Annotated in this window: 44 protein-coding genes and 2 rRNA genes; 28 read left to right on the top strand and 18 right to left on the bottom strand. The window is 71.9% G+C overall.

What is annotated here, in order from left to right:
* Positions 1 to 7 precede the first annotated feature (7 nt).
* Positions 8 to 124 (top strand): 5S ribosomal RNA (gene rrf, locus F1721_RS33495).
* 108 nt (positions 125 to 232) lie between these two features.
* Here rrf and F1721_RS33490 read toward each other — a convergent pair.
* On the bottom strand, positions 233 to 1,015 hold the full coding sequence (locus F1721_RS33490) for a thioesterase family protein (RefSeq protein WP_150070861.1): 783 nt from the start codon (positions 1,013 to 1,015) through the stop codon (positions 233 to 235).
* Between the two features lie 182 nt (positions 1,016 to 1,197).
* On the opposite strand from F1721_RS33490, the gene F1721_RS33485 reads away from it, so the two are divergent.
* Positions 1,198 to 1,620, top strand: coding sequence for a DoxX family protein (locus F1721_RS33485; RefSeq protein WP_150070860.1), 423 nt, complete (start codon positions 1,198 to 1,200; stop codon positions 1,618 to 1,620).
* Positions 1,621 to 1,671: 51 nt separating this feature from the next.
* On the opposite strand, the gene F1721_RS33480 is transcribed toward F1721_RS33485, so the two are convergent.
* The 3 genes from F1721_RS33480 to F1721_RS33470 all read right to left on the bottom strand — a co-directional run bounded on the left by F1721_RS33480 (position 1,672) and on the right by F1721_RS33470 (position 5,098).
* Positions 1,672 to 2,385 carry a TIGR03089 family protein gene (locus F1721_RS33480; RefSeq protein WP_150070859.1) on the bottom strand — a complete coding sequence of 238 codons (714 nt, stop codon included), beginning with the start codon at positions 2,383 to 2,385 and terminating at the stop codon, positions 1,672 to 1,674.
* Positions 2,386 to 2,425: 40 nt separating this feature from the next.
* Positions 2,426 to 3,604 (bottom strand): LCP family protein, encoded by a 1,179-nt coding sequence (locus F1721_RS33475; RefSeq protein WP_150070858.1) that lies wholly within the window; start codon positions 3,602 to 3,604, stop codon positions 2,426 to 2,428.
* Between the two features lie 87 nt (positions 3,605 to 3,691).
* A complete protein-coding gene (locus tag F1721_RS33470; protein WP_246155503.1) occupies positions 3,692 to 5,098 on the bottom strand; it encodes an LCP family protein in 1,407 nt (468 codons plus the stop codon).
* Between the two features lie 605 nt (positions 5,099 to 5,703).
* Between F1721_RS33470 and rfbB the strand changes: the two genes are divergently transcribed.
* Positions 5,704 to 6,693 (top strand): dTDP-glucose 4,6-dehydratase, encoded by a 990-nt coding sequence (rfbB, locus tag F1721_RS33465; RefSeq protein WP_150070857.1) that lies wholly within the window; start codon positions 5,704 to 5,706, stop codon positions 6,691 to 6,693.
* Positions 6,690 to 7,613 (top strand): dTDP-4-dehydrorhamnose reductase, encoded by a 924-nt coding sequence (gene rfbD, locus F1721_RS33460; protein WP_150070856.1) that lies wholly within the window; start codon positions 6,690 to 6,692, stop codon positions 7,611 to 7,613. The genes rfbB and rfbD overlap by 4 nt, the downstream gene beginning before the upstream one ends.
* 159 nt (positions 7,614 to 7,772) lie before the next feature.
* Here the strand turns inward: rfbD and F1721_RS33455 are convergent, their stop codons facing one another.
* The 4 genes from F1721_RS33455 to F1721_RS33440 form a co-directional block, all read right to left on the bottom strand.
* The gene (locus F1721_RS33455) at positions 7,773 to 8,348 is read right to left on the bottom strand and encodes a hypothetical protein (protein WP_150070855.1); all 576 of its coding nucleotides are present in this window, start codon (positions 8,346 to 8,348) and stop codon (positions 7,773 to 7,775) included.
* Positions 8,349 to 8,570: 222 nt separating this feature from the next.
* The gene (locus tag F1721_RS33450; protein WP_150070867.1) at positions 8,571 to 9,620 is read right to left on the bottom strand and encodes a glycosyltransferase family 4 protein; all 1,050 of its coding nucleotides are present in this window, start codon (positions 9,618 to 9,620) and stop codon (positions 8,571 to 8,573) included.
* Positions 9,610 to 12,111: a glycosyltransferase gene (locus F1721_RS33445; RefSeq protein ID WP_150070868.1), complete on the bottom strand. Its 2,502-nt coding sequence runs from the start codon at positions 12,109 to 12,111 to the stop codon at positions 9,610 to 9,612. Before F1721_RS33445 ends, F1721_RS33450 begins: the two co-directional genes overlap by 11 nt.
* Positions 12,112 to 12,191: 80 nt before the next feature.
* Positions 12,192 to 13,118, bottom strand: coding sequence for a glycosyltransferase family 2 protein (locus F1721_RS33440; RefSeq protein ID WP_150070854.1), 927 nt, complete (start codon positions 13,116 to 13,118; stop codon positions 12,192 to 12,194).
* Between the two features lie 61 nt (positions 13,119 to 13,179).
* On the opposite strand from F1721_RS33440, the gene F1721_RS33435 reads away from it, so the two are divergent.
* The 3 genes from F1721_RS33435 to F1721_RS33425 all read left to right on the top strand — a co-directional run bounded on the left by F1721_RS33435 (position 13,180) and on the right by F1721_RS33425 (position 16,785).
* A complete protein-coding gene (locus F1721_RS33435; RefSeq protein ID WP_195141920.1) occupies positions 13,180 to 14,271 on the top strand; it encodes a glycosyltransferase family 4 protein in 1,092 nt (363 codons plus the stop codon).
* Positions 14,272 to 14,353: 82 nt separating this feature from the next.
* Positions 14,354 to 15,484: a glycosyltransferase family 4 protein gene (locus F1721_RS33430; RefSeq protein WP_150070866.1), complete on the top strand. Its 1,131-nt coding sequence runs from the start codon at positions 14,354 to 14,356 to the stop codon at positions 15,482 to 15,484.
* Between the two features lie 440 nt (positions 15,485 to 15,924).
* The gene (locus F1721_RS33425; protein ID WP_150070852.1) at positions 15,925 to 16,785 is read left to right on the top strand and encodes a glycosyltransferase family 2 protein; all 861 of its coding nucleotides are present in this window, start codon (positions 15,925 to 15,927) and stop codon (positions 16,783 to 16,785) included.
* 5 nt (positions 16,786 to 16,790) lie between these two features.
* On the opposite strand, the gene F1721_RS33420 is transcribed toward F1721_RS33425, so the two are convergent.
* Positions 16,791 to 17,165, bottom strand: coding sequence for a hypothetical protein (locus F1721_RS33420; RefSeq protein WP_150070851.1), 375 nt, complete (start codon positions 17,163 to 17,165; stop codon positions 16,791 to 16,793).
* 169 nt (positions 17,166 to 17,334) lie between these two features.
* Here F1721_RS33420 and manB point away from each other — a divergent pair, with 169 nt between their 5' ends.
* Together manB and F1721_RS33410 are read left to right on the top strand one after the other, a co-directional pair.
* Positions 17,335 to 18,429, top strand: a complete 1,095-nt coding sequence (gene manB, locus F1721_RS33415) for a mannose-1-phosphate guanylyltransferase (protein WP_150070850.1) — start codon at positions 17,335 to 17,337, stop codon at positions 18,427 to 18,429.
* 136 nt (positions 18,430 to 18,565) lie between these two features.
* A complete protein-coding gene (locus tag F1721_RS33410) occupies positions 18,566 to 19,477 on the top strand; it encodes a DNA-3-methyladenine glycosylase family protein (RefSeq protein WP_211840733.1) in 912 nt (303 codons plus the stop codon).
* Here the strand turns inward: F1721_RS33410 and F1721_RS33405 are convergent.
* The 4 genes from F1721_RS33405 to F1721_RS33390 are packed head-to-tail and all read right to left on the bottom strand — an operon-like array spanning position 19,462 to position 23,146.
* Positions 19,462 to 20,016 carry an NUDIX hydrolase gene (locus F1721_RS33405; protein WP_170301700.1) on the bottom strand — a complete coding sequence of 185 codons (555 nt, stop codon included), beginning with the start codon at positions 20,014 to 20,016 and terminating at the stop codon, positions 19,462 to 19,464. The two genes, F1721_RS33410 and F1721_RS33405, sit on opposite strands and share 16 nt — an antisense overlap.
* Positions 20,013 to 21,356 (bottom strand): coenzyme F420-0:L-glutamate ligase, encoded by a 1,344-nt coding sequence (locus tag F1721_RS33400; RefSeq protein WP_150070849.1) that lies wholly within the window; start codon positions 21,354 to 21,356, stop codon positions 20,013 to 20,015. Before F1721_RS33400 ends, F1721_RS33405 begins: the two co-directional genes overlap by 4 nt.
* Positions 21,353 to 22,345 carry a 2-phospho-L-lactate transferase gene (gene cofD, locus F1721_RS33395; protein WP_150070848.1) on the bottom strand — a complete coding sequence of 331 codons (993 nt, stop codon included), beginning with the start codon at positions 22,343 to 22,345 and terminating at the stop codon, positions 21,353 to 21,355. The genes F1721_RS33400 and cofD overlap by 4 nt, the downstream gene beginning before the upstream one ends.
* Positions 22,346 to 22,390: 45 nt before the next feature.
* The gene (locus F1721_RS33390) at positions 22,391 to 23,146 is read right to left on the bottom strand and encodes a site-2 protease family protein (protein ID WP_150070847.1); all 756 of its coding nucleotides are present in this window, start codon (positions 23,144 to 23,146) and stop codon (positions 22,391 to 22,393) included.
* Between the two features lie 583 nt (positions 23,147 to 23,729).
* Between F1721_RS33390 and F1721_RS33385 the strand changes: the two genes are divergently transcribed.
* Positions 23,730 to 23,960 carry a WhiB family transcriptional regulator gene (locus F1721_RS33385; RefSeq protein ID WP_170301702.1) on the top strand — a complete coding sequence of 77 codons (231 nt, stop codon included), beginning with the start codon at positions 23,730 to 23,732 and terminating at the stop codon, positions 23,958 to 23,960.
* Between the two features lie 118 nt (positions 23,961 to 24,078).
* Positions 24,079 to 26,415 carry a glycosyltransferase family 2 protein gene (locus F1721_RS33380; protein ID WP_150070845.1) on the top strand — a complete coding sequence of 779 codons (2,337 nt, stop codon included), beginning with the start codon at positions 24,079 to 24,081 and terminating at the stop codon, positions 26,413 to 26,415.
* A 210-nt stretch (positions 26,416 to 26,625) separates the two neighbouring features.
* Here the strand turns inward: F1721_RS33380 and F1721_RS33375 are convergent, their stop codons facing one another.
* Positions 26,626 to 27,087 carry a carboxymuconolactone decarboxylase family protein gene (locus F1721_RS33375; protein ID WP_150070844.1) on the bottom strand — a complete coding sequence of 154 codons (462 nt, stop codon included), beginning with the start codon at positions 27,085 to 27,087 and terminating at the stop codon, positions 26,626 to 26,628.
* 47 nt (positions 27,088 to 27,134) lie between these two features.
* On the opposite strand from F1721_RS33375, the gene pdxR reads away from it, so the two are divergent.
* Positions 27,135 to 28,532: a MocR-like pyridoxine biosynthesis transcription factor PdxR gene (gene pdxR, locus F1721_RS33370; RefSeq protein WP_150070843.1), complete on the top strand. Its 1,398-nt coding sequence runs from the start codon at positions 27,135 to 27,137 to the stop codon at positions 28,530 to 28,532.
* Here pdxR and F1721_RS33365 read toward each other — a convergent pair.
* The gene (locus tag F1721_RS33365; protein ID WP_195141927.1) at positions 28,516 to 28,989 is read right to left on the bottom strand and encodes a metallopeptidase family protein; all 474 of its coding nucleotides are present in this window, start codon (positions 28,987 to 28,989) and stop codon (positions 28,516 to 28,518) included. The two genes, pdxR and F1721_RS33365, sit on opposite strands and share 17 nt — an antisense overlap.
* 263 nt (positions 28,990 to 29,252) lie before the next feature.
* Here F1721_RS33365 and F1721_RS33360 point away from each other — a divergent pair, with 263 nt between their 5' ends.
* From F1721_RS33360 to F1721_RS33330, 7 genes are all read left to right on the top strand, one after another.
* Positions 29,253 to 29,612, top strand: coding sequence for a DUF3499 domain-containing protein (locus F1721_RS33360; protein ID WP_150070842.1), 360 nt, complete (start codon positions 29,253 to 29,255; stop codon positions 29,610 to 29,612).
* A gap of 110 nt (positions 29,613 to 29,722) precedes the next feature.
* Positions 29,723 to 31,072, top strand: a complete 1,350-nt coding sequence (locus tag F1721_RS33355; RefSeq protein WP_150070841.1) for a phosphomannomutase/phosphoglucomutase — start codon at positions 29,723 to 29,725, stop codon at positions 31,070 to 31,072.
* Positions 31,073 to 31,139: 67 nt separating this feature from the next.
* Complete coding sequence (locus tag F1721_RS33350; protein ID WP_170301699.1) at positions 31,140 to 31,355, top strand: Trm112 family protein; 216 nt, start codon at positions 31,140 to 31,142, stop codon at positions 31,353 to 31,355.
* Between the two features lie 6 nt (positions 31,356 to 31,361).
* A complete protein-coding gene (locus F1721_RS33345; protein WP_150070840.1) occupies positions 31,362 to 32,441 on the top strand; it encodes an SIS domain-containing protein in 1,080 nt (359 codons plus the stop codon).
* A 106-nt stretch (positions 32,442 to 32,547) separates the two neighbouring features.
* Positions 32,548 to 33,798 (top strand): mannose-6-phosphate isomerase, class I, encoded by a 1,251-nt coding sequence (gene manA, locus F1721_RS33340; RefSeq protein ID WP_150070839.1) that lies wholly within the window; start codon positions 32,548 to 32,550, stop codon positions 33,796 to 33,798.
* A 145-nt stretch (positions 33,799 to 33,943) separates the two neighbouring features.
* Complete coding sequence (locus tag F1721_RS33335; RefSeq protein ID WP_150070838.1) at positions 33,944 to 34,867, top strand: cation diffusion facilitator family transporter; 924 nt, start codon at positions 33,944 to 33,946, stop codon at positions 34,865 to 34,867.
* A gap of 139 nt (positions 34,868 to 35,006) precedes the next feature.
* Entirely contained in the window at positions 35,007 to 36,545 is a 1,539-nt protein-coding gene (locus F1721_RS33330) for an amino acid permease (RefSeq protein WP_170301698.1), read from the top strand.
* A gap of 329 nt (positions 36,546 to 36,874) precedes the next feature.
* Here F1721_RS33330 and F1721_RS33325 read toward each other — a convergent pair whose 3' ends face one another.
* On the bottom strand, positions 36,875 to 39,517 hold the full coding sequence (locus F1721_RS33325; RefSeq protein WP_150070836.1) for a lipase family protein: 2,643 nt from the start codon (positions 39,515 to 39,517) through the stop codon (positions 36,875 to 36,877).
* 256 nt (positions 39,518 to 39,773) lie between these two features.
* The gene (locus F1721_RS33320; protein ID WP_150070835.1) at positions 39,774 to 40,247 is read right to left on the bottom strand and encodes an OsmC family protein; all 474 of its coding nucleotides are present in this window, start codon (positions 40,245 to 40,247) and stop codon (positions 39,774 to 39,776) included.
* 109 nt (positions 40,248 to 40,356) lie between these two features.
* Between F1721_RS33320 and F1721_RS33315 the strand changes: the two genes are divergently transcribed.
* The 7 genes from F1721_RS33315 (at position 40,357) to secA (ending at position 50,380) form a co-directional block, all read left to right on the top strand.
* Positions 40,357 to 41,001, top strand: coding sequence for a dTMP kinase (locus F1721_RS33315; RefSeq protein ID WP_150070834.1), 645 nt, complete (start codon positions 40,357 to 40,359; stop codon positions 40,999 to 41,001).
* Positions 41,002 to 41,149: 148 nt separating this feature from the next.
* Entirely contained in the window at positions 41,150 to 41,827 is a 678-nt protein-coding gene (gene mtrA / locus F1721_RS33310) for an MtrAB system response regulator MtrA (protein ID WP_093160527.1), read from the top strand.
* A gap of 139 nt (positions 41,828 to 41,966) precedes the next feature.
* A complete protein-coding gene (mtrB, locus tag F1721_RS33305) occupies positions 41,967 to 43,715 on the top strand; it encodes an MtrAB system histidine kinase MtrB (protein ID WP_425474428.1) in 1,749 nt (582 codons plus the stop codon).
* Positions 43,712 to 45,442: an LpqB family beta-propeller domain-containing protein gene (locus F1721_RS33300; RefSeq protein WP_246155501.1), complete on the top strand. Its 1,731-nt coding sequence runs from the start codon at positions 43,712 to 43,714 to the stop codon at positions 45,440 to 45,442. The genes mtrB and F1721_RS33300 overlap by 4 nt, the downstream gene beginning before the upstream one ends.
* A 129-nt stretch (positions 45,443 to 45,571) precedes the next feature.
* The gene (locus tag F1721_RS33295) at positions 45,572 to 46,258 is read left to right on the top strand and encodes a ComF family protein (RefSeq protein ID WP_150070832.1); all 687 of its coding nucleotides are present in this window, start codon (positions 45,572 to 45,574) and stop codon (positions 46,256 to 46,258) included.
* A gap of 405 nt (positions 46,259 to 46,663) precedes the next feature.
* Positions 46,664 to 47,332: a ribosome hibernation-promoting factor, HPF/YfiA family gene (gene hpf / locus F1721_RS33290; protein ID WP_150070831.1), complete on the top strand. Its 669-nt coding sequence runs from the start codon at positions 46,664 to 46,666 to the stop codon at positions 47,330 to 47,332.
* A gap of 186 nt (positions 47,333 to 47,518) precedes the next feature.
* A complete protein-coding gene (gene secA / locus F1721_RS33285; RefSeq protein WP_150070830.1) occupies positions 47,519 to 50,380 on the top strand; it encodes a preprotein translocase subunit SecA in 2,862 nt (953 codons plus the stop codon).
* Here secA and F1721_RS33280 read toward each other — a convergent pair whose 3' ends face one another.
* On the bottom strand, positions 50,381 to 50,749 hold the full coding sequence (locus tag F1721_RS33280) for an Rv3235 family protein (RefSeq protein ID WP_150070829.1): 369 nt from the start codon (positions 50,747 to 50,749) through the stop codon (positions 50,381 to 50,383).
* Between the two features lie 111 nt (positions 50,750 to 50,860).
* On the opposite strand from F1721_RS33280, the gene F1721_RS33275 reads away from it, so the two are divergent.
* A complete protein-coding gene (locus F1721_RS33275; protein WP_150070828.1) occupies positions 50,861 to 51,286 on the top strand; it encodes an HAD-IA family hydrolase in 426 nt (141 codons plus the stop codon).
* Between the two features lie 492 nt (positions 51,287 to 51,778).
* A 16S ribosomal RNA gene (locus F1721_RS33270) occupies positions 51,779 to 51,884 on the top strand; the annotation flags it as partial.

Raw genomic sequence — 51,884 nt, 5'->3', positions numbered from 1 at the left:
GAGGGTTGTCGGTGGCGATGGCGGGGAGGGTCCGCCCGGTCCCATTCCGAACCCGGTAGCTAAGCTCCCCAGCGCTGATGGTACTGCACTCGACAGGGTGTGGGAGAGTAAGACACCGCCGACACACTATGTGAAGAGGGCCCCTCTTTTCCAGTCAATAGACCGGAAAAGAGGGGCCCTTCTTCTATTCCCAAGAGAAGCAAGGCGCCCCGCAGACCGCGGGGCGTTGCTGTCAGCCGAGCTGGTTGACCATGACGGCCTCGTGCGCGCTGCCGAGGAGGCCCCGCTCGTCGTAGAGCCGGGCGTTCGCCACGCCGATGCCGGTCGGCTGGACGTCGCGGTCGATCTCCATGCCCAGCCACTCGCCCTCGAACGGGCGGTGCAGGTAGAGCGTGATGTCGGTGTTGATCCACGGGCCGAAGATCGGACCGACCGGGCTGGCCGCGCTGATGCAGTCGACCAGGACCGCGACCTGCGCCAGCGGGCTCAGCGCCTCGTCGGGGATCAGCGGGACCGGCATGCGCATCCACACCTTGCTGGTGCTGGTGGCCCGCTGATCCTCCACCCACCGCACCTGGATCACGTCGTGCACGCCCCACCGCAGGCCGAGCTCCGGGGGCAGCAGGTGCCCGTCGGGGAGATCGGCCGGACCGGGGAAGGGCGCAGGCACCTCGGGGACGACGCCGTCCACGTCGCTGCGGCGCAGCAGCTGGGCGGTGGCTCGGGCGGAGGGCTTCCCGTCGACGGTGAGGACCGCTTCGCTCACCTGCAGGCGCTTCCCGGTGCGCAGCGGGTGGGCGGTGAGGGACAGCGGGTTGGCCGGGACCGGTCGCATCAGGTCCACGGTGAGCCGGGCGATGAACAGGTCGGGGTCGTTGCTGGTCCGCTCGACGGCTCGGGCGAGCAGACCGGCGACCGGGCCGCCGCCGACCAGTTCGCCCCAGGGGCTGCAGGCCGCTTCGCTCGGCACGAGCTGCTCGCCGGCAGGGGTGAAGAGCGCCTGGATGTCACGCATCCCTCGATGTTACTTACCGGTAGCCAAGGCTGGTACTGCTCGTTTGCCAGTTTTCTGGCGACTTGGCGCGATTCCGCTGCGCGCCCCGGGGGGCGTGTGAACATCTTCTCAGCCCGGCGAGATATTTGAAGCTTCACGTATGCTTGCGAGCACCGCAGACCCCATCCTCGAAAGGTCTTCCCATGCAGCACCGTCTTCGTGACGTGATGGCGCTGGTCGCGCGCATCGTGGTCGGCGCGACCTTCCTCGCGCACGGCTACCAGAAGTTCGTGCTCAACGGCATGGACAAGGTCGTCGCTTCCTTCGACCAGCTGGGCCTGCCCCCGATCGCCGCCTGGTTCACCGCGATCGTCGAGGTCGTCGGCGGGATCGGGCTGATCCTCGGCGTGCTGCTGCCGATCGTCGGCATCCTGCTCGCGGCGATCATGGTCGGCGCCCTGTTCACCGCGCACCTCAGCGGCGGGTTCTTCAGCAGCGACGGCGGGTTCGAGTACGTGCTGGTGCTCGCCGCGACGAGCCTCGCCCTCGGCTTCAGCGGCCCTCGGTACACGCTCTCCGGGCTGTTCCGGGGCAGTTCGGAGAAGTCCGGTCAGCTCGCGGCCTGACGCGTGCGAATCGGCCCGCCCGGATCGGGTGGGCCGATTCGCGTTTCCGGGTCAGTTCCCCAGTTCGACGGTGGTTCGTTCGCTCTCGCGGCGGCTTTCGCGCTTCGCCGGGTCGAGATTCGTGCAGTGCACCAGGGACGACCGCCCGGCGAGCACCGCGAGGAGACCGTCCACCACGCCGTCCGGCAGGTCCCACTCCAGTGTGGACAGCACGCGATCGGTGGGGCCGATGTGCAGAGCCTCGGCCCGCTTCCGGGCGTCGGCGACGAGCTCGTCCACCGAGCGGTCGAGCAGGGCCGGGGTGTCTCCGTCGATCGGCAGCAGCGGGCTGAAGTCGTCGCCGTGCACGCGGATGTCCGACACGTAGTCGACGACTCCGTCCGGCAGGCCGCGCAGCGGAGCGCCCAGCGCGTCGAGGCCGACGGCCGCCGTGGTTCGGGCGCCCGCACCGCGTTCCAGGTCGTCGGCAGGCACGAAGGCGACCTCCGCGCCGTGCGGATCGTCGGTGATGTGCGCCCCGCACCACCAGGAGCCGAGCAGCACACCGACCGTCTGCCAGTGCGCGGGCAGCGCCGCGAACACCGGCGTTCCCGGCTCCAGGTCCAGCTCGTCGACCAGCCAGTTCGCCGTCTTCGCCGCCCAGTTCGCGGTGGTCGCCCGGGACAGCTCGATGCGCGCCCCGGTGGCGTCGTCGTAGTGCGTGATCAGCGGCTTGGGTGCCCCGTCGGCCAGCAGCGGTCCGAGCAGCGCCTGGGTAACGCTCATGCGTCGAGCCTAACCGTCCGGCGCAGCGGAATGCGCTTCCCTAGTGGACGCAGGGGATGCTGCCGTCAGAGGTGATTGGCTGCTCGGGGCGGGCCGTGCCGTCCAGCTGCAGCTTCGGTTGCGCTGCCAGGCCGGGCGGCGCGCTGGCCAGCCCGGCGAAGAAGCGCTGCGTCGCAGCGGGGTCGACGCTGACGATGCTCTGGCCGCGGTCGTCGCGGCCGTTGGTGTCCGCCACCGGCATCGTCATGAAGGTGACGCGACCGGCCGCGATCGCCTGCATCTGCTCCACGAAGCCGAGCGGTTCCCAGCCCTCGTCCAGCACCACGGCGCGGCGGGTGGCCTGCACCAGGTCGTTGACCATCGCCGGGTCGGTCAGCGTCCCGGTGGACAGCACCTTGTTCGCCAACGCCGCCATGAACACCTGCTGGCGGACGATCCGGTCCAGGTCGCCGCGGGGCAGGCCGTGCCGCTGCCGGACGAACGAGAGCGCGTCCGCGCCGGAGATGGTGTGCCGACCCGCGGTGAAGTTCGCGCCGGAGTCCTTGTCGCTGGTGTCCTGCTGCAAGCACACCTCGACGCCGCCGACGGCCTCGGTGAGCTCGTAGAAGCCGAGCAGGTTGATCTCCGCGTAGTGGTCGATGCGCAGCCCGGTGAGGTTCTGCACCGTCTGCACCAGCGCGCGCTGCCCGGCCAGCTGCGACTCGCGCTCGACCTCGAGCTCCGGGCGGCCTTCGGCGCGGAGCTGCTGCGCGGTGGTGTTCTTCGTCAGCCCGTAGACCGCGTTGATCTTCTCCGGGCGGCTGCCGGGCACCTCCGCGAACGTGTCGCGGGGGATGGACACCGCGGTGGTCGGGGCGTTGTTGTGCGGCACCCGGATCACCACGAGGCTGTCGGTGTTCAGCCCGCCGATGGCCTCGGTGCGCAGCTGCTTGAGCACGCTGTCCGGCAGCGGGTCGCCCTGCGCGTCGGTGCGGCTGTCGCTGCCGACCAGCAGGACGTCGGTCGCGCCGTCGTCGTCGTTCGGCGTCGGCGGCCCGTCGGCGAGCACCTTGGCGGAGCTGACGTCGGAGAGCTGGTCCACCACGACCCAGCCGATCGCGGTGATGCCGAGCACGACGGCGGAGATCAGCGCGACCGCGCTGCGCCCGGCGATGCGGAAACCGGTCCGCCGCTGGGCGGTCGGCTCCGCCGCCTCGGTCTCCTGCTCCGGTTCGCCCACTTGGCCTCCCCCGCCGCGGTGCGTTGCCGGACAAGGTTAACCGCTGGCCCGCCCCGGGTCGCGCAAGTTTCGGCTGTGATGCGGGCGTCAGTCCACGCAGGGGATCCCGTCGGCGGTGATGGGCTGCTCGTTGACGTCCTGCTGGGTGTGCAGCGGCGGCTGCTGGCGGAAGCCGTCGAGCCGGATCGTGCGCGGACCGGCGAAGTTCTGCGCGCCCGGGCCCTTGTAGTCCTTGCCCAGGTAGACCTGCACGCTCCCGGCGGTGACGTTCGAGCTCACCTCGGTGCGCAGCCCGCCGAGGGACTCGGCCACCTGCGCGGCGGCCTGCTCGTCACCGGCCGCGTAGTAGACCACCGAGTTCGCCATGGAGTCGGCGTTCGAGCTGCTGCCCGCCTTGAAGCCCTGCCCGGACAGCTCGTCGAGCACCCGGGCGGCCAGACCGCTGACACCGGAGGCGTTGTAGACGCTGACCGTGATCTGCGCGCGGGCCTGCTGCGCGGCCATCTTCTGCTCGCGCTCCTGGGGCGACAGCAGGAGGTTCGCCGCGAACTGCTTGACCTCGGGGATGTTGATCGTGACGTCCTCCTTGCCGGACGGGCCGACCAGGTGCACCGGTGCGGTGTAGAACTGCACGTCGCCACCGGCGATGCCCTGCATCTGCTGCGCGAAGCCCAGGAGGTCGTCGGCCAGCGCGGGGTCCAGGGTGACCGACTTCTTGATGGCGTTGATCAGCTCGGTCAGCTTCGCCGGGTTGGTCAGGGTGTCGCTGGACATCACCTTGCGGGCGAGCCCGGACATGAACACCTGCTGGCGCTTGCCGCGGGAGAGCTCGTTGATCAGCCCGTGCCGCTGCCGGACGAACGCCAGCGCGTCGGCGCCCTGGATGGTCTGCACGCCCGCGGGGAAGTCGGCGCCGGACAGCCGGTCCTTGGTGGCGTTGTTCAGGCAGACCTCGACACCACCGATGGCCTTGGTGATCTCGGCGAAGCCGAGCAGGTTGACCTCGGCGTAGTGGTCGATGCTGACGCCGGTGATGTCCTCGATGGTCTTGCGCAGGAGCTGCTTGCCCGCCAGCCGGGACTTCTCCTGGATCTCCTTCTCGTCGGTGACGCCTTCTTCCTTCAGCTTCGCGCGCTCGACGGACATGCCGTTGTTCATCGTCTCGGTGAGCTTGGTCTTGCCCAGGCCGAGCCCGAGGTCGACGAGCGTGTCGCGGGGGAAGGACATCGCACTGGCGCTGCCGCCGCCGTTGGGGATGCGCACCAAGATCATCGCGTCGGTGAGGTCGCCGCCCTCCTGCGTGGTGCGCAGTTCGCGCAGCACCTCCTCGGGCAGCGGGTTGCCGAAGGAGTCGTTGCGGCTGTCGTTGCCGATCAGCAGGATGTCGGTGGCGCCGTCCGGCGCGTTGAAGCCGCTGCCGATCACGTCGGCGGTGGAGGTTCCGCCGCTGCCGGGCCGGAACATCGCCCAGCCGAAGCCGGTGGAGGTCAGCACGAGGACGGAGAGCAGCGCGGTCAGCGTGCGCCCTGCGGCGCGGGCACCCCGGCCACCACGCCGGTCCCGGCCGCCTCGGCGGCGGCTCCAGACGTCGTTCTCCGGGGGGAGTTGGGCTTCGCCCGAACGAGGCGTGGGACGTTGCCGGGGTTCACTCTGCGGAGTCCGGCGGCCGGGGCCGCCGGCGGGGGGAGCGTTGCCCGCGCGGCCGGGGCGACGGCCGCTCGACGCGGGGCCGCCACCGGTGCCGGGGCGCCCTCGACCACTTCCGCGAGGTGGCACGGGTCTGCCCGGCTGACCCTGCGGACCGCTTGGCCACCTGGGCCGATCCTCCACGCCGCTTCCTCCTTGGCCTGCCGCGGGCGTTACACCTTCGGGAGGTGATTTTGCTCGTGTTCCGAGTGCAGGCTAACGGGGCCCGCGGGATCGGTGGGCAGATCCCAGTTTTGGCGTGATGACCCTCATAAGAGTGAACCATTGATAATACGCTGCGTAACTGGGGAGCGTGGCCGGTGCCGGGCAGCGCATGCCAGACTTCGCAGCGATGCCCCGTGCGCGGCGGTGCCCCGCGAGGCGAGGCGATCGAACAGGAGAGAAGGGGCGCGATGCGGATTCTGGTCACCGGCGGAGCCGGGTTCATCGGCTCGCACTACGTGCGGCAACTGCTCGGCGGCGCCTACCCGGCGTACGCCGACGCCGAGGTCGTCGTGCTGGACAAGCTCACCTACGCGGGCAACGAGGCGAACCTGGCACCGGTCGCCGACGACCCGCGGCTGAAGTTCGTGCGCGGGGACATCTGCGACCGCGAGCTGGTGACCGGCCTGCTCCCCGGCGTGGACGTGGTCGTGCACTTCGCCGCCGAGTCGCACGTGGACCGCTCGATCACCGGCGCGGACGCCTTCGTGGTCACCAACGTGGTGGGCACCAGCGTCCTGCTGCAGGCCGCGCTCGAGGCCGAGGTCGGCAAGTTCGTGCACGTCTCCACCGACGAGGTGTACGGCTCCATCGAGACCGGTTCGTGGCCGGAGGAGCACGCGCTGGAGCCGAACTCGCCATACTCTGCGGCGAAGGCGGGCTCGGACCTGATGGCCCGCTCCTACCACCGCACGCACGGTCTGCCGGTCTGCATCACCCGCTGCTCCAACAACTACGGACCCTACCAGTTCCCGGAGAAGGTGCTGCCGCTGTTCATCACCAACCTGATGGACGGCCACCAGGTGCCGCTCTACGGCGACGGCCTCAACGTGCGGGACTGGCTGCACGTCGACGACCACTGCCGGGGCATCCAGCTGGTCGCAGAATCCGGGCGGCCGGGCGAGATCTACAACATCGGCGGCGGCACCGAGCTGACCAACAAGGAGCTCACCGAGCGGGTGCTGGCCGAGATGGGCCTGGACTGGTCGATGGTGCGGCCGGTCGCCGACCGCAAGGGCCACGACCGCCGCTACTCGGTGGACCACGGCAAGATCGTCCGCGAACTGGGCTACGAGCCCCGCGTCGACTTCGAGACGGGGCTGCGCGAGACCATCCGCTGGTACCAGGACAACCGCGCCTGGTGGGAGCCGCTCAAGGCCCGCGCGGCGGTGGCCCGGTGAGCCGCCTCGCCGTCCTGGTGCCGGGCGGCCGCGGGCAGCTGGGGTCCGAACTGGCCCGGATCGTGTCCGCGCGGTCCGGTGCCCTGGTGCACGCCCCGGGGTCCGCCGAGCTCGACGTCACCGACCGCGAGGCGGTCGCCGACGCGGTGGACTCCTTCGCCGAGACGGCCCGCGACGCCGAACTCCGCCCGGTGGTCATCAACGCCTCGGCCTACACCGCGGTGGACGCCGCCGAGGAGGACCAGGAGCGGGCTGCGCTGGTGAACGTCGAAGGACCGGCGCAGCTGGCCAAGACGTGCCACCGCAGCGGAATCCCGCTGCTGCACGTGTCCACGGACTACGTCTTCGGCGGCGACGCCGACCGCCCGTACGAGCCGACGGACGAACCCGGACCGCGCACCGTCTACGGGCGCACCAAGCTGGACGGCGAACGCGCGGTCCTGGACTCCGGCGCGCGGGCCTGGGTGGTGCGCACCGGGTGGGTCTACGGGGCGCGCGGCGGCAACTTCGTGAAGACGATGATCCGCCTGTCCCGCGAACGCGATTCGCTGACCGTGGTGGCGGACCAGATCGGTTCCCCGACCTGGGCGGCGGATCTGGCGCACGGCCTGCTGGAGCTGGCGGAACGGGTCGCCGAGCGCCGCGGCCCGGACCAGAAGGTCCTGCACTGCACCAACACCGGCCAGGTGAGCTGGTGCGACTTCGCCCGAGCGATCTTCACCGAGCTGGGCCTGGACGAAACCCGGGTCCAGCCGTGCACGACGGCGGACTTCCCGCGCCCGGCCCCGCGCCCGGCGTACTCGGTCCTCTCCGACGCGGCCTGGCGAGAAGCGGGCCTGACCCCGATGCGCCCCTGGCGCGAAGCCCTGCGCGCAGCCCTGGAAACCGACGGAGAAGCCCTGCGGGGCGAAGCGGGGTAACACGGTGGGGTGCAGTTGACCTTGAAAGCCCGCGTTGCTGGGAAATCAGCTGGTGCGAGTCGGCGCGGCTATGCATAATGGTGGTGCCTGATCCCGCGGGGAGAGGGAAGGAAGGCCAGGTGACCCGGGGCATGACTGGGAGCCTGGCCTGACGCCTTTCTAGGGGCGGCAACCGGTGTCGATTTCGATGTCGTAGACACGATCGGCCAGCATGTCGTGGAATTCGGAATGGCCCAGGTACGCCGCTCGACAAGCCCCTGCTACTACGTCGGCTGCCCACAGCATGGGCTCTAGGGGGCCAGGGCAGTGGTCGACCCGGAACTGTGCTTCCTTGGGAAGGAAGCTGCGACGTGCAGCGGCTGCGGTCGACACATCACGGCGGTTGAGCTCAGCCGACCTTGCTTCAAGCACGAGTAAGTCGACGCCGAATCCATGGAGTTCATGGACCAGCTGAGTCAAGCACTTGGCACGAGCCCTTTCCTGCTTCTGGAGAGGTACGGGTGCACCGGTGACGACGACGTGCAACCCATCGAGGTCGGCGAGGTGCTTGATGATTCGGTGCTGCTCGTACGGCTCCATCTCGTACCAGTGGAGCTTTCGGTGCTTTCCCCGAAGCCCTAGCAGCACTTCGCGGGCATCATCCGCTACCTCGGCCTCGAAAATGACACTGGCAAGAACGTAGAAGCCATGCTGCCGGTGTTCGCGGAAGGATTCGTCGCCGTATGCGATGGGCACGAAGGGATACGGTACGGGGCCGGTCGAATTCACTTTCGGGCGATACGAAAGTTTCTTTGTAGTCGCCTGATTCGGTGATGTTGCCTAGTTTTAGGGAAAACCAGGCGACTTTCAGGGTTTTGGCAGGAATGATCAGTTGTGTCCTGATCCCGTGGGGCGACGGAAGGAAGGCCAGGTGTCCCGGGGCATTACCGGGACACCTGGCCTGACGCCTTTCTGGGGTCAGTCCGCTGCGCGCTGATATGCGGCTCGCGTTGCTTCGGCGCAGGCTCGCCAGGTGAAGGACTCCGCCCGCGCACGGCAAGTTTCCGGGTCCGGCGGGTCGGTCAGGGCCTTGTGCAGGGCTTCGTTCAGCGCAGCGGTATCGCCGAAGGGGAAGTACGTCGCACGGCCCGCAGTGACTTCCCGCAACGCTGGGATGTCCGAGCAGACCACGGGAGTCCCGCAGGCCAGTGCCTCCAGCGCGGGGAGACCGAATCCCTCGTCGCGGGAAGGGAGAACCAGCGCGCTGGCTCCGGCGACGAGACGCCGCAGGTGGTCGTCGGGGAGGAACCCCGTCCGGATCACCGCACCATCGACCCCGGCGGTGCCGGGTCCGGCGATGACCAGCGGCGGGAGGTCCGGGCCGTGCGCTTCGAGCAGTCCGGGGAGACCCTTGCGGGGGCCTTCGGCGCCGACGAAGAGCAGGTACTCGGTGGGAAGTCCATATCGGACCCGGAGCTCGGAATCCACTGGCACGGCGGAGAACCACTCCGGATCCACGCCGAGCGGCGTCACCGCCACCTTCTCGCGCGGAACGTCCAGCCGCGAGCTCACCGCGTCGGCGACCGCAGCCGTCGGTGTGCACACCACGCGCGCCCGACGCGCCGAACTCCGCACCAGCGCGGGGAGATCGGGCTCCGCGAGCGAGGGATCGTCCAGGAATGCCAGGTCGTGCACGGTCACCACACCCGCAGCCCGGATCGACGGCGGCAGCACGAAGTTCGTCCCGTGCACCACGTCCGCCCCTCCAGCAAGCAGCTCGACCGGGGGGAAAGCCCCGCGCTGCCACAGCTTTCGCAGCACCCGCGCCGGGATCGGCGGGCCGACCGCGCGGGTTCCGGCCGGTGCCGCCGAACGCAGCTCCCGCCAGCCCCGCGTGGTGAAGCCGACCAGCCGGACATCCACCAGGGACGCCAGCTCGGCGACCAGGGACGCGGTGTAGCGGCCGATCCCGGTGCGGTTGCCCAGCAGCGGCGTGCCGTCGAGCAGGACGCGCAGGTCAGCGGCCACGGAAGCGCTCACCGGCGATGCGCCGCAGGCGTCCGGTCGCCCGCTTCGCGACCTCCAGCGGGCCGCCCGCGTCCAGGTACTCGCGCAGCAGCGAGAGGTCCCGGCGCACCGCTTCCACACCGTTGATCTGCGGGCTGCGCACCAGCGGCGAGGCGGCCTTGAGGCGGTCGGCGGCCGGGCGCGGGTCGCGGCAGAACTCGGTGAGCGGGGCCAGCACCGCTTCCCAGGTGAAGCGCTCCCGCACCGGTTCGATCCGGCGGCGGCACTCCGCGGCGAACTCCTCGTCGTAGAGCACCTTCTCCAGCGCGGCGGCCAGCGCGTCCGGGTCCTCCGGGGGCACCACGACGCCGATGCGCTCCGCGCGCACCAGGTCGGCGAACGAGTCGCCGTCGGTGGTGACCACCGGCAGCCCCGACCACAGGTAGTCCAGCACCCGGGTGCGGAACGCGAACGTCGTCTCCACGTGCTCGAAGTGGCTGGTCACCCCGCAGTCGGCGTCCAGCAGGTAGTTCTGCCGCTCCTGGTAGGGCACCCAGGTCTCGTTGAAGAACGCGAACTTGCCGGTCAGCCCGAGCTGCTGGGACAGCGCGCGGGTGCGACCGGCCATGCCCATCTCCGGCACGTCCGGGTTCGGGTGCTTCATGCCGAGGAAGAACAGCCGGACGTCGGTGCGCCGCTGGGAGAGCCGGTGCACCGCGTGCAGCAGCGTCAGCGGGTCGAACCAGCTGTAGACCCCGCCCGCCCACAGCACCACCTTGTCGTCGGCGGAGATGCCGGGGTGGGTGCCCTTGATCGCCGGGCCGGTGCGGCGCGGGGCCGTCGACGGCAGGCCGAACGGCACCACCGACAGCAGCGAGCGGACCGTCGGGTCGTTGTCGTACAGGCCCGGCGTGAGGCGGCCCAGCGAGGCCAGGTGCCCCAGCCAGAAGTGCCGCTGCCGCTCGGAGGCGCAGAGGAAGAAGTCGCCGCGCTGCAGCTGGGTGTTGAGCACCTTCGTGACGCCGATCAGGTCCTTGGCGCGGCGTTCGTCGTCGGTGTCGCGGCCCTGCTCGAGCAGCTCCAGGTGCATCGGGTCGTAGACGTCGCAGACCACGATCTTGCTGGACTCGACGTTCTTGAGCGAGGGCACCATCTCCAGCACGTGGCCCTGCAGCACCACGATGTCGGCCCAGTCGACGTGCGCACCCAGGTCGCGCGGTTTCGCCGCGTGCACCTCGAACTCCGCCTGCGGCGGGCTGACCAGGTCGTTGACGCTGACCAGCCGGACCTGGTGCTCGACGGAGAGGACCTCGGCCATGTGCCAGGCGCGGATCGCCGGTCCGGCCATCCGCTCGGCGACCGCGTCACCGGTGATCACCACGACCTTGCGGGGGCGGCCGAAGACCTCGTCCAGGCCGAAGGCCTCCACCAGCGCGTCGTGCGCGGCGAGGTAGCGCGGCAGCGGGTAGGCGGGTTCCATCGCCTTGCGCATCAGCGGGACCAGGTCCGCGTCGGTGCGCACCCGCGCCTGCTGCTCCTCCTCGCGGGAGACCTTCAGCGACGGCAGCAGCTCCACGAACTGGTCGATGGCCAGCATCCCGGCCAGCGCCGAGCGGTCGATCGGCGCCGGGCCGTCGTCCTCGGTCTCGCCGCGCCGGGTGATCTCCAGCTGCGTCGGGTCGATCTCGCCGCGCGCGGTGGCCCGCCGCACCGCCAGCGCCATCGCCGCGGGCAGCGCCTTCGCCAGCGTCTCGTCGGAGACGTTCTTGTAGAGCGCGGCGAGCGCGTTGCGCTCCAGCAGGTAGTGCTCGCGGGCGGAGGAGATCTCGGCCATCGAGGCGTGGTGCCGGTGGAAGGTCAGCGACCGCGGCTCGTAGCGGACCCGCCAGCCGCGCAGGTTCAGCCGCCAGCCCAGGTCCACGTCCTCGTAGAACATGAAGAAGCGCTCGTCGAACCCGCCCAGCGCGGCGAACAGCTCGGCGCGCACGAACAGCGCCGACCCGGTGCCGAACAGCACGTCCCGCGCGGCGTCGTGCGAACCGTCGTCGACCTCCCCGGCGTGGCGCTTGTAGCCCATGCCGAACCAGGTCAGCCCGCCGTCGACGAAGTCGACGTGCCGACCTTCCCAGTCCAGGACCTTGCTGGCGACCGCGCCCACGGTCGGTTCGGCGCGCAGCACGGCGACGGCCGCGCGCACCCAGTCCCGGTCCGGGCGGGCGTCGTTGTTGAGGAAGGCCAGCACCTGGCCGGTGGCGTTGCGGGCGGCGAGGTTGCAGCCACCGGCGAACCCGAGGTTGCGGTCCGACTCGATCAGCGCCACCTCCGGGGCAGCGCTCCGGATCCGCTCCGCGCTGCCGTCGCCGGAGGCGTTGTCGACGCAGATCACCTCCAGCCGGTCGGCCGGGTAGTCGAGCTCCTCGCGCAGCGCGCGCAGGCATTCGACGGTGTCGTCCGCGCCGCGGTAGTTCACCACGATCACCGACACGAGGGGCAGGTTGCTGCGGTCGGACATTTCAGCCACGTCCACAAGCGTGCACCATCGCGGCGTCCGCCATGCGGGGTGTCGGGAATTCCGCCGTCGTGTGCTCGGGTTCACACCCCGGACCAGGTCCGCCAGACCTCGCGCCGGGTCGACGCGGTGCTGCCGATGCGTCGGCGGGCGCGCAGCGCGGCCGGCAGGCCCGCGGCGACTTCGGCCAGGACGCCCATCCGCAACGTGACGCGGAAGTTCGCCGCGTCCGGGACCGCGCGGCGCAGCGGGAGCGCGAGCGTGATCGCCGCGAAGCGGGCCAGCTCGCGCGCTGCGACCGTCGCGGGTGCACAGCGCAGCAGCATGAACAGGCGGTTGCGCTCGTTCCAGCGGTGGAACTGCGGCGAGCCGGGTTGCGTCGTTGCGCCGTGCAGGTGCGCAGCAACCGCATCGGGCACCGAGACGATGCGGTGTCCGGCGAGGCGTAGGCGCCAGGACGTGTCGGTGTCCTCGTAGTAGCAGAAGAAGTGCGCCGGGACACCACCTGCGGATTTCAGGGCCTCGGTGCGCAGCAGCGCTGCGCCGCCGCAGAACCCGAACACCTCGCCGGAGGCTTGAGGCGCGTCAGCGCCGTGGCCGTCGGCCGTGAGGCGCACCCCGGCGGACTGCGTGCAGCCGTCCGACGTGCGGAGCACGGAGGTCGCCGCAGCCGCGGAGCGGTCCGCGTCGAGCGCGGCCTCCAGCGCCGCGAGCCAGCCGGAGGCTGGCGCAGCGTCGTCGTTCAGCCACGCGACGTAAGGCGTGCGGACGCGCGCGAGCGCGGCGGCGATGCCGCCGGCGTAGCCGCGGTTGCGGGGGAGGCGGAGGACCTCCGGGGCCGACGGGTGGGCGGCGAGCAGCTCCGCGGTGCCGTCGTCGGAGGCGTTGTCCACCACCAGGGTCCGATGTGGACGGCTTTGGGCGGCCAGGGCGTCCAGGCAGGCCTCGATGTGGTCCCGCCCTCGCCAGGTCACCACGACCACGGTGCTGCGCACCTCTTCCGACGTCACGCCCGAAGACGTTACGACCGCGATCTCATCGACCGAACTGCGGGCGTGGGAAGCTGGGCGGGTGCCCGAGCTCGTCGCGATCGCCGAACAGCTGCTCGCGCCCGTCCCCGGTGGGACCGGCCGCTACACGCGGGAGCTGCTGCGCGCGCTGGCCGAGACCGCGCCCGACGGGTGGGAGGTCAGCAGCGTCGTCAGCCGCGGCGGCGATCCCGAAGCCGCGCGCGTACCCGGAGTGGCGGGGCCGCGGGTGCTGCCGCTGCCGCGGCGCGCGCTGATCGCCGCCTGGGAGCGCGGGCTTCCGCTGTGGCCGGGCGGTGACTCCGTGCACGCCATGACCCCGCTGGCACCGCCCGCCAAGCGCGGTCGCGGCCTGGTGGTGACCGTGCACGACACCGTCCCCTGGACGCACCCGGAAACCCTGACACCGCGCGGAGTTTCCTGGCACCGCCGGGCGATCGGCCGGGCCGCGCGGCAGGCCGACGCGCTGGTCGTGCCCACCTCCGCGGTGGCCGCCGAGCTCGCCGAGCACACCGGCGCGACCCGGCTGGCGGTCATCGGCGAGGGCGTCACGCCGTCGCTGCTGGCCGAGCCCGACCCGGCCGTGCGGCTCGACCTGCCGGAGCGGTACGTGCTGGCCATCGGCACCATCGAGCCCCGCAAGGGCTACCCGCACCTGGTGCGGGCGATGGCCGAGGTCCCCGACGTCCCGCTGCTGATCGTCGGCCGCCCGGGCTGGGGGGACGTGGACGTGCTGCGGATCGCCGCGGACTGCGGGCTGGACCGGGTGCGCGTGCTGTCCTCGGTCACCGACGCCGAGCTGGCGGTCCTGCTGCGCAGCGCGACCGCGCTGGCCGCCCCCAGCCTCGCGGAGGGCTTCGGCCTGCCGCTGATCGAGGCGATGGCGCTCGGCGTGCCGGTCGTGCACTCCGATGCGCCCGCGCTCGTGGAGGTCGCCGGAGATGCGGGCGTGGTGGTCCCGCGCGCCGATCCGGCGGCGCTCGCCGCCGCGCTGCGCGAAGTGCTCGGGGATCCGGTGCGCCGGGGCGAGCTGGTCGCCGCCGGGCGGCGACGTGTAGCGGATTTCACCTGGACCCGGGTGGCGCGCGAGGTCTGGGCCCTGCACCGGGCCGCCGTCGGCGACCGATCGGCATAGACCAGAACACATTTTCACGTACTCGTCCCGGGTGGGCCGTTTCGCCCCGTACGCTGCTCTGGTGCACAGAGGCGAGCCGCACATCCTCATCGACGCCACCGCAGTACCCGCGGACCGAGGCGGCGTCGGCCGGTACGTCGACTCCCTGCTGGCGGCCCTGGACGCCGACGGCACCCGGCTCGCGGTCGCCTGCCAACCGCGCGATGCCGAGCTGTACGCGTCCATCGCGCCGCACACCGACGTGGTCCCGGCCGCCGAGGCCGTCGCCACCCGCACCGCGCGGCTGACCTGGGAGCAGACCACCCTGCCGCTGCTGGTGCGGCGGCTCGGCGTCGACGTCCTGCACTCCCCGCACTACACGACCCCGCTGGCCAACCCGGCGGCCTCGGTGGTGACCCTGCACGACGCCACGTTCTTCACCAACCCGGCGGTGCACTCGCCGGTCAAGGCCCGCTTCTTCCGCGCCTGGACGCGCACCGCGCTGCGCCGCGCGACGCTGTGCATCGTGCCGAGCGAGGCGACCGCGGCCGAGCTCGCCCGCTCCGTCGGCGCCGACCGGGCCCGGATGCCGGTGATGTACCACGGCGTCGACCCGGACCGGTTCCACCCGCCGACGCCGGAGGAGGTCCAGGCGGTCCGCGAGCGGCTGAGCCTGCACGACCAGCCCTACGTCGCCTTCCTCGGCGCGCTGGAACCCCGCAAGAACGTGCCCGCGCTGATCCGCGGGTTCACGCTGGCCTGCCAGGGCCGCGGCGATTCGCCCGCGCTGGTGCTGGCCGGTCAGCCCGGCTGGGACACCCGCGTGGAGCGGGCGCTGGAAGCGGTGCCGCACCGGATCCGGGTGATCCGCGCCGGTTACCTGCCGTTCGAGCAGCTCGCCGGGTTCCTCGGCGGCGCGGACGTGGTCGCCTACCCGAGCCTCGGCGAGGGCTTCGGCCTCCCGGTGCTGGAGGCGATGGCGTGCGGTGCGGCCGTGCTCACCACGCGGCGGCTGAGCCTGCCCGAGGTCGGCGGCGACGCCGTCGCGTACTGCGGGGTCGGCGCCGGTGACATCGCCGCCGGGCTCACCGAGCTGCTCGACGACCCGGCCCGCCGGGCCGCCCTCGCCGCCGCCGCGCAGCGCCGGGCCAAGGAGTTCACCTGGGCGGCCTGCGCGGCCCAGCACCGCACCGCCTTCGACCGGGCCCACCACATCCACCTCCGCACCCGCTGACCGCCCGGGCGACCAGGGGTGATGCGATTTCAATGGAAATCGGACGTCCGATTTCCATTGAACTTGTTCATCCTGCCCGTGGACCGCAGCTGCGAAGGGCGACCGGCACCGGTCGGCGAGGGTCGCATGCGCCGCCAGGCGCATAGCCCACCCTCGCAGCTTGCACCGCCGCGGGTTCTCAGCGTTCGCCTGGCGAGGACGGCCCTGACGCCGTGTATTGGCATACATCAGTCAGGGACCCCGCAGTCCAGGCGGGCGCTGAGGTTCCGCCACCGGCACCGCCACGCAGAACGAGGTTGGAAAAACCTCATTGAAATCGCGGGGAGTCGGGCCACGGCCGTCGGCGTGTCGGGCGACGACGCGCCGTGCGAACCGCAGTTCCAGCTGAAACTGCGGTCAGGTGATCGGGCGTCCGGGGCGGTTCGGCAGAATGTGACGGCGTGACCGACGTGCGCACCTACGGCGACGAGCTCGCCGTTGTCACCGTGACCTACTCGCCGGGCGAAACGCTGGGCCGCTTCCTCGACACCCTGCAGCAGGCGACGGACCGGCCGGTGCGGGTGGTCCTCGCCGACAACGGCTCCACCGACGGCGAACCGGAGCGCGCCGCCGCCGAGCGCGCCGACGTCGACCTCGTGCCCACCGGCGGCAACCTCGGGTACGGCGGCGGTGCCAACCGAGGCGTGGCGCACCTGGGCAGCGAGTACGGCTGGGTGGTCATCGCCAACCCCGACCTGGAGTGGCGGCCCGGTTCGCTCGACGAGCTGCTGGCCGCGGCGAAGCGCTGGCCGCGCGGCGGAGCGTTCGGCCCGCTGATCCGGGAACCCGGCGGCGAGGTCTACCCGTCGGCCCGGATGCTGCCCTCCATCGGCCGCGGCGCCGGGCACGCGGTGTTCGGCAAGATCTGGCCGGACAACCCGTGGACCCGCGCCTACCGGCAGTCCGAGGCGGAGATCACCGAGCGCCCGGCCGGGTGGCTGTCCGGCTCGTGCCTGCTGCTGCGCCGCGAGGCCTTCGACTCCGTCGACGGCTTCGACCCGCGCTACTTCATGTACTTCGAGGACGTCGACCTCGGAGACCGGTTGCGCCGCAAGGGCTGGCTGAACATCTACGCGCCGACCGCCGAGGTCATGCACATCGGCGGCCGCTCCACCTCGAAGGCGGCCAAGCGGATGCTGCTGGAGCACCACCGCAGCGCCTACCGCTACCTCGCCGACCGCCACCAGGGCCCGATCTGGGCACCGCTGCGGCTCGCGCTGCGCGCGGCGCTGGCGCTCCGGGCCCGCATCGAAACCCGCTGAGCCGACTAGTACTGCGGGTACTGCTGCTGGTTGGCCTGCGAGCCGAGCGGTCCGAACTCGTTCGGGCCGCGCTGCGCGTGGTACGGGTTCGGCGGCAGCCCCTGCCCGTAGTCCTCGGTCGGCCAGCCCTGCTGCGGATCGGCCTGCTGGTACTGCGGCTGCGGGTGCGGCGGTTGCTGCTGCGGGGCATGCGGCTGCGGTCCGGACGAGGGGATCACCTGCGTGGTGTCCGGGGAATCGGCCTGGTCGACCACATCGCGGGGGATGCGGACGGTGTTCGCCGCGTCCATCGGAGAGGTGGCGTTGTCCGGTGTGACGACGAACGCGCCGCGTGCCCGCGCGCGAGCAAGTGCTTCGTCGGCTCGGAGGCGCGGGTCCATGGGGATGCCCTCTCAGTCGTTCGCAGTGGTCCGCCGGGGGCGGGGCGTCGAGCCGGGCGCGACCGCTGGGGACGGGCCCAGTGTTCATTATGCCGTTGCCCCTGCCAGAGTATTCCCCCCAATGGGTTTTCGTCAGGGAAGTCCGTCAGGTAGAGGAGGAGCTACGCCGATGTCCGCGGATGATCGGGATGCGCCGTCGACGGCGGAGGCCGTCGTGCTGGTGGGTGGGCGGGGCGTTCGGCTGCGCCCGCTGACCTTGTCGGCGCCCAAGCCGATGCTGCCCACGGCCGGGGTGCCGTTCCTGCGCCACCTGCTGTCCCGGATCCGTGCCGCCGGCATCGAGCACGTGGTCCTCGGCACGTCCTACAAGGCCGAGGTGTTCGCCGAGCACTTCGGCGACGGCTCCGATCTCGGCCTGCGGCTGGAGTACGTGGTCGAGCCCGAGCCGCTGGACACCGCGGGGGCGATCCGCAACGTGGCGGACCGGCTCAGCGCCGACGACGTGCTGGTGTTCAACGGCGACATCCTGTCCGGGGTGGACCTGACCGCGCTGCTGGCCACCCACCGCGACACCGCTGCGGACGTCACGCTGCACCTGGTGAAGGTGGCCGACCCGCGCCGGTTCGGCTGCGTGCCGACCGATGCCGACGGGCGGGTCACCGCGTTCCTGGAGAAGACCGAGAACCCGCCGGTGGACCAGATCAACGCCGGTTGCTACGTGTTCCGCCGCGAGGTGATCAACCGCATCCCGGCCGGGCGACCGGTGTCGGTGGAGCGCGAGACCTTCCCCGAGCTGCTCGCCTCGGGCGCGCGCGTGCAGGGCTACGTCGACACCTCGTACTGGCTGGACATGGGCACCCCCGAGGCGTTCGTCCGCGCCTCCGCGGACCTGGTGCTCGGTGCCGCGCCGACGAACGCGCTGCCGGGGGAGCGCGGAGAGGCGCTGGTCCTGGGCGGCGCGTCGGTCGCCGCGAGCGCCCGGGTCAGCGGCGGCAGCTCGATCGGCGCCGACTGCGTCGTCGACGACGGCGCGCACGTGACGGGCTCGGTGCTGTTCGACGGCGTTCGCGTCGCGAAGGACGCGGTGATCGAGAACAGCGTGATCGGAGCGGGCGCGACCATCGGCGCCGGTGCGGTCCTGCGGGGCGCGATCGTCGGTGACGAGGCGCACATCGGCGCGGGCTGCGAACTGCTCGACGGCATCCGGGTCTGGCCGGGCGTGAACCTCCCCGAGCACGGCGTCCGCTTCTCCGCCGACTGCTGAACCGAACGCACCGGATCTCTCGCGGCCAGTCCGACCGCAGTTTCAATTGAAACTGTGCTTCCGCCGCGCACGACGTGGTGTTCGACCTGGGACGCGGAGACGCCCGCGAGTCGCCGCGGCATACCCTCGGAGGGCGATGACTGACGCGCTGACCAGGACCTGGGCCCCGCCCTACCCGGTGGACCTGCCCCGGGTGCTCGCCCCGCTGCGCCGCGGCAGCGGCGACCCGACCACGCGGGTCGACCCCTCGGGCGCGGTGTGGTGGGGCACCACGACACCGGCCGGGCCGACCACGTTGCGGCTGCGGAAGAACCGCGCCGGTGAGGTCGAGGCGGCGGCGTGGGGACAGGGCGCGCACCTGGTGCTGGACGGCGTCCCGGGCCTGCTCGGCGCCGCGGACGACGCGAGCGGGTTCGTCGCCGTGCACGACGTCGTGGAGCGGGGGCGGCGAGCCTCGCGCGGCGTGCGGCTGTGCGCGTCCGGACGGGTGTGGGACGTGCTGGTCCCCGCGGTGCTGGAGCAGAAGGTCACCGGCCGGGAAGCCTGGCGCTCGTGGCGCGAGCTGTGCTGCCGCTTCGGCAGCCGCGCGCCGGGACCGGTGGAGGAGCTGCGGGTCGCGCCGGATCCGCTGCAGCTGCGCGGCATCCGGGACTGGGAGTGGCACCGGGCGGGCATCGACGGAGCCCGCAGGCGCACGCTGATCGCCGCGGCGTCGGTGGCCAGCAGGTTGGAGCGCGCGGTCGAGCTGCGCGGTGCGGAAGGGCGCGAACTGCTGCAGAAGGTCCCGGGCATCGGGCCGTGGACGGCGGCGGAGATCGCGCAGCGAGCTTGGGGCGACCCGGACGCGGTGAGCGTCGGCGACTACCACCTGCCGACGATCGTCGGCCTCGCCCTGGTCGGCCGCCCGCTCGACGACGAGGGCATGCTCGAAGCCCTGGCCCCCTACGAGGGCCACCGCCACCGAGCGGTCCGCTACCTCGGCGCGGCGGGCGCGTCCCGTCCCCGCCGCGGCCCCCGGATGCCCGCCCGCGACTACCGCGCCGTGTGACCCGAGAACCGCTGGCGGGCGGCGGTGATCAGGGGGCCGAGGTCGGTGTTGTCCGGGAGGGCGTCCACCGGCCACCAGCGCAGGTCGAGGGACTCGTCGCTGCGCGTCGGCTCGGCGCCCTCCGGGGCCCGGACCACGAAGCGCACGTCGAAGTGGCGGGTCGGCTTGCCCAGCGAGCAGGTGATCGGGTGCACGTCGAGGTGCACCGGCTCCGGGTCCACCACCAGACCGTCCACACCGGACTCCTCGGTGGCCTCGCGCAGCGCCGCCCCGGCCAGCGTGCTGTCCTCGGGCTCGCAGTGCCCGCCCAGCTGCAACCACATGCCCACGCGGGGGTGCAGGGTGAGCAGCACGTTCTCGCCCGCCGCGTCGAGCAGCACCGCCGAGGCCGTCACGTGCCCCGGCTCGCAGGCCCGCAGGCAGCCGTCCGGCCGGGCGTCCAGCAAGGTCAGGAATGCGTGCCGCAGCGCCTCCTGCTGCGGGTCGGTCGGGCGCCAGTCGCCGAGCACGCGCAGCGCGTCGGTCTGAGGTCCGCTCACAGCTCCACCAATCCGTCGTCGAGGTCGCGGGGTTCGCGCGGCCCGGTGACCGGTTCGGCCGGGTGGCCGACCGCGACGGCGCCGAGCGGTTCCCAGGCGTCGGGCAGGTCCAGGGTCGCGCGCACCACGTCCGGGCAGAACAACGTCGAGGACACCCAGCACGAGCCGAGCTCCTCGGCCGCCAGCGCCACCAGGAAGCCCTGCACCGCGGCGCCACCGGCGACGGTGAACATCTGGCGCTCGGCGTCCTCGCGCCGCTCGTCCGGGTAGTCGTGCGCGCCCTCGCGGACCAGGAACGGCAGCACCAGCTCCGGGGCGGCGTAGAGCAGGTTGCCCCGGTTCACGCGCCGCTGGGCGGCTTCCTCCGACATCCCGTCGGACCGCAGGTCGTCCAGCCAGGCCGTGCGCATCGCGTCCAGCAGCTTCGTCCGCAGCGGGCGGTCGCGCAACCACACGAAGCGGACCGGGCGGGTGTGGTGCGGGGCGGGCGCGGTCAGGGCCGCGCCGACCGCGCGGCGCACCGCGTCCTCGTCCACCGGGGCGTCCGCGAACTGCCGCACCGAGCGGCGCATCAGCACCGCCTCCCGGCGGCCCTGCGCCAGCGCCTCCGCCGTGCCCATCGCGAACAGGTCCTCGTCGACGGTGCGCACCAGGTCCCGCGCGGTCGATCCGTCGTCCACAGTGGCCAGACCGCGCACCACGGCCACCGGGACCGCGCCCAGCTTGCCCTTGACCAGGTCCGCGGCGGCGGCGATCTCGTCGGCCACCGCCACCAGGGTCACGGCCAGCGCGTTGCCCTGCGAATCGGTGCTGCCCGCGTAGTCGTGCAGCACCGAGATCCCGGCCGCGCCGATCGCCGCGTCGGTCTGCCCGACCCGCCAGGCCCGGCCCATCGTGTCGGTCACCACCACGCCCACCTGCACCCCGAGGCGCTCGGCGAGCCCGGCCCGCAGCCGCCGCGCGGAGGCGTCCGGGTCCTCCGGCAGCAGCGCGATCTGGTCCTGCGGCACGTTCGAGGCGTCGATCCCGGATGCCGCCTGCACGATGCCGAGCTTGTTCTGGGTGATCAGCGTCCGCCCGCGCCGGGCCACCACGTGCGTCGCCTCGGCCAGCACCAGCTCGCGGCGCAGCTCGTCGCGCAGCTCGGGGTCGGCCGGGGCGGCCACCATCCGGCCCTCGACCTTGGACACCACCTTGCTGGTGACCACCACGACGTCGCCGTCGCTGAGCCACGGGGCGGCCGCCGAGATCGACGCGGCCAGGTCGTCCCCGGGGCCGAACTCGGGCAGGCCGGGAACCGCGAAGACCTGCAGCCCGCCCGCCGCCGCGTGATCCCTCATCGCGCCTCCCGGGCCAGCTCGAACGCCGCTTCCGCCATCGCCGCCGTGGCGTCCACATCGGACATCAGCAGCGGGACCGCGCGCACCCGCACGCCGGGGACCTCGGCGGTGTCGCCGGTGTGCACCAGCCAGCCGTCCAGGATCCCCTCGGCGTCCTGCCGCGATCCGTAGTGCCTGCCGACGGCCTCGGCGGTGCTGTCCACCCCGATCGCGGTCAGGCAGGCGTCGGCCATGCCGCGCAGCGGTCGGCCGCCGACGATCGGGGACAGGCCCACGACCGGCGCCGAGGACTCCCGCAGCGCGGTGCGGAAACCCGGCACGGCCAGCAGCGTTCCGATGCTGACCACCGGGTTCGACGGCGCGAGCAGCACCACGTCGGCCTGCTGCAGCGCGTCCAGCACCGCGGGCGTCGGCTTCGCCTCGTCCGCCCCCACCGGCACGATCGCGTGCGCCTTCGGCTCCGCGCGGTACCGCACCCACCACTCCTGGAAGTGCACGGCCCGCTGCTCGCCGGTGCTCGGCTCGTCGATGGCGACGTGCGTCTCCACCCGCTCGTCGGTCACCGGCAGCAGGCGGACGCCCGGCCGCCACCGGTCGCACAGCGCCTCGGTGACCGCCGACAGCGAGTAGCCCGCGCGCAGCATCCGCGAGCGCACCAGGTGGGTGGCGATGTCCCGGTCGCCGAGCCCGAACCAGGTCGGCTCGGCGCCGTAGGCGGCCAACTCCTCCTTGACCGACCAGGTCTCCTCGACCCGGCCCCAGCCCTTCGCCTCGTCGATGCCACCGCCGAGGGTGTACATGCAGGTGTCCAGGTCCGGGCAGACCCGCAACCCGTGCATCCACACGTCATCGCCCACGTTGACCACCGCGGTGACCTCGTGCTCGGACTGCTGCTCCGGCTCGCCGACGGCGGGCAGGCCCAGCGCCGCCTTCACCCCGAGCAGGAACCGCGCGCCACCGACCCCGCCGACCAGAACTACGACCTTCACGCTCCCGATCCTCGCACGGCCCCGGAGGCCCCAGGGCGCGAGCTGTCAGAATCCGAACACGCTGCGGAAGACGGCTTGGCCGTAGGCGGTCATGGCGGTGTCGCCGCCGAGCAGGCCGAAGACGAAGTAGGCGAGCTGGAAGAACATCCGGCCGACGAACGGCACCCCGATCAGCAGCAGGAACAGCACCAGCGGCGCCCACGGCCGGGCCTTCTCGCCGAAGTGCCGCGCCGGGGCGGACAGGTACGGCTCGATCGCGCCGTAGCCGTCCAGGCCGGGGATCGGCAGGATGTTCAGCACGAACGCGATCACCTGCAGGAAGGCCAGGTAGGACAGGCCCGCCGCCAGCCCGAGCGGCATCGGCACCACGGCCACCGCGGCGGCGATCAGCACGCCCAGCACCAGGTTCGTCAGCGGCCCGGCCAGCGACACCATCGACTCGGTGCGGCGGGACCGCAGCGCGTGGTGGTTGATCCACACCGCGCCGCCGGGCAGCGGGATGCCGCCGAGCGCCACGAAGATCAGCGGCAGCACGATGCTCAGGATCGGGTCGGTGTAGCGGCGCGGGTCCAGCGTCAGGTAGCCCTTCGAGCGCACCGAGAGGTCGCCGCCGCGGAACGCGGTGACCGCGTGCCCGAACTCGTGCAGGCACAGCGAGGTCGTCCAGCCGCCGAGCACGAGCAGCAGGACACCGGTGGTCACGGCGAGCTCGCTGTCGAACGTGGCGAGCACACCGCCCAGTGCGGTCAGGCCGAGGAAGGCCAGGAACAAGGGGCTGATGCGGGTCGTGGAGCTCTTCACGCCCCCAGTGTCCACGAACCGCCTGCGCTGCGGAGCGGGCGAAGATGACCTTGTGGTGGTATCCATGATCTCGGGACTCCGTGCGGGGGATCGGTTCCGGCGGACGGAGTACCGGTGCTGCGCCGAAAGCGCGCGCCCGGCGGAGCTCGGTGGCGGTGCGGTGGCGCTGTCCGGGTGTCCCCCTACGGATGGTCTCCGCTTGACCGCAAGGAGCTACACGGGTGTAATCACAGCAGTGTCATTCACCGTTGAAACGATCATTCCTCGGGAGGGGGATCGCGTCAGCGGCAGCGACCGGGTGCGGGAGACCTGGTCGGGCACGGGTCGATCGAGGTGCCGTCGGCGGAGAGGGCGGACGGCACACCTGGTCGGCGACGGCACCGCCGTCGGAGTGCGGGGTCCTCGGAGGGGGGACCAGGCCGCCCGCGAGCAGGAGTGCGTCCTGTTCCGGCCCTGGGGAGGGCCGGTGGGATCGGGAGAAATCGGGGGAGATCCAACGATGTGGGAATCGGGAGACAGCCGCTTGGCGGAGCGTGGGGACGCAGCCGTCGCGGAGTTCGACGTTCTGGCCGAACTGTTCGAGATGTCCGAAGAAGAGCAGGAATGGCAGGAACGCGCGCTCTGCGCGCAGACCGATCCGGAGGCGTTCTTCCCGGAGAAGGGCGGTTCCACCCGGGAGGCGAAGCGGATCTGCGCGGGTTGCGAGGTGCGCTCCGAGTGCTTGGAGTACGCGCTGCAGCACGACGAGCGCTTCGGCATCTGGGGCGGACTGTCCGAAAGGGAGCGCCGCAAGCTCAAGCGCCGCGCCGTGTGAGCTGCGAGGCCGGGCCGTCGCGCTGCTGAGCTGAAGCAGATCGTTTCGGCGGGTTTCCTTCCGCTGCTGGTGCATTACCGTTCGTGCGGTGGTGGATCTGGTCGGCAGGAGGAAGTCTGTGAGCGCGCCGGTGCTGGCGGTGGTGGTGTGTCGGGACGGCGAGTCGTGGTTGCCGGGGGTGCTCGCCGCCCTCGGCGAGCAGTCCGAAAGACCGCGCCGCGTGCTCGCGGTCGACACCGGTTCGACCGACCGCACCGCGGAACTGCTGGCGCAGGCCCGCGCGGACCAGGTCGTCGACGACGTGCTGACGCTGCCGCGGGACACCTCCTTCGCCACCGCCGTCGCGGACGCCGTGGCGCTGGGCAAGCGCCGCTGGGCCGACCCCGGGCGCTGGTTGTGGTTGCTGGACGGCGGTTCCGCGCCTGAGCCGAACCGGTTGGCCGGACTGCTGGCGACCGAGGACCCGACCGCGGCCGAGGTGGAGCCGGGCAAGCTGATCCGGCGCGACGTCTTCGAGCGGCTGGAACGCCGACCTTCGCCGTCGCCGCGGGAGAACGCCCGCGGCGGTTTCCTCAACCGCGGCGGGGTGCTGCGGTTGCTGTCCTCGCCGCTGTTCGTGCTCACCGCAGCGCTGCTGCTGTTCGCGCTGATCAACGCGCTGATCGCGGGGCGGCTCGGATCCGGCCTGGCCGGTGGGCGGTTGCTCCCGGTGGCCGACCTGGCCACCACCTGGCGGGACTACCTGGCCGCGTGGCACCCGGTCGCCGGAGGCACGGGATCCCCGGCGTCGCCGTCGCTGCTGGTGCTCGCGGTGCTCGGCAGTGTCCTAGGTGGACCGTCGGTGGTGGTGTCGCTCCTGCTGCTGTTCGGGGTTCCGCTGGCCGGGGTGAGCGCCTACTTCGCGACCCGGTCGCTCCCGGTCCCGCCGCTGCGCCGCGCGATCGCGGCCGGGGCGTACGCCTTGTTACCGGCGGCGTCGCTGTCGGCCGGGGAGGGGCGGTTGGACGTGGTGGTCGCGCACGTCCTGGTGCCGCCGCTGCTGGCCGGGATCGCCGCGGTGATCCGGCTCTCCGACGGGCAGTGGTTGGGCAAGGTCTGCTTGACCGCGCTGGGGCTGGCGGTGCTCGGCGCCTTCGCGCCGCTGATGCACCTGTCGTTGATCGTGCTGGCGCTGCTCGCGCACGTCCTGCTGCCCGGTGAGACGGCGCGCAGCCAACGTCGGGTTGCCGGGCTGGCCGCGGTGGTGCTGCTGTCGGTCGCCTGCCTGCTGCCGTGGCCCGTCGTGTTCCTGCAGCACCCGCAGGTCCTGCTGCACGGGCTCGGGGCCCGGGCGGTGGAGCAGCCCGCTGGTGCGTGGTTGCTCGCGTTGAGCCCGGACGGTTCTCCGGCGAGCTGGCTCGGGGTGCTGTTCGTGCTCGCCGCGGTGGGGGCCCTCGTGGTCGCCTGGGACAAGCGGATGCTGCCCGCCGCCGGGGTCGCGGTCTTCGGCTGGTTGCTGGCGGCCGCGGTGGACGGCTCGGCGGCCGAGCCGATCGCCGGGGGAGCGGCCACCGTCGGCTGGACCGGCGGTCCGCTGGTGCTCGTCGCGGTCGGCTGCAGCTGGATCGTGCTGCAGGCCGGGCGGCCGAAACTCCCCGAGGTGCCGCGGGTGTTCGGGCTCGCCGCGCTGGCGGTCGTGGCGCTCGGGCTGGTGGCGAGCTCCGCGATCGCGCTGGTCGGCGGTCCGCTCGCCCCGGCGCAGCCGTGGGCCGGACCGTCCGGGACGCGACTGGTGCTCGACCCGGGACCGCAGCCCGCGCGGCTGGTCACCGGCTCCGGCCCGCGCTTCGGCGACGACGACCTGGCCCCGGCCGGGTCCGCCGCCGACTGGCTGCGCCAGGTCGACGACGACCTGCAGTCCGACGACCCCGGCCGGGTGCGGGAGGCGCTGGCCGCGGTGGCGGCCCGCGGCGCGGAGTTCGTCGTCGTACCGGGCGATTCGCGGGTGCTGGAGCTCGGCCGCGGTCTGGTGAACGAGCACGCGGGGCTCCCGGACGGCAGCCGGGTCCTGCGCCTGCTGCTGCCGAGCTCGCCGGTCAAGCTGGTCGGCCCCGACCTGGCGCGCCAGGCCCAGACCGAACCGGAACCGACCCCGGAAGCCCGCCCGCTCCCGGTCGCCGCGCAACTGCCGAACTTCACGGTCCGGATCTCCGAGGGCGGTGCGGGCCGGGCGCTGGTCCTCGGCGCGGAGAACGAGCCCGGCTGGTACGCCCGGGTCGACGGCATGGCGTTCCCGCTGGCCACGGCCTGGGGACACCAGGTGGCGATCCCGCTGCCGGAGCAGGCGGCCGAGGTCCAGGTCGGGTTCACCGAACTGCCCCGCACGGCCCTGCTCTCCGTCCAAGCCGCGGCGGTGCTGTTCACCCTGGTCGCCGCGATCCCCGGCCGCCGCCGCAAACCCGCCCCCAAGCCCTGACGGCGGTCCGCCGGGGGTGACCCGCGATTTCAATGGAACTCGCACCCGCGATTTCAATGGAACTCGCACCTGCGATTTCAAGGGAACTCGCGGCCCGTCGGCGTGTCGGGTCCTGACACGCCGACGCCTGCGGGCACCTCCCGCGATTTCAATGGAAATCGGACATCTGATTTCCATTGAAATCGCAGGCTGAGCCCCGACGGGCCGGGGTCAGGCGGTGCGCTCGTCGGTGCCGGGGATCTTCGCCGTGGCGATCGCGATCCGGTTCCAGGTGTTGATGCTGAGGATCAGCGCCAGCAGGCTGGCCAGCTCCGCGGGCTCGAACTGCTCGGCCGCGCGGGCGTAGACCTCGTCGGGCACGCCGCGCTCGGACACCCGGGTGACCGCCTCGGTCAGCTCCAGCGCCGCCAGCTCCCGCTCGGTGAAGAAGCGCGCTGCCTCCCGCCACACCGAGACCATGTGCAGCCGGTCCTCGTCCGCACCCGCCTTGCGGGCGTCGTTCACGTGCATGTGCAGGCAGTACGCGCACCCGTTGAGCTGGGACGCGCGGATTCGCACCAGCTCGCCCAGCTCGGGGTCGAGACCTTCACCGGCCGCGTCCTCGAAGGCGCGCTGAGCGCGGTAGACCTTCGGTGCGGTCCGGGCGAAGTCGATGCGGTTCTGGTTCGTCATGCGTCCGACGCTAACGAGCACATCGACCGGCCGTAGAGTGCAATTCCGTGGCGAATTCTTGGGCCAATTCCGCCGCGTCGGCGGGCAGCGACCTGCACCTGGACCTCTCCGCGCCGGGCAGCCGCCGGTCGGTGCTCACCGCCGCGCTGCGCGAGGCGATCCGGTCCGGACGACTGGCCTCGGGCTCCCGGCTGCCGCCGTACCGCTCGCTGGCGGCGGACCTCGGCCTGGCCCGCAACACCGTCGCCGCCGCCTACTCCGAGCTGATCGCCGAGGGCTGGCTCACGGCCCGCCAGGGCTCGGGAACCCGCGTCGCGCATCGCGCCGAACCGCGCCGCCCCGGCCGACCGGTCCGACCGCCGCGGAGCCCAGCTCCGATCCACGACCTGCGACAGGGGCAGCCCGACAGCTCCGCCTTCCCGCGAACCGCCTGGTCGGCGTCGGCCCGCCGCGCCCTCAACGCGGCACCGAACGAGGCCTTCGGCCCCGGCGACCCGCACGGCAGGCCGGAGCTGCGCCGAGCGCTGGCCGACTACCTCGCCCGCGCCCGCGGCGTGCGATCGGAGCCGGAGCGGATCGTCATCTGCTCCGGGTTCGGCCACGCCCTGGAGCTGCTGTTCGACGGGGTCCTGCGCGGTCCGCTAGCGGTGGAGTCCTACGGCCTGCCCTTCCACCGGCAGCTGCTGACCTCGGCCGGGGTCCGCACGATCCCGCTCACGCTGGACGAGCACGGCGCCCGCACCGACGAGCTGGGCACGCGGGTGCGCGCCGCGCTGCTCACGCCCGCCCACCAGTTCCCGACCGGCGGCCCGCTGCACCCGGAGCGCCGCGCCGCGGCCGTGGACTGGGCCCGCTCCACCGGCGGCCTGGTCCTGGAGGACGACTACGACGGCGAGTTCCGCTACGACCGGGAACCGGTCGGCGCGGTGCAGGGGCTCGACCCGGAGCGGGTGATCTACCTGGGGTCGGTCAGCAAGAGCCTGTCCCCGGCGGTGCGCGTCGGCTGGATGGTGCTGCCCGAACACCTGGTGGACGAGGTGCTCGCGGTGAAGGGCGCTCGGGAGCGCTGGACGGGCGTCCTGGACCAGCTGGCGCTGGCCGACTTCATCGAGTCCGGGCACTACGACCGCCACGTCCGCCGCGCGCGGCAGCGCTACCGGCGTCGCCGGGACCAGCTGGTCGCGGCGCTGGCCGACCACGTCCCGCACATCACCGCGAGCGGTATCGCCGCAGGTCTGCACGCCGTGCTCCGCCTGCCGCCCGGCACCGAGCGGGCCGCCACCGCAGCCGCCGCCGAGCGCGGCATCGCGCTGGACGGGCTCGCCGACTTCCGGCACCCGGACGCCGCGATGCCGGTGGTGGACGGGCTGGTCGTCGGCTACACCACGCCGCCCGAGCACGGGTACGCCGCCGCGCTGGAGGCCCTGGTCACTGCCCTTCGATGACGTCCGGGTCCAGGCCCAGGTAGGTGGCCACCTGCTCGACCAGGACGTCGTGCAGCAGGTCCGCCATGTCCGTGCCGTCGCGCGCCCGCGCCTCCAGCGGCCGCCGGTACAGCACGATCCGCGCGCGCGTGGGCAGCCCCCGGCGGTCCACCCCGGCCGGGACCAGCCGGGCCAGCGGGACGTTGGAGTCCACCACCACGTCGTCGTCCCACACGACCTTCTCGGGCGTCGTGCTGGTGATCTCCGGCACCTCGTCGACGGCGACGTCCAGCTGCGTCAGCTCGGCGTGCCAGCGCTGCTCGATCGGCTCCAGCGCCTCCAGCACCAGCGCGTCGAAGCGCTGCGAACGGCTGCGCGACACCGGGACCGAGGACGGGTACAGCGGTCCGCGCAGGCCGCGGCCGCGCCGGTCCCGCCGGAAGCGGACACGGCGCCGAGATCCACGTGCGGTCACCACGGGCCGAGAGTACGCCTTCCGCCGCCGAGGACGGGACAGTGCTTGTCCGGTGGGCAGGCGCGGGCCGAGCGGCTGCGCCCCGGGCGCCGGGCGCAGCCCCCGGCGTGACGGCGGAAGGCGTCGCCGACCAGGCGAAACGTCCGGCTCCGGAGATCTGTTCGCGCAGGGCGGACATGGCCGAACCCGGAGCTCAGCCGCGCCTTCGGCGCCGGTTTCCGCGTGCCTTCGCCGCGCACCGGAGCGGGCGCGCTATCGTGCGTGTCGTGCGGAGCGTGAGGCGGTGCTCGCGGACCGGGTGTCTCAACCCGGCCGTCGCCACGCTCACTTATGCCTACGCGGACTCCACGGCGGTCGTCGGCCCGCTGGCCACCTACGCTGAACCGCACAGCTACGACCTGTGCGAAGCGCACGCGCTGCGGCTCACCGTGCCGAAGGGCTGGGAGGTCGTGCGGCACGAGGGCGAGTTCGCCCCGCCGGAGCCCTCCGACGACGACCTGACCGCGCTGGCCGAGGCGGTCCGGGAGGCCGGGCGGCCGGACCGGCCGGTGGAACCCCAGGGGCTCGCGCCCGGCGGCAGCCGCCGCGGGCACCTGCGGGCGCTGCCCGATCCGATCGACGAGTGAATTGATCGTGACGAACAGCTCGCGTGCTCCCAGCGGACGCCAACACCCGATCGATCGCCGGTAGGCTGCCAACCACGTCGTGTCTGGCGCGGAATCGGGGAGGGTGCAGCGTGCGGGACCTGTCGGGGATCGTCAAGGCGTACGACATCCGCGGGGTGGTCGGGGAAGGTCTCGACGCCGACGTGGTGCGGGAGATCGGCGCCGCCTTCACCCGGCTCGTGGGCGGCCCTGCCGTGGTCGTCGGGCACGACATGCGGGAATCCTCGCCGGGCCTGGCCGAGGCCTTCGCCGAGGGCGTCACCGGCCAGGGCGTCGACGTGATCAACATCGGGCTGGCCAGCACCGACATGCTCTACTTCGCCTCCGGTCGGCTGGAGCTGCCGGGCGCGATGTTCACCGCCAGCCACAACCCGGCCCAGTACAACGGCATCAAGCTCTGCCGGGCCGGTGCGGCCCCGGTCGGGCAGGACAGCGGCCTGTCCGAGATCCAGGAGCTGGTCGCCCACGGCGTGCCCGAGTTTCTCGGCGCCAAGGGCAGCGTGAGCAGCCGGGACATGGCGGCCGAGTACTCTGCCTTCCTGCGCGAGCTGGTCGACCTCAGCGGCATCCGCCCGCTGAAGGTCGTGGTGGACGCGGGCAACGGGATGGGCGGGCACACCGTGCCCACCGTGTTCGACGGGCTGCCGGTCGAACTGGTCCCGATGTACTTCGAGCTCGACGGCAGCTTCCCCAACCACGAGGCCAACCCGCTGGACCCGGCCAACCTGGTCGACCTGCAGGCCAAGGTCCGCGAGGTGGGCGCCGACGCCGGGCTGGCCTTCGACGGCGACGCCGACCGCTGCTTCGTGGTCGACGAGCGCGCCGAACCGGTCTCGCCGAGCGCGATCACCGCGCTGGTCGCGGTCCGCGAGCTGGCCAAGGAGCCCGGCGGGACGATCATCCACAACCTGATCACCTCCAAGGCGGTGCCGGAGATCGTCGCCGAGCACGGCGGCAAGCCGGTGCGCACCCGCGTCGGCCACTCCTTCATCAAGCAGACGATGGCCGAGACCGGGGCGATCTTCGGCGGCGAGCACTCCGCGCACTACTACTTCCGGGACTTCTGGCGGGCCGACTCCGGCATGCTGGCCGCGCTGCACGTGCTGGCCGCGCTCGGCGGCCAGGACCAGCCGCTGTCGGAGCTGATGGCCGACTACTCGCGCTACGCCGCCTCCGGCGAGATCAACTCGACGGTGGACGACCAGCAGGGCCGGATGCGCGCCGTCGCGGCCACCTTCGGGGGCCGGTCGGGCGCTCGTGTGGACGAGCTCGACGGGCTTACCGTGGAGCTGTCGGACGGCTCCTGGTTCAACCTGCGCCCGTCCAACACCGAACCGCTGCTCCGGCTCAACGTGGAGGCGAGGGACACTGACGCGATGGCCGCGCTGCGCGACGAGGTGCTCGCGGTCGTCCGAGGGTGAAGCGTCGGCCGCGAGAGGTCGGAGCGCGAGGCCGCGCCGGGGGCGCGGGCGAGTTTGGGGAGGAAAAGTGGCCGTTGACCTGGAACCGCAGTTGCTGGAGGTCCTGGCTTGCCCGTGCCCGCAGCACGCCCAGCTCCGGCCGGGGCTGGGTGACGACCCCCAGGCCGACTACCTGACCTGCACCTACTGCGGGCGCGCCTTCCCGGTCCGGGACGGAATTCCGGTGCTGCTGCTGGAAGAAGCGGTCGGGGGACCGGCGCCCGGCGCTTCCGGGGAGGGGTGACGCCCGGTGCTGGACGACAGTCTCTTCGACGACCCGGCCCGCCTGGTCGACGCCGACTCCGGTGGCCTGCTGCGGCTCGCGGCCCTCTCGGGCGCGCAGGTCCGCGCGGCGACCGAGACCGCGACCGAGGTGGGCATGGACGACCTGGCCGACGGCCGCCCCCGCGCGGTGGTGCTGCTGGCCCGCCCCGGGGTGGGCCCCGGCGTCTGCCGCCTGCTGACCGCGCTGGCCGGGCCGCGCTGCCCGGTGCCGGTGGTGGTCACCGACACCGTCCCGGCCTGGATCGGCGCGCTGGACGTGGTGTTCGCGCACAGCGACGACGTCGGTGACGCGGTGCTGGCCGAATCGGTGTCGACCGCCTGCCGCCGCGGCGCGACGGTCGTGCTGGCCGTCCCGCCGGACGGCCCGGTCGCCGCAGCGGGCGCAGGCCGCGCCAAGGTGCTGCCGCCGCGCATCCCGGTACCGCCCGCGCTGTCCTTCGCGCACGCCTTGGCGGTCGGGCTCAGCACCTTCGGCGCGCTCGACCTGGTGCGCTTCGACGCCGACCAGCTGGCCGACGAGCTGGACAAAGAGGCCGAGCGCGCGCACCCGAACCACGAGACGCTGACCAACCCGGCGAAGTCCCTGGCGATGCGGCTGGCCGACCGCGCGCCGCTGCTGTGGGGGCTGGACCCGGTGTCCACGGCGGTGGCCGTGCACGGCGCCTTCGCGCTCGGCGCCCACGCCGCGACGCCCTGCCACGTGGCCGACTACCAGCAGGCCGTGGCGGAGCGGGCCCTGCACCGGGCCGCCGCCTCGGTCGGGTCCGAAGCGGACCTGTTCGCAGACCCCGAGGACAACCCGGGCGCCGCCCTGCGAGTGTTCCTGGTCAGCGCGCGGTACGACGCGCAGGGGGAGGCCCAGGAACGGGGCGCGGTGCGGGACCTGCCCGGCGCGGACCTGGTCAGCCCGGGTGAATCGGTGCGCGACGACGCGGTGCTGAGGTCCGCCGCGCTGGCCGCCAGGTTCGACCTGGCCGCCGTCTACCTGGGGTTGGCGGCGGGCACGCTGAACGGGCCGGGCTGGCCAGCCCTGGCGATGCACTGAGGGAAGTTTCAGGGAATGCCCCGATGCCGCCCGGCGGCCCTGCGCGGTGTGCTGTGCTGGACGTCGCGGACGAGCAGGCGCGAAGACGAGGAAGCGAGAAACGACTGTGGAGCTACTGCGGAACGCGGTGCGCCCCTATGCGTGGGGCTCGCGTACCGCTATTGCTGATCTGCTCGGTCGGCCCGTCCCCACCCCGCACCCGGAAGCCGAGCTGTGGATGGGCGCGCACCCCGGCGACCCTTCGCGCGTGGTCCGGCCCGACGGCGACGAGGTGTCCCTGCTGTCCCTGCTGGAGGAGGACCCGGCGCACCACCTGGGCCCGGTGTGCGTGCAGCGCTGGGGCGGTCGGCTGCCGTTCCTGCTCAAGGTGCTCGCCGCGGACGAGCCGCTGAGCCTGCAGGCGCACCCGTCCGCCGAGCAGGCCGCCGAGGGCTTCCGGCTGGAGGAGGAAGCCGGGATCGCGCGCAACGCGCCCAACCGCAACTACCCGGACCCCACGGCCAAGCCGGAGCTGGTCTGCGCCCTCACCGAGTTCCACGCGCTGGCCGGGTTCCGCGAGGCCCAGCGCACCGTCCGGCTGCTCGACGAGCTGGCGGTGCCGAGCCTGCGCGCCCACCGCGAGCTGCTCGCCGCGCAACCCGACGCCGACGGCCTCCGCGCGCTGTTCACCACGTGGATCACGCTGCCGGAGAACTACCTGCGCGAGGTGCTGCCCGAGCTGCTGGAGGCGTGCGTGGAGCACGTGCGCGGGCACGGCGAGTTCGCCCTCGAGTGCCGGACCGTGCTGGAGCTCGGCGAGGCCTACCCGCACGACGCCGGGGTCCTGGCCAGCCTGCTGCTCAACCGCATCGTCCTGCAGCCCGGCGAGGCGATCTTCCTGCCCGCCGGGAACCTGCACGCCTACCTCAACGGCACCGGCATCGAGATCCTGGCGAACTCGGACAACATCCTGCGCTGCGGGCTGACCCCCAAGCACGTCGACGTCCCGGAGCTGCTGCGGGTGCTGGACTTCGCCTGCGGCGACATGCGGGTGCTCAAGGGCGAGTCGCTGGACGCCAACCTGACCGCCTACCGGACCCCGGCCGACGAGTTCGAGCTCTCCAGGCTGGACTGGACCCCGGCCGAGTCCGGGGTGGTGCACCTGGACTCCCCGGGCCCGCAGATCCTGCTGTGCACCAAGGGCAGCGTCCGGCTGACCAGCAGCACGCACAACGGTTCGATGCCGCGCGAGCTGCGCCTGGAGCGCGGCCAGTCGGTGTGGCTGGCGGCGTCCGACCCGGCGGTGCAGGTGCGCCCCGCCGAGCTCGACCTCGACGGCCGGGCGCAGGTCTTCCGCGCCGCCGCAGGCGCGTTCTGAACGTCGCCCGAAAGGGGCGAAAAGTGCAGGTCGTCAGCATTCGGACGAGTTTTCCGACCGGGCGTCCCAGGCGCGGGGCAGCCGGTAGATTCCTCCCGTCATCGACCGGTCGGCCGGTCGGAGTTCGCACCGCACGGGAGAGAACGTGTCAGCAAGTGGCGGCACCAAGGCGATCCTGGCCGCGCTCACGGCCAACGCGGGGATCGCGGTGGCCAAGTTCGCCGGGTTCCTGTTCACCGGATCGTCGTCGATGCTCGCGGAGTCGGTGCACTCGCTGGCCGACACGTCCAACCAGGGCCTGCTGCTGCTCGGGCAGAAGACGTCGCAGCGCAAACCCACCGACGAGCACCCGTTCGGGTACGGCCGCGACCGCTTCTTCTACTCGTTCGTCGTCGCCCTGCTGCTGTTCAGCCTGGGCTCGGTGTTCGCGCTCTACGAGGGCATCCACAAGATCCAGCACCCCGAACCGCTGACCTACGCCTGGGTCGCGGTGCTGATCCTGCTGATCGCGATCGCGCTGGAGACCTACAGCTTCGTCACCGCGATCAAGGAGTCCCGCGCGCTCAAGGGCGGGCTGAGCTGGTGGCAGTTCGTCCGGCAGGCCAAGACCCCGGAGCTGCCGGTGGTGCTGCTGGAGGACCTGGGCGCGCTCGTCGGCCTGGTGCTGGCGCTCTGCGGCGTCGGTCTCACCGCGCTCACCGGCAACCCGGTGTGGGACGGTGTCGGCACCACCTGCATCGGGGTGCTGCTGGGGGTGATCGCGATCGTGCTGATCGTCGAGACCAAGAGCCTGCTCATCGGGGAGGGCGCGAGCCGCGACCTGCTGGCCGAGATCGTCGGCGAGCTGGAGCGCGGGAACGTGGAGAAGGTGATCCACATCCGCACCCAGTACCTCGGTCCGGAGGAGCTGCTCATCGCGGCCAAGATCGGCATGACGCCCGCGATGTCGGTGGCCGAGGTGGCCGCGGAGATCGACGACGCGGAGGCGCGGATCCGCGCGAAGGTGCCCGCCGCGCGCCTCATCTACCTCGAACCGGACCTGGAGCGGGGGCGGTCGCTGGCCCGCTGACCTGGTCTGGTCTCATACCAAGTCGCGCGCATCACGAGGAGCTAACGAATGTGCTGGCGGACTCAAGTCACCCAGTTCCGCCCGCAACACTGCCGGGTTAGGGTGCGACCCACAATTTGGGATTACTGAGGAGGCGACAGTGCCAGGTACTGGGCTGTGGCGAACCAAGTCGGTCGAACAATCGATCTTGGACACCGACGAGCCGGACACCAAGCTGCGGAAGAACCTGGGCACCTGGGACCTGATCGTCTTCGGTGTGTCCGTGGTGATCGGTGCCGGCATCTTCACCCTCGCCGCGCGGACCGCCGGTGACATGACAGGTCCCTCGGTGTCCTTGGCGTTCGTGCTCGCCGCGATCGCCTGCGGGCTCGCGGCGCTGTGCTACGCCGAGTTCGCCTCCACGGTGCCGGTCGCGGGCAGCGCCTACACCTACTCCTACGCGACCTTCGGCGAGTTCATCGCCTGGATCATCGGCTGGGACCTGATCCTGGAGTTCGCCGTCGCCGCGGCCGCGGTCGCCAAGGGCTGGTCGATCTACCTGGAGCAGGTCTTCGGGCTGATCGGGGTGGAGCTCCCGACGTCGTTCGAGTTCGCCGGCGGGCTGCAGTTCGACTGGGGCGCGGTGCTGCTGGTGGCCGTGCTGTGCACGCTGCTGGCGCTGGGCACCAAGCTGTCCGCCCGGGTCAGCCTGGTCATCACGCTGATCAAGGTCTTCGTGGTGCTGCTGGTCATCGTGGTCGGCCTGGCCTACATCAACACGGCCAACTACACGCCGTTCATCCCACCGGCGACCGAGGCCTCCGCCTCCGACACGCCGCCGATCGAGCAGTCGCTGCTGTCGCTCATCCTCGGCGGTGAGACCAGCACGTTCGGCATCTTCGGCCTGCTGGCCGGTGCGTCGCTGGTGTTCTTCGCCTTCATCGGCTTCGACATCGTCGCCACCACTGCGGAGGAGACCCGCAACCCGCAGAAGAACGCGCCGCGCGGCATCCTCGGCAGCCTGGCGATCGTCACCGTGCTCTACGTGGCCGTCGCGCTGGTGGTCACCGGCATGGTGCCCTACACGGACCTGGCGACCGACGAGTCCGGCACCCGCTCCACGCTGGCCACGGCCTTCGCGCAGCACGGGATCAACTGGGCCGCCGCGATCATCGCGGTCGGTGCGCTGGTCGGTCTGACCACGGTCGTCATGGTGCTGCTGCTGGGCCAGACCCGAGTCCTGTTCGCCATGTCCCGCGACGGTCTGGTGCCGCGCGGCCTGGCCAAGACCGACCCGAAGCGCGGCACCCCGACCCGGGCCACCGTGCTGGTCGGCGTGGTCGTGCTGGTGGCCGCCGGCTTCTTCCCGGCGGACAAGCTCGAAGAGATGGTCAACGTCGGCACCCTGTTCGCGTTCGTGCTGGTCTCGCTGGGCGTGATCGTCCTCCGCCGGACCCGGCCCGACCTGCCGCGCGGCTTCCGCGCCCCGCTGGTGCCGCTGGTGCCGATCCTCGCGATCATCGCCTGCCTCTGGCTGATGCTGAACCTGACGGCGCTGACCTGGGTCCGGTTCATCATCTGGATGGCGGCCGGTGTGGTGATCTACTTCCTCTACGGCCGCACCCACTCGCGGCTGGGGCAGCGGGCCAAGGCCGGTGAGGTCGCGGCCGGTGGTGAGGTGCCGCGAGGTTCCGAGTAGTCCTGGCAGTCGCCAGTGCGGCGGCGTCGTCCCGGTGGGGACGGCGCCGCCGCTCTTTTTGCGCGCGCCGCTCGCGCATCGAACTGATGTTCACCTGCTCGAGTGATGATCTCCGCTGGTCAGCGCTGGATCATGGTTCACATGGAACTTGCAACGGCTGAACTCAGGACCTGTCCGCGAACCACGAACCGCCCGGCGCGTGCCGGAACCCCGGTGCCGCATCGGCCCGGTGCTCGAAGAGCGCTGTCCGGGTGTCCACCGACGTACCGGGCGTGCGGTGGTGCGGTGCGCGCTGGACCGAGCCACCGGCTAGGTGCTGGGTGCGCGACTCAGTGGTCGCTGCTGCCCAGCGACATCGCGCGCTCCCACGGGGCGCTGCGTCCGCGCGGCTCGGTGATCTCGGGCAGCACCGACGGCTTGGGCCGGGCCTTCACGGCCTGCGGCTCCGGTGCGGCGTCCGGTTCGACCTCGTCGTCCAGCGCGGGCTCGGGCTCCTCGTCCGCGTGGGTCAGCTCCTCGACGGAGTCGGTGAGGGATCCGCCGTCGCCGCCCTGCGCGGTCAGCTGCGGGGACTTCGGCGGGCTCGGCACGGACGGGGCCTGCGCAGGGGTGGGGGTCTGGGGGCGCAACGGCAGCGTGGCACCGCGGACCGGGGTCTCCAGCCCGGCCGCCATCGCCACCGCCCGGTCCCACTCGGGGTCGCCGGGGTAGTCGCTGTGCCCCAGCACGCCCGGCACCCAGCGGCGGCAGGCGAACGGCCCGCGCTGCGGGTCCGGCAGCCAGTGGTCGCCGCCCAGCACCAGCGCGCCGGTGGGGCCGCGGGTCGCCGCGGGCAGCGGTCCCTCGGTGCCGTCGGCCCGGAACCCGACGCCGATCAGCATGCCGTCGTAGACCTGCCGGTTCCACGTGGTCACGGCTCCGCCGAGCGGGTCGGTGCCGCGGCACAGCGAGCGCCAGCGCCCGCCGAGCGTTCCGGCCAGGTCGCGCAGCGACTTGTGCGGGACCACGCCGGGGAATGCGCGCGGGTAGGCCCACTGCAGCTGGGACCCGGCGGTGACCAGCCCGACGCGTTCGCGGTCGGCCTCGGGCAGCGAGTCGAGCAGCCGGGCGGTGGCCACGGCGGCGAGCAGACTGCCCTGGCTGTGCCCGACGAGCACGACGCGGGTGTTCGGGTCCGCCAGGTGCTCGGTGGCGCGGTCGGCGAGCTCGGGGATGACCTTCAGCGCGTAGCACGGCGGGACCACCGGGTGCGCCTCGCGCGGCCAGAACAGCACGAGGTCGCAGAGCACGCCGAGGTAGCGGGCGGTGTCCCGCTTGCCCGCCGCGCGGAAGACCATCCGCAGCAGGCCCGCCGCCAGCGCGGCCAGCGAAGCGACCCCGATCGCGACCAGCCAGTTCGTGTCCATCAGCGGAGGGAGGCCGATGGTTCGAGCCACCACGGTCACCGCGGTGCTGACCGCCAGCACCCCGGCGATCACCAGGAGGACGACGTGCGAGTAGCGGCGCTGCAGGGAGGCCCACTTCCAGGCGTTCGCGGCCGCGCGCTGGTCCTCCGGGCGACCGGCGTGCAGCAGGGCGATCTCGTCCGGGATCGAGCTGTCGTCGTCGGTGCGGGCGGTCCGCCACCGCTTGATCAGCAGCAGCGGGATGGCGATGACCGCGGCCAGCGCCAGCAGCACGGCAGTGGCGCCCCAGAAGATCGTGACGTCGTTGAACGCTTCGGGGAGCTTCGGTCCCTGCTCTCCGGGGAGGTCGTCGACGACGAGGGTCTGGCGGACGGTGTACGCGAGCCCGGCCCCGAACCCGGCGCCGAGCATGCACGCGAACATCAGCACCGGGGCGGACATCCACCCACCGGCCCACGGGCGGAGCGGCCGCGGGCAGTTCTTCCAGGTGGGCCGGGCCAGCAGGGTGGCCGGGGTGAGCAGTACCGCGACGGCGATGCAGGTGACCACCAGGGTGCTGGTGATCGCGTCGATGGTGGGGCCGGACCCGGGCAGCTGCCCGGCGAGCGGACCGGGGAGCAGCGCGACCGAGCACAGCAGCAGCGCGGCCGCGGTGATCAGCACGCGCCGCGGGGTGCGGCCGAGCAAGCTCCGCAGCACCTTCTCCTTGCCGTCCGGGTGCATCCGGGCGGGGTCGTCGAGGGCGACCGTGCCCACCGCGCTGATGCCGATCAGCGCGGCGGCCAGCAGCCACCGCGGGTCCGCGGTGGGCAGGAACGGCCCGCCGAGGGCGAGCATCGCCACGGTGGCCAGCGCGGCGATCACGTGGAGGGCGCGCAGCGCAGGGGTGTCCGGGTCGGCGACGACGTTCGCGCCGGGCAGCATCGGTGCGCGCGCGGAGTGCTGCGGCTTGTCGGTCTTCGGCGCCGAGACCTGCCAGGACACAGTGGACAGACGATGCATGAGGAGGATGACGAGCGCGATCGGCAGCAACGCCACCGACGAGCGCAGCACGTCGACGGAGCGAACCGCGTCCGGGACGAACTCCAGGCACGGCGCGCCGGGGCTCAGGCACTGCGCGGCCACCAGGTCGAGGCTGACCACGGTCAGCTGCGCGACGAACAACATCGTCAGCAGCAGCGCGGACAGCCGGAGCAAGGCGCGCAGCGCGGTGGCGAGCGTCCGGCTGATCAGGTTGCCGCTGCGGACCGGCGGCAGCATCCAGTGCGCCATGTTCGCCAGCGCGAACGGGAAGAGCAGCGCCCAGGTCGCCTTGGCCAACCCGCCGGAGGTCATGCCGCCCCAGACGTAGCCCTCGACGATCCGGGGCACCGAGCGGTCCCCGGTCGACAGCACCGGCCCGGGAACCGGGCGGCGCAACCGGTCGGCCGGGCGCATGATCCGCCCGACCCCGTCCCCGGCGACGTCCACCGAGGCGACGGAGTCGGTCAGCTCGTCGCCGGTGGCACCGAGGATGCCGTGCACCCGCAGCTCGACCACGCGGGTGTCGGGCCCGGGTATCTGCACTGGATCCTCCCGAGTCGTTCGCGACCATCGACCACCGGTGATCGATTCTCCACGGCAGGTCGACATCTGGCGAGCTCTGCACCGATGATTCTGATCCCCCGAACCACCCCCTGTCCCGAGATCGCCCCACTCCACCCCAACCGACCCACAACCCGAACCGAACCCCCGCGAGCCCCGGTCTTCGATCGGCGGTGCCGAGCCGACCGAAGACCAGCGGAATCAGCGGTCGGCGGCGATCCCGGAGGTCGCGCGAACCTCACCCGGCGGTGGTGATCTCCGGTTCGTGTCGGACCGGGAAGTTGACCGAGTTCGCGATGTAGCACTTGCGGTGGGCTTGTTCGTGCAGTTCGCGGGCCTTGGGCAGGGTTGCCGGGTCGGCGATCACCACCTTCGGGCGGAGGACGACCTCGGTGAAGTGACCGCCGGTGCCGGGCACCTCGACCATGGTCGCGCTCGCCTCGTCGCGGTAGGCCGTGACCACGACGCCGGAGGTGCTGCACAGCGCGAGGTACCAGAGCATGTGGCACTCGGACAGCGCCGCGACCAGGAAGTCCTCCGGGTTGGGCAGGTTCGGGTCGCCGCGGAACGCCGGGTCGGCGGAGGCCGTCAGCGGGGGCTTGCCGTCGATCTCCACCACGTGCTCGCGGCTGTACTCGCGGTAGGAGGTCGTGCCGTTTCCGGTGTTGCCGATCCAGGTCACCGTCAGCTGATAGGAGTGGGTCCTCTGCATACAACCGGTATACAACTGAACGCCCTGGTGGTAAAGCGAATTCCCGCCCCGGTGCGCTGATCGGGGGAGGCCGTCGGGCGGAGCGCGGCGCTCGACTACCGTCGGTGCCGTGGGTCGACTCATCGTCATCGAGGGCTTGGACGGCGCGGGCAAGCGCACCTTCGCCAACGGCATCACCGCGGAGCTCACCTCTCGCGGCTGCTCAGTGGCGCGCGCCGCGTTCCCGCGCTACGCGGAGGACATCCACGGCACCCTCATCGGCGAGGCGCTCCGCGGCGGCCACGGCGACCTCGGCGACTCCGTCTACGGCATCGCCGTGCTCAACGCGCTCGACCGCCGCTCCGCGGCCGCCGCGCTCCGCGACGACCTCCGCGCCCACGACGTCCTCCTGCTCGACCGCTACGTCGCCTCGAACGCCGCCTACGGCGCCGCCCGGCTCCACCAGGACAGCACCGGCGACTTCGTCGCCTGGGTCCGGGAGCTGGAGGTCGAGCGCTTCGCGCTGCCCAAGCCGGACCTGCAGATCCTGCTCCAGGTCCCGACGGAGGTGGCGGCCAGCCGGGCCGAGCACCGCGAGCGGACCGAGGCGGACCGGCAGCGCGACAACTTCGAGTCCGACTCCGGGCTGCAGAAGCGCTGCGGCGAGGTCTACGCGCAGCTGGCGGCGGCCGGTTGGTGGTCGCCGTGGCTCGTCGTGGACGGTTCCGGGCAGGTCGACTTCGCCGGGATCGTCGACGAGCACGTCCTGGGCTGATCCGCCCAGCGCAGCGGTCCGGATCACCCGCCGACTGCTCCGTTCGGCGGTATGAACTGGGCCTTGTCGCGTATCAACGGTCCGACCTGCGGTGACGATCAGCGGGTGCGTGCACGGCAGCTGGTGCAGAAGTGCAACCATGTTGGACATGAAGGCACGCGTGCTCGTGGTGGACGACGATCCGGCCCTGGCCGAAATGCTGACCATCGTGCTCCGGGGAGAGGGGTTCGAGACCGCCGTCGTCAGCGATGGCACCAAGGCGTTGCCTGCCCTGCGGGAACTCAAGCCGGACCTGGTCCTGCTGGACCTGATGCTGCCGGGGATGAACGGCATCGACGTCTGCAAGGCCATCCGCACCGAGTCCGTCGTGCCGATCGTGATGCTGACCGCCAAGAGCGACACCGTGGACGTGGTGCTCGGCCTGGAGTCGGGTGCCGACGACTACGTGGTCAAGCCGTTCAAGCCGAAGGAGCTGGTGGCCCGGCTGCGCGCCCGGCTGCGCCGCACCGACGCGGAACCGGCGGAGGTGCTCACCATCGGCGACGTGACCATCGACGTGCCGGGGCACGAGGTGACCCGGGACGGCCAGCCGATCGCGCTGACCCCGCTGGAGTTCGACCTGCTGGTGGCGCTGGCCCGCAAGCCGCGCCAGGTGTTCACCCGCGAGGTCCTGCTGGAGCAGGTCTGGGGCTACCGCCACGCGGCGGACACGCGGCTGGTGAACGTGCACGTCCAGCGCCTGCGCTCGAAGGTGGAGCGCGACCCGGAGCGCCCCGAGGTGGTGCTGACCGTCCGCGGCGTCGGCTACAAGGCCGGCCCCCCGTGATCGGGTAGCCGGACCTGGAGCGCCTGCTCGCCGAGCGGGCGCTCTTCGCATGTCGTGGGCCGGTGCGGCCCGCGGATCGACCCTTTGGCACAGTTTTCCAACCGGGTCGTAGTCGTGGAGGGCGACGGTTGTCGTGAACGTGTGGACGCGTCGGAGCCGCTGGGTGCGGCGGCTGGTCAGTCGTGTCCAGGAGGAGATCCGCGACCGCTGGCGCCGCTTCGAGGCGCTCTGGCGCCGCTCGATGCAGCTGCGCGTGGTGGTCAGCACCCTCGCCCTCTCGCTGGCCGTGGTGATCGTGCTGGGCATGGTGCTGCAGTGGCAGATCACCTCCCAGCTGCTGAGCTCCAAGGAGGACGGTGCGATCACGCAGGTCGACACCAGCCTCCCGATCCTGGAGCGCGAGCTCACCGCGGTGGACCCCAACGCCGACCCGGAGAGCGTCCGGGAGCAGCTGACGGCCGCGCTGAACCGGCTGACGACGTCCTCCTCCGGCCAGTCCACGACGGAAACGGTGGCCGGCGCGTTCACCCCGGTGCTGGTCGACGGGTTGGCACCGGTGGAGCGGAACGAGCAGCCCTCCGCGGGCCCGGTGGACGACGTGCCGGAGGACCTGCGCCTGTTCGCCGAGCGCGGCCAGCTCGCGACCAAGATCAAGACGGTGCCGCGGGACAGCGGCCAGGTCACCATGCTGATCGTGGGCACGCCGGTGGCCAGCGCCACCCGGTCGCTGCAGCTGTACATGATGTTCCCGCTGAGCGCGGAGCAGGAGACCCTCCGCGTCGTGCAGCAGACCCTGCTGATCAGCGGTGCGGTGCTGCTGGTCCTGCTGGGGCTGATCACGAACCTGGTGACCCGGCAGATCGTGCGCCCGGTGCGGCAGGCCGCGCAGATCGCCGAGCAGCTCGCCGAGGGCGACCTGGACAAGCGCATGCGGGTGATCGGCGAGGACGACGTCGCCCGGCTCGCCGAGTCGTTCAACGAGATGGCCGACAGCCTCAAGCAGCAGATCACGCAGCTGGAGGAGTTCGGCCAGCTGCAGCGCCGGTTCACCTCCGACGTCTCGCACGAGCTGCGCACCCCGCTGACCACGGTGCGGATGGCCGCCGACGTGCTGCACGCCTCCCGCGAGCAGTTCCCGCCCGGCCTGTCCCGCTCCACCGAGCTGCTGGTCGACGAGCTGGACCGGTTCGAGCTGCTGCTGGGCGACCTGCTGGAGATCTCCCGGCTGGACGCCGGGGTGGCCGACCTGTCCGCCGAGCAGGTCGACCTGGTGGAGCTGGTGGAGCGCTCGGTGGAGGCGTTGCGCCCGATCGCCGACGAGGGCGGCGTCGAGCTGCGGGTGATCGTGCCCGCCTGCGGGGCCGCTGAGCTGGGCATCGTCGCCGACGCCCGCCGGGTCGAGCGGATCATGCGGAACCTGGTGGCCAACGCGATCGACCACGCCGAGGGCGGTCCGGTCGAGATCCGCTTCGGCAGCAACGAGCAAGCGGTCGCGGTGACCGTCCGGGACTACGGCGTCGGCCTGCGCGCCGGGGAGGCCGAGCTGGTGTTCACCCGGTTCTGGCGGGCCGACCCGTCCCGGAACCGGCGGACCGGCGGGACCGGGCTGGGGCTGTCGATCAGCCAGGAGGACGCCCGGCTGCACGGCGGTGCCCTGGACGCCTGGGGGGAGCCGGGCGAGGGGTCCTGCTTCCGCGTCACCCTGCCCCGCCGACCCGGTGCGGAGTTCGACGGCAGCCCGCTGCCGCTGCCCGGCACCCGCCGCATCGCCGCGCCGGAGGCGCTGCTGGCCGCGTCGGTGGAGCGCCCGCAGGACGCCGAATCCGCTGGTGGCGTCCACGACCGCGGCCCGGCTCGGCTGTCCGAGGACTCCTGGGAGGACGAATGATGGGGGGCCGGGCCGCTCGTTGCCTGGCGGTGCTCTCGGTGCTGCTGGTTCCGCTGACCTCGTGCGCGTCGATCCCGGAGGAGTCCGACCCGGTGGCCGTGCGGGAGGCCGACGAGCGCAACACGACGACGGAGGTGACCCCGCCCCCGGACAACCTCGATCCGCTGGCCCTGGTCCGCCGGTTCGTGGACTCCGCGTCCCCGGCCAGCAACCACGAGGCGGCCCGGATGCACCTCGACGCGGTGCAGGCAAAGCAGTGGTCGCCGGGCCCCGACCTGCTGATCGTGAGCAACGTCGACACCATCCCGGCACCGCCCCCGCCGGAACCGCTGCCCGACGGCGTGCAGCTGGTGACCGTGCAGGCGGACAAGGTCGGACGGCTGCTGCCGGACTCCTCCTTCGTGCCGGACGTCGGCGAGTACGAGGCCACCGTGCGGGTCGAGCTCCAGCCCGACGGCAAGTGGCGGATCTCCTCGCCACCGGCCGAGATGGTGGTGAGCCGGGACGCGTTCAGCAGCGTGTACCGCTCGGTGCCGATCTACTTCCTCGACCACGACGCCACCGGCGTCGTCCCGGACGTGCGCTACGTGGCCTCGCAACCGGCCAGCACGCTGCCGCGCCGGGTGATCGACCTGCTGACCTCGGGCCCGTCGGAGGGGTTGCGCTCGGCGCTGCGCACCGCCATCCCGCCCGGCGTGCGCCCCCGCACCAACACCAGCGAGGCCACCGGGGACGGCGCGCTGGAGGTCAACCTCAGCAACCTCGGCGACGTCTCCGACGAGACGCGGTGGCTGATCGCCGCCCAGGTCGTGTTCACCCTGCAGAAGGTCAGCAACGCGCGGGTGCGGCTGCAGGAGGAGGGCATGCCGCTGCTGTCTGACACCCAGGACCTGCGGCCGACCGACCTCACCAAGTACGAGATCGACAACATGCCGCGTCAGGACCTGGGCGGGCTGGCCGTGATCGACGAGCGGCTCAAGCGGCTGGACAGCCGCGCCGACCCGGTCCCCGGACCGGCCGGGTCCGGCGAGTACCAGGTGATCCGCGCCGGTCAGTCGCCCGACGGGCGCAAGATCGCCGCGGTGACCCGGCGGTCCCCGGAGGAGGTCGGGCTGCGGGTCGGCCCCTACGGCGAGGCCCTCGCCGAGCTGGGCCCGCCCGGCAGCTTCATGAGCAAGCCGACCTGGCGCGGGAACAACGAGGTGTGGACGGTGGTCGCCGGGCGCGACGTGATCCGGGCGCGCAGCAGCGGCAGCGGCTGGACCGTGGAGAAGGTCGACTCCGCGGGCTTCACCGGGGGGCGGCCGATCACCGACCTGCGGCTGTCCCGCGACGGCACCCGGGTCGCGGCCGTGATCGACGGGCAGCTGGTGGTCGGCGCGGTGTCCGATCAGGACGGTGCGGTCGTGCTGGACCGGCCGGTCCCGCTGCCCGCGCCGCAGCGCGCGCAGATCCTGGGCCTGGAGTGGCGGGACGAGGAGTCCCTGGCGGTGATCACCGACAGCCACACCTCCCCGGTCTACGAGGTGTCGGTGGACGGCTTCCGCTGGGAGGCCTACACGTCGGCGAACCTGGGGCAGCCGATGAAGACGATCACGGTCGGCCCGGGCCCGACGGTGATCGTCGCCGACCGCAGCAACATCTGGGCGTCCGCCGATCCGAACGACGTGTGGTCCCTGCTGGAGCCGCGCATCGGCAGCAGCTCGCTCCCGTTCTTCCCCGGCTGATTCGGCACCGCACGTCACCGACGTCGACCGGGCTTGTGACATTCGACCGGGTGACGGCGAGGCGCTGCGGCGATCAGCGCCCGACACTCGTCGGTGAGTCGGCCAGCCGGTCCGCGCCATGATCGCCCGATGCGCGCTTCCCTTCTCCGCGACGGGCTTTCCGGCCTGGTCGACCTCCTGCTGCCGATGCACTGCGCGGGCTGCGACGCCGCCGGTACCGCGTGGTGCCCGGACTGCGCCCGCGAGCTCGGCGGGCTCCACCGCGTCGAGCGCCCGCTGCTGCCGCCCGACCCACCGGCGTACGCGCTGGGCCGCTACCGCGGCGCCGCCCGCCGCGCGGTGCTCGCGTACAAGGAGTCCGGGCATCGCCACCTCGCCGACCCGCTGGCCCGGCACCTGGCCACCGGCCTGCGGGCGATCACCGAGCACCACCAGCTCGACCACCGCTGGTGGCTGGTCCCCGCACCGTCCCGCGCCATCGCCGCCCGCCGCCGCGGTGGCGCGCACATGCGCCGCATCGCGCACCGGACGTCGGAGCTGCTGACGGCGGCGGGCTGGCCGACCGGGGTGGCGGACTGCCTGGTGACCGCGCGCGGCGCCGCTGACTCGGCCGGGCTCGATGCGGCCGAACGGGTGCGCAACCTGTCCGGGCGAGTGCTCCTCCAGAACGGTCGACTTCCCCCGCGAACCGCCCAGCTCGTGCTGATCGACGACGTCATCACCACCGCCGCGACCGCGGCGGCCTGCCTGGCGGCCCTCGGAACCGCAGGTCGCGCGGTGGACGCGGTGCTCAGCCTGACCGCGACGGCCGGTTGAGGTGATCGGGTGAACCACCATTGTCCGAGCGATCCCGGGAACTTCCCCCGCCGGACACTCGTTTTCCGTTTGTGAGCAGGCCGAACCCGCCCCACCCACGGCCTCGCGCGGTGCAGTCGCGGCGAGCGGCCGAACGGGTGAAAATTCGGGGTGAAGGGTCCCTGCGAGCACTGTCCGCGCACGCTCCGGGCGTGCTTCGAACGGTGGCACCAATCACTCTCGGTGGCCGCTTGACTTCGCCCGACCCGGGGGGTGTCACAAATCGGTAAACCGAGCTAACGTGCCACTCAATCCAGCCAACCCCTGGCGGAGGGAAGGAGCGAAATCCCATGTCCCTGGCGCCGGAAGCGAGCTGATCGCGCTGTTCGGCGCCACGCACCTCTCCTACGGAATCGGAGGTCGTGAATGGATATCGTCGTCAAGGGTCGAAACGTCGCGGTTCCCGAGCACTACCGGGACCACGTCAACGCCAAGTTGACCCGGCTTGAGCGGTACAACAAGAAGGCAATCCGGGCGGATGTGGAGCTGTTCCACGAGCGCAACCCCCGTCAGGCCAAGAACTGCCAGCGAGTCGAGATCACCCTGGTGGGCAAGGGCACGCCGGTGCGTGCCGAGGCCTGCGCCGGCGACTTCTACGCCGCGCTCGACGCCGCAACGACCAAGCTGGAGAGCCGCCTCCGGCGCATGCACGACCGTAGGAAGGTGCACTACGGACAGCACAACCCGACTTCCGTGGCAGAGGCGACCGCAGCGATGGCGGACCGGCCCGTGGTGATGGGCGCCGCAGCGGCCGAGGGCCGCACCACGCTGCTCGAAGCGCCCCAGGAAGCAGCCGAGTACAGCGCCGAGGTGCCCGGGCAGCGGATGGCTGAGGACGGGTACGAACCGGGCCGCGTCGTCCGGGAGAAGGAGCACTCGGCCAAGCCGATGACGGTCGACGAGGCCCTGTACCAGATGGAGCTGGTCGGGCACGACTTCTACCTCTTCTCCGATGCCGACAGCGGTAGGCCGAGCGTGGTCTACCGGAGGAAGGGATTCGACTACGGAGTGATCAGATTGGCGGACGCCCTGTAGGGCGAGTCTCCGCCAACGCCGACCCCAACGGCTGTCCCCCGCGTACCGTGGTCCGCGGGGGACAGCTGCGTGTGCGGGGCCGCCACCCGACCGCACCGGATGGCCGGTCCCCGTCACCAGCTCTAATACGATGGCCGCAAAGCGTCCGTGACGGACGCGTCACGATCAGCTAGTGAGGTCGACCGGATGGTCCTGTCCCGACTGCTCCGCGCCGGCGAGGGCAAGATGCTCAAGCGCCTGCGCGCCATCGCAGCGCACATCAATGAGCTCGAAGGAGACGTCGCCGCTCTGTCCGACGCCGAGCTGCGGGGCAAGACCGACGAGTTCAAACGCCGCCACGCCGATGGCGAGACGCTCGACGAGCTGCTGCCGGAGGCCTTCGCGGTGGCGCGCGAAGGCGCCAAGCGCACGCTCGGCCAGCGCCACTACGACGTCCAGCTGATGGGCGGCGCGGCGCTGCACCTGGGCAACATCGCCGAGATGAAGACAGGTGAGGGCAAGACCCTCACCTGCGTGCTGCCCGCCTACCTCAACGCGATCACCGGCAAGGGCGTGCACGTCGTCACGGTCAACGACTACCTCGCCCGCCGCGACGCCGAGTGGATGGGCCGCGTGCACCGGTTCCTCGGCCTGGAGGTCGGCGCGATCCTCGCCGAGATGACCCCCGACCAGCGGCGCAAGGCCTACGCGGCGGACGTCACCTACGGCACGAACAACGAGTTCGGCTTCGACTACCTGCGCGACAACATGGCCTGGAGCCTGGCCGACTGCGTGCAGCGCGGGCACAACTTCGCCATCGTCGACGAGGTCGACTCCATCCTGATCGACGAGGCCCGGACCCCGCTGATCATCTCCGGCCCCGCGGACCAGTCCTCCCGGTGGTACCAGGAGTTCGCCCGGCTCGCCCCGATGCTCAAGCGCGACGAGCACTACGAGGTCGACGAGCGCAAGCGCACCGTCGGCGTCACCGAGGAGGGCGTCTCGATCATCGAGGACCAGCTCGGCATCGAGAACCTCTACGAGGCCGCGAACACCCCGCTGGTCGGCTACCTGAACAACGCGCTCAAGGCCAAGGAGCTCTACAAGCGCGACAAGGAGTACATCGTCCGCGACGGCGAGGTGCTGATCGTCGACGAGTTCACCGGCCGCATCCTCGCCGGGCGCCGCTTCAACGAGGGCATGCACCAGGCGATCGAGGCCAAGGAAGGCGTCGAGATCAAGGCCGAGAACCAGACGCTGGCCACGATCACGCTGCAGAACTACTTCCGCCTCTACGACAAGCTCGCCGGCATGACCGGTACCGCCGAGACCGAGGCGGCGGAGTTCCACACCACCTACAAGCTCGGCGTGGTGCCGATCCCGACCAACGAGCCGATGGCCCGCGTGGACCAGCCCGACCTGGTCTACAAGACCGAGCCGGCCAAGTTCGAGGCGGTCGCCGAGGACATCGAGGAGCGCCACCGGGCCGGTCAGCCGGTGCTGGTCGGCACCACCAGCGTCGAGCGCTCCGAGTACCTGTCGAAGCTGCTGACCCAGCGGGGCATCCCGCACAGCGTGCTCAACGCGAAGAACCACTCGCGGGAGGCCGCGATCATCGCCGAGGCCGGTCGCAAGGGCGCCGTCACCGTCGCCACCAACATGGCCGGTCGCGGTACCGACATCGTGCTGGGCGGCAACGTCGACCACCTCGCCGACGCCGAGCTGCGCTCCCGCGGCCTGGACCCGGTGGAGAACCGCGAGCAGTACGAGGCCGAGTGGCCCGCGGTCGTGGAGAAGATCAAGGCCCAGGCCGAGGCCGAGGCCGAGGAGGTCCGCGCGAGCGGCGGGCTCTACGTGCTCGGCACCGAGCGCCACGAGTCCCGGCGCATCGACAACCAGCTGCGCGGTCGTTCCGGCCGCCAGGGCGACCCGGGCGAGTCCCGGTTCTACCTGTCGCTGGGCGACGAGCTGATGCGGCGGTTCAACGCGGCCATGGTCGAGACGGTGATGACCCGCCTCAAGGTGCCCGACGACGTGCCGATCGAGCACAAGATGGTCAGCCGCGCGATCCGCAGCGCGCAGACCCAGGTCGAGCAGCAGAACATGGAGATCCGCAAGAACGTCCTCAAGTACGACGAGGTCATGAACCAGCAGCGGACCGTCATCTACGACGAGCGGCACCGCGTGCTGGCCGGTGAGGACCTGCAGGAGCAGGTGATGCACATGCTCACCGATGTCGTCACCGCCTACGTCGACGCGGAGACCGCCGAGGGCTACGCCGAGGACTGGGACTTCGAGAAGCTCTGGACCGCGCTGAAGACGCTCTACCCGGTGTCGATCGACTGGGAGGAGCTCGTCGACTCCGACGAGGACCTCACCAAGGAGCGGCTGCTGGAGCTGGTCGTCGAGGACGCGAAGGCCGCCTACGCCAAGCGCGAGGCCGAGGTCGACGGCAAGGTCGGCCCCGGCGCGATGCGCGAGCTGGAACGCCGGGTCGTGCTCAGCGTCCTGGACCGCAAGTGGCGCGAGCACCTCTACGAGATGGACTACCTCAAGGAGGGCATCGGGCTGCGCGCGATGGCGCAGCGCGACCCGCTGATCGAGTACCGCCGCGAGGGCTTCGACATGTTCGGGGCGATGCTGGAGGCGCTCAAGGAGGAGTCCGTCGGGTTCCTGTTCAACGTCCAGGTGGAGGCCGCGGAGCCGCAGCCCGCGCCGGAGGAGCCCGCCGTCCCGGTGTCGGTGAGCCAGGTCGGCAGCGGAACCCCCGACGTCCAGCAGACCCCGCAGCCCGCGCCGCAGCCGAAGCGGGCGCGCCCGGCCTCCGCCGGACCGGCGCTGAGCCAGCTCGGCGGGGCGGCGGCAACCGGCGAGAACGTCCCCAGCGCACTGCGCGGCAAGGGCCTCGACAGCCCGGGGCAGCAGCGGCTGAGCTACTCCGGTCCGAACGAGACCGGTGGCGTCGAGACCAGCAGCGACGGCGCGCAGGGCCCGGAGGCCCGCGGCGGCACCCGCCGCGAGCGTCGGGCGGCTGCTCGCGCTGAAGCGAAGAAGAACCGACGGCGCTGATCAGACGAGGGACAGGCGGGTGCACACCCAGTGCTCGCCGTCCCGCTCGACGCGCAGCACCAGGGCCCGGACCCGGTCGTGCGTTCCGACGACCATGCACGCCTCCACCGCGTACTCGGTGATCGGGCAGGCGTGCACGGAACGCACCCGGTGCTCCGGGCCTTGTGCTGCGTGCAGGCGGGTGGTGAGCAGCAGCCCGGCGACCCGCGAGGAGAGGTGCTCGTCGACTTCGCGCACGGTGCGCCGACCGGAGAGCACGTCGAACACGTGCCCGCCGACGGACGTCGCGATGGCGACGGCGCTCCGCTCGCCGGGATCGTCGGTGTTGGTCGGCGCGATCGGGGCGTCGAGCTCGAGGACTGCGGTCATGGCACCTCCGGGGTTTCGGTGGGAACTCCTCGCAGTACTGAGGAAGTTCCCCTCGGAATCCGGTCACTTTTCGGCGCAGACCGCCTGATCGTGTGAGCTACCGTGCAGCCCGTGGAACTCAGGGGATTGCTGCTGGACTACGCCGGGGTGCTGGACGATCCGGGGCGCGCGACCGCGGACGCGCCGCCGCTGCTCGAGGTCGCGCGCCAGGTCCGCCGGAGCGGGATCAGCACGGCGGTGGTGTCGAACGCCAGCGGGTTGCCCGACCCGCGAGTCGCCGACCACTTCGACGCGGTCGTGCTCTCCGGTGCGGTGGCGGTCGCCAAGCCGAGCCGCGAGATCTACCTGCTGACCGCGCGCCGGTTGGGGCTGGAGCCGCAGCAGTGCGTGTTCGTGGACGACCTGCACCGGAACGTGGTCGGAGCGGTCGAGGCCGGAATGGTGGGGGTGCACCACCGGGACGTCGATTCGACGGTCGCCGAGCTGTCCGCCCTCTTCGACTTCGAAATGCCGCCTGACCTGGCCATTCGCAGTTAGTGGGGGGTGCTGTTCGAGGGGGTTTTGGGGGTGTGTAGAGTTATCCAGGTCAGCGCGACACGGGCCGGGAAAACCGGGCCGGGCGAGACACGGGTCCACGAACCAAGCTCCCACGCTTGAGTGGTAGAGTGGGTGGGCTTGAAAAGCAAGACTTTGAAAATGCGAATCGCTTCGCGGTTGATAACTCTAAATGGTTCGGTGTCCGGGTGATAACGAATCGGGTGCGGGAAACGAGAGTGACCCCCCTGAATGACCGGGAAATCGGGCCTGCTAGAGTGGGAATCACGAAAGCGAACAGAGGAAATGCTCCCCGGAGCTGCACGGCCGTGAGTGGTTGTGGGTGATGGTGTGGGTGTGTTCTTTGAGAACTCAACAGCGGACTGTTTTGGTTAGTGTTCTTGTATGCCCCCGACCATTTCGGTGGTTGGTGGTTTCTTTGAGTATGATGCTCGCCTTTTTGGTTTGAGTGTCTGCTGGGATTGTTCAACAGCATTGTTGGAGAGTTTGATCCTGGCTCAGGACGAACGCTGGCGGCGTGCTTAACACATGCAAGTCGAACGCTGAAGCACTTTCGGGTGTGGATGAGTGGCGAACGGGT

This window comes from Saccharopolyspora hirsuta, assembly GCF_008630535.1.
Taxonomy (GTDB): domain Bacteria; phylum Actinomycetota; class Actinomycetes; order Mycobacteriales; family Pseudonocardiaceae; genus Saccharopolyspora; species Saccharopolyspora hirsuta.
The sequence above is the reverse complement of the archived record's forward strand: the minus strand, read 5'-3'. Positions and strand labels throughout refer to the sequence as shown.

Bases quoted from the DNA above. Each gene is read 5' to 3' on its own strand.
- rfbB (WP_150070857.1), top strand. From the start codon at position 5,704: ATGCGGATTCTGGTCACCGGCGGAGCCGGGTTCATCGGCTCGCACTAC.
- F1721_RS33320 (WP_150070835.1), bottom strand. From the start codon at position 40,247: ATGCAGAGGACCCACTCCTATCAGCTGACGGTGACCTGGATCGGCAAC.
- F1721_RS33420 (WP_150070851.1), bottom strand. From the start codon at position 17,165: ATGGACCCGCGCCTCCGAGCCGACGAAGCACTTGCTCGCGCGCGGGCA.
- F1721_RS33410 (WP_211840733.1), top strand. From the start codon at position 18,566: ATGACTGACGCGCTGACCAGGACCTGGGCCCCGCCCTACCCGGTGGAC.
- F1721_RS33385 (WP_170301702.1), top strand. From the start codon at position 23,730: ATGTCCGAAGAAGAGCAGGAATGGCAGGAACGCGCGCTCTGCGCGCAG.
- F1721_RS33300 (WP_246155501.1), top strand. From the start codon at position 43,712: ATGATGGGGGGCCGGGCCGCTCGTTGCCTGGCGGTGCTCTCGGTGCTG.
- hpf (WP_150070831.1), top strand. From the start codon at position 46,664: ATGGATATCGTCGTCAAGGGTCGAAACGTCGCGGTTCCCGAGCACTAC.
- F1721_RS33485 (WP_150070860.1), top strand. From the start codon at position 1,198: ATGCAGCACCGTCTTCGTGACGTGATGGCGCTGGTCGCGCGCATCGTG.
- F1721_RS33295 (WP_150070832.1), top strand. From the start codon at position 45,572: ATGCGCGCTTCCCTTCTCCGCGACGGGCTTTCCGGCCTGGTCGACCTC.
- secA (WP_150070830.1), top strand. From the start codon at position 47,519: ATGGTCCTGTCCCGACTGCTCCGCGCCGGCGAGGGCAAGATGCTCAAG.
- mtrA (WP_093160527.1), top strand. From the start codon at position 41,150: ATGAAGGCACGCGTGCTCGTGGTGGACGACGATCCGGCCCTGGCCGAA.
- manB (WP_150070850.1), top strand. From the start codon at position 17,335: ATGTCCGCGGATGATCGGGATGCGCCGTCGACGGCGGAGGCCGTCGTG.
- F1721_RS33400 (WP_150070849.1), bottom strand. From the start codon at position 21,356: ATGAGGGATCACGCGGCGGCGGGCGGGCTGCAGGTCTTCGCGGTTCCC.
- F1721_RS33375 (WP_150070844.1), bottom strand. From the start codon at position 27,087: ATGACGAACCAGAACCGCATCGACTTCGCCCGGACCGCACCGAAGGTC.
- F1721_RS33280 (WP_150070829.1), bottom strand. From the start codon at position 50,749: ATGACCGCAGTCCTCGAGCTCGACGCCCCGATCGCGCCGACCAACACC.
- F1721_RS33480 (WP_150070859.1), bottom strand. From the start codon at position 2,385: ATGAGCGTTACCCAGGCGCTGCTCGGACCGCTGCTGGCCGACGGGGCA.
- F1721_RS33445 (WP_150070868.1), bottom strand. From the start codon at position 12,111: ATGTCCGACCGCAGCAACCTGCCCCTCGTGTCGGTGATCGTGGTGAAC.
- F1721_RS33490 (WP_150070861.1), bottom strand. From the start codon at position 1,015: ATGCGTGACATCCAGGCGCTCTTCACCCCTGCCGGCGAGCAGCTCGTG.